The following is a 57,008-nucleotide window of genomic DNA, read 5'->3' as shown; positions in this document are numbered from 1 at the left end:
CTTCGGACCGCATTTCACCACTGACCGGTTCGCGCCGCTTCTCCTTTCCCAGGATTTCCTAGCGCCGCTCGCCAACGTCGATCGTGCCTTTCCCGGCACCGATTCACCGTGAACGCCGCCTCACGGCCGTCGCAGCTCAGTTATCCCGAATGCGGAACCGTCCGCCTTCCCAAAACCCTCTTTCTCGCCGCGATCCCAAGGCCTTGCCACTTTCCGGGGTCGCTCCAGAATCTCCTATCTCGGGAGCATGATCATGTTCGGCTGGTTTGAATCCCGCCTTGAAGCCTATCCGCAGGAGGAGCCGACGGCTCCGCCGACAGGCCTGTTTGCATTCTGCTGGCACTATTCCAAGCCGGCGGCCCCATGGTTGTTCATCATGGCCTTCTGCGCCATGCTGATCGCCGTCGGCGAAGTCGCGCTGTTCCAGTTTCTCGGCAGCCTCGTCGACTGGCTGGCGGCGGCCGACCGCGCGACGTTCCTTGAGACAGAGGGAACGCGGCTGATGGTCATGGGGGCGATCATCCTCATCGGCCTGCCGGGCGTTGTCGCGCTGAACTCGATGGTCATGCACCAGATCCTGCTCGGCAACTACCCGATGATCGCGCGCTGGCAGATGCACCGCTATCTGCTGCGCCAGAGCATGACGTTCTTTGCCAACGAGTTTGCCGGACGGGTTGCGACCAAGGTCATGCAGACCTCGCTTGCCGTTCGTGAAACGGTGATGAAGATCCTCGACGTTTTCGTCTATGTCGTCAGCTACTTCGTCTCGATGCTCGTCGTCGTGGCCGCGGCCGACTGGCGGCTGCTGGCGCCGCTCGTCGTCTGGATGGGATGCTATATCGGCATCGTCGCCTACTTCGTGCCGCGCCTGCGCAAGATCTCGAAAGAGCAGGCCGATACGCGCTCGATGATGACCGGACGGATCGTCGATAGCTACACCAACATCGCGACCGTCAAGCTGTTCTCGCATGCGGGTCGGGAAGAGGTCTATGCCCGGGACAGCATGGACGCATTTCTCGGCACCGTGCACAAGCAGATGCGTAAGGTCACGCTGTTCCACGTGCTGGTCTACACGAACAACTGCATCGCGCTGTTTGCCATCGCAGCACTCGGCATACATCTGTGGATGACGAGCGATGTCTCGATCGGCTCCATTGCGATCGCCGTCTCGCTCGCCATGCGCATCAACGGCATGTCGCAATGGGTGATGTGGGAGGTCTCGGCGCTGTTTGAAAATATCGGCACCGTTTATGACGGCATGTCGATGATGACAAAGGCGCACGACATCGTCGATATCCCCGATGCCAAGGTGCTCGATGCATCGCGCGGCGGGATCGTCTTCGACGCGATCGGCTTCGACTACGGCAAGCACAAACAGGTCATCGACCGGCTGTCGCTGTCGATCGCGCCGGGCGAGAAGGTCGGTCTGGTCGGCCGTTCGGGTGCCGGCAAGACAACGCTGATGAACGTGTTGCTTCGGTTCTACGACCTGAAGTCGGGGCGGATCCTCATAGACGGGCAGGACATCGCCACGGTGACGCAGGACAGCCTGCGCCGGCAGATCGGCGTCGTGACGCAGGATACCTCGCTGCTCCACCGCTCCATTCGCGACAACATCGCCTATGGCCGGCCGGAGGCAACGGACGAGGAGATCGTCGCGGCAGCAAAGCGCGCCAATGCCTGGGACTTCATCGCGATCCTCGAGGACAATCAGGGTCGCAAGGGTCTTGACGCGCAGGTCGGCGAACGCGGCGTGAAGCTGTCCGGCGGTCAGCGGCAGCGGATCGCGATCGCACGCGTGTTTCTGAAAGACGCGCCGATCCTGATCCTCGACGAGGCGACCTCGGCGCTGGATTCGGAGGTGGAGCAGGCCATTCAGGAAAACCTGTTTGCCCTGATGTCCGGCAAGACCGTCATCGCCATCGCCCACCGGCTCTCGACACTGACAGAGATGGACCGGCTGGTCATCCTCGAACAGGGGGAGATCATCCAGACCGGTACGCATGCTGAGCTGGTGTCGGAGAAGGGGCTGTACGCGGATCTGTGGTCGCGGCAGTCTGGCGGGTTCCTGCAGGAGGATGCGGATGCGAAGGACGAGGCGGCGGAGTAGCCGCCTCGGTTTTTGGCTTGTCGTGCTTCTTGCCGGGACTCGGGGGCTTGGCTGCCCCTCACCCTAGCACTCTCCCCGCCTGCGGGGAGAGGGAACGTTGTTGCGGAGTGGGGCGGGCATTCCGGGTCTCTTCTCCCCGCATGCGGGGAGAAGATGCCGGCAGGCAGATGAGGGGCTGATGGGGGGCGATTGCGGTGCCGTGGTCCCGTCGCCTCATCTTGATCCGATTCATGAACGGAATTTAACGCGCCTCGGCAGCCCGCGCGCATTGTCGTGACAGGCTGGGCGCGTATATTCCAGCCCATGTTCCTGCGCCCCGTCTTCCGCTTCTTCGAAACCTGGATCCAGCCTTTTGCCCACCGGGAGGCCTTGCAGCCGCCGCGGGGGCTTCTCGGGTTTATCTGGTTCTATATCGCCCAAGCCAAGGCGCCGTTTATCGCGATGCTCGTGCTCGGCGGAATGAGTGCGGCCATCGAGGCGGCGTTGTTCTGGTTCGTCGGGCGGCTCGTGGATATCCTGGCGACGGTCGATCGGGCTGCTGGATGGGAGGGGTTGCTGGCGACGCATGGGCGGGAGCTGGTGGGGATGCTGCTGCTCATCGGCATCGTCAGGTTCGTCGTGACGCTGGTCATGGCGCTGGTCGATCAGCAGATCATCACGCCCGGCTTCTACAATCTCGTGCGCTGGCAATCCTATCTGCATGTCGCGCGGCAGTCGGTCTCCTTCTTCCAGAACGATTTTTCCGGGCGCATCGTTACCAAGGTCTGGTCGGGGGGCCAAGCTGCGGGTGACGTCGTGACCTCGCTGATGGAGAGCGTCTGGTTCGTCGGCATCTATTCGGTCTCGACGCTGGTGCTGGTCGGGCAGCTGGACCTGACGATGGCGGCGGTGGTGCTGGTCTGGCTGGTCGTCTTCTCAGGCCTCGCGCGCTATTTCGTGCCGCGCATCCGGGCGCATTCCAAGGAGACGGCGGAGGCCTCCTCCATGCTGTCGGGTCGCATGGTCGATGCCTATTCGAACATCCAGACGCTGAAGCTGTTCGGTCGCGACGAGGAAAACGACCGCTACATGCGCGAGGGCTTCGACACCTTCCAGGCGACGACGCTGCGGTTTACCCGGTTCATCACCGGCGTGCGCGCCTCGATGGCGCTCCTTTCCGGCATCATGATCGTGACGATGGCCGCGCTCAGCGTGCATCTGTGGCTGGCCGGGGCGATCAGCGCCGGCGCCGTGGCGTTTACGCTGGCATTGGTTCTGCGGCTGAATTTCCTGCTGTCGCGCATGATGGTGCAGTTCAACGGCATCATGCGCAATATCGGCACGATCCAGAACGCGGCCGACATGATCGCGCAGCCGATCGATCTCGTCGATAAGCCGCAGGCGCCCGATCTCGTGGTGCGCCAGCCGGGCATAGTGTTCGAGGGTATCCGCTTCCACTATGGGCGCGAGAAGGGTGTCATCGACGATCTGTCGCTGACGATCCGGCCGGGTGAGAAAGTCGGTATCGTCGGACGTTCGGGGGCTGGAAAATCGACGCTCGTCAACCTGCTCTTGCGCTTCTACGATCTTGAGGGTGGGCGCATCACGATCGACGGGCAGGATATCGCCGGCGTGCGGCAGGAATCGCTGCGGGCGCAGATCGGCATGGTCAGTCAGGATACCTCGCTGCTGCACCGCTCCATCCGCGACAACATCCTTTTCGGACGGCCGGATGCCGACGACCGGGCTTTGCGGTTGGCCGCCGAACGGGCAGAGGCGCTGGCCTTCATCGAGCGGCTGGAAGACCAGCGCGGGCGCACCGGCTTCGATGCGCATGTGGGCGAGCGCGGCATCAAGCTCTCGGGCGGGCAGCGCCAGCGCATCGCCATTGCCCGTGTCATGCTGAAGGATGCGCCGATCCTCGTTCTCGACGAGGCGACATCCGCGCTCGATTCGGAGGTGGAGGCCGCGATCCAGGATAATCTGGACGTGCTGATGAAGGGCAAGACCGTGCTGGCCATCGCCCACCGCCTCTCGACCATCGCCGCGCTCGACCGGCTGATCGTGATGGATGCCGGCGCGATCGTGCAGGATGGGACGCATGCGCAACTGCTCGCGGAGAAGGGGCTTTATGCCGAGCTCTGGTCGCGCCAGTCGGGTGGTTTTCTTGCCCGGGATGACGCCGCGTCATCCCGGGATGACGCCGCGTCGTAACTGGTCTGTCTCTTGTCTTCCCGGCGATCAGGGCTTGCGGAAGGCGAAGTCGGCGATGAGGCCGTAGTGGTTCGAGCCATAGTCCCGATCGAGGCGCCTCACCGAGAGCGGCACGAGCGGCGGTCGGCTGTAGATGTGGTCGATCGCGACGCCGAGACCGGTATCGGCAAGCTGCACGGGCCATGTCGCCGGCTCGCGCGGCACGGTGCGCAGGCGCAGGTGGCGCAGCATATTCTGCATGTCCGGCGCGATGGTGCCGGAGTTGAAGTCGCCCGAGAGCACCAGCGGTTCCCTCGTGTTGCGCATGAATGCGGAGAGGCGATCGAGTTCCTTCATGTGGTAGTTGTCGAAGAAGGGTTTCGACAGATGCGCTGCCACCATGCGGAAGGCGCCGGCGGGCGCCGAGATGCGCGCCGACATCACCCGATCCTTGCGCAGGTCGCTGAGGTCTCCGATGGAGATATCGGTCATCGGATGTTTCGAGAACATCAGGAGATCGCAGGTCGGCGTCCGTTCGCCGCAGCCGAGCCGGTAGGGATAGGCGGCTTCGAGCCGCTGCAACTGCATGAACAGCGGCGCACCCTCCAGAACGACCGCGACATCCGCATCCGACGCCATCAGCATGTCGGCGACATCCGTCGCACCCTCGAGATTTTCCGACAGCATATTGAACGAGATGATCCTGAGGCTTGAACCGGCTGCGAGGTCGGCGGCCGTCGCTTCGATGGCGAACTCGCGTTTCATGAAAACGGCGTGAGCGGCGAGGGCGAGGGAAACGACCAGCAACAGCAGGCTCGTTCGGCTGCGGGTGACGACGAACGACGCGAGCATCACCATCGCGATCGCCATCGCCACATGCGTCTGCATGCTGTTGAGCAGCAGCAGCGGCCACACTGTGCCGAGGTAGCGAAGGGCGCAGAGGACGAGGCCGAGGGCTGCAAGGGTATTCAGCATTATGGCAAGGGTCTTGCGCATGCAGGGGCTCTCTTTGCCGATTCGGATGCATGGCCGGTACCATGAAGATGGAAATGCTGCAATGCAGCATTAGCGCTGCGGCATGTTTGATGGACATTGAGGATTTCTGCCTTGATGTGGCCGGATGTTCGGGCGTCCGGCCTTGCGCGTTGGGCATCCCGGCAACACCCGCGACAAAGCGTCACGGCAGGACTTACGCAAGGCTGCCCTGCGGCATTTGCAAGGCTGGACATGCAAGTTTATCAAGCATAGAACCCGGGAATGGCTCGGGAATCCGGAGCAGCGTCGCGCTGTCTATGGACCGGGCGGGGAGGCCCGGGGGGAAGCGGGATTAAATTGCGGCGAGCCGGTCTCGCCTTATTGATTTGGCGCCGTTCTTTCGCTCAACTGCGGAAGGACAGAACCGGCGTCGGGGACGCGTGGGCGGCTTTCTCAAGCTGCCGGGTTGAGAGGATGATGAGGCCGTGAGCGAACACCAGACAACAAGCGACACACCGAGCGAGCCGACGCGCCGCGACTTCCTGTATCTGGCAACCGGGATGGCCGGTGCGGTCGGCGTTGCAGCGGTCGCCTGGCCGTTCATCGACCAGATGCGTCCGGATGCCTCAACGCTGGCGCTCGCCTCCATCGAGGTCGACGTGTCCAGCCTGCAGCCGGGCATGTCGCTGACGGCGAAATGGCGGGGCAAGCCGGTCTTCATCCGCAACCGGACGGAGAAGGAAGTGGAAGAGGCGAAAGCCGTCCAGCTCGCCGACCTCAAGGACCCGGTCGCGCGCAATGCCAATATCGCGGCCGACGCGCAGGCGACCGATCTCGATCGTTCGGCCGGCGAGGGCAAGGAAAACTGGATCGTGATGATCGGCTCCTGCACCCATCTCGGCTGTGTTCCGCTCGGCCAGGCCGGCGATTTCGGCGGATGGTTCTGTCCCTGCCATGGCTCGCACTACGATACGGCGGGCCGCATTCGAAAGGGTCCGGCGCCGATGAACCTTGCCGTACCCAACTTTGCGTTCACATCCGATACAGTCATCAAGATCGGTTGAGGGGGATTGCCGATATGAGTGGGGAACATTCAACCTACACGCCGACGACGGGACTGGAAAAATGGGTGGATTCGCGGCTGCCGCTGCCGCGGCTGGTCCATGACAGTTTCATTTCCTATCCCGTTCCGCGCAACCTGAACTATGCCTATACCTTCGGCGCCATGCTGTCGGTGATGCTGATCATCCAGATCGTCACGGGTGTCGTGCTGGCCATGCATTACGCTGCCGACACCACCGTCGCCTTTACTTCTGTCGAAAAGATCATGCGCGACGTGAACCATGGCTGGTTGCTGCGCTACATGCATGCCAACGGCGCCTCGTTCTTCTTCATCGCCGTCTACCTGCATATCGGCCGCGGGCTTTATTATGGCTCCTACAAGGCCCCGCGCGAAATCCTCTGGATTCTTGGCGTGGTCATCTACCTGCTGATGATGGCGGCGGGGTTCATGGGCTACGTGCTTCCGTGGGGGCAGATGTCCTTCTGGGGTGCGACGGTCATCACCGGCTTCTTCTCCGCCTTCCCGCTCGTCGGCGAATGGATCCAGCAGTTCCTGCTCGGCGGCTTTGCCGTGGACCAGCCGACGCTCAACCGCTTCTTCTCGCTGCATTACCTGCTGCCCTTCATGATCGCCGGCGTCGTCGTGCTGCACATCTGGGCGCTGCATGTGACCGGCCAGACGAACCCGACCGGTGTCGAGGTGAAGACCAAGACCGACACGGTTCCGTTCACACCCTATGCGACGCTGAAGGACGCGCTCGGCGTGTCCGTCTTCCTGCTCGTCTATGCCTGGTTCGTCTTCTACATGCCGAACTTTCTCGGCCACCCGGACAACTATATCCCGGCAAACGCGCTGAAGACGCCTGCCCATATCGTGCCGGAATGGTACTACCTGCCGTTCTACGCGATGCTGCGCGCCATCACCTTCAATGTCGGCCCGATCGACTCGAAGCTCGGCGGCGTGCTCGTGATGTTCGGGGCGATTATCGTTCTGTTCTTCCTGCCCTGGCTCGACACGTCGAAGGTCCGCTCGGCGGTCTATCGTCCCTGGTACAAGCTGTTCTTCTGGATCTTCGTCGTCAACGCCATCCTTCTCGGCTGGCTCGGCTCGCGCCCGGCGGAAGGCGCCTATGTGGTGATGTCGCAGATCGGCACGCTCTATTATTTCGGCTTCTTCCTCGTGATCATGCCGCTTCTCGGCCTGTTCGAGACGCCGCGCCGCATTCCGAATTCCATCACCGAAGCGGTGCTGGAGCAGAAGGCCCGCAAGACCCCGGTGGCGGCGTGATGCCGAGAGAAGAGACCAAGGACTCCAACACGATGAAAAAGCTGATTACCGGCCTCTTCCTTGCCACCTCTCTTCTTGCCGGCCCCGTGCTGGCGCAGGAGAACGCGCCGCATGAGGGCACCACGGCCACCGAAGAGCATGGCGGGGGAACGCCGCACTTCCCGATCAAGAAGCCGCATCAGGAAGAGTGGTCGTTCGCCGGCCCGTTCGGCCATTACGATAAGGGGCAGCTACAGCGCGGCCTGAAGGTCTACACGGAAGTCTGTTCCGCCTGTCACTCGATGAACCTTGTCGCCTTCCGCACGCTGGAGGACCTCGGTTACTCGGAAGCGCAGGTGAAGACCTTCGCCGCGAACTACGAAGTGCAGGACGGGCCGAATGCCGAGGGTGAGATGTACACCCGCAAGGCTGTGGCGTCGGACCATTTCGTCTCGCCGTTCCCCAATGCCGAAGCCGCCGCTGCGGCTAATAACGGGGCGGCACCGCCGGACTTCTCGCTGATCGCGAAGGCCCGTGGCATCGAACGCGGCTTCCCAACCTTCATCTTCGATATGTTCACGCAGTATCAGGAAGGGGGACCGGACTATATCCACGCGCTGCTGAACGGCTATGAGGAGCCGCCGGCCGGCGTGGAAATCGCTCAAGGCACACACTACAACCCCTACTTCGCCAATGCTGCGGCCCTTGCCATGGCCAAGCCGCTGACAGAGGGCCAGGTGACCTATGACGATGGCGCGCCGCAGACGGTGGAGCAATATTCCCGCGACGTCTCCGCCTTCCTGATGTGGGCGGCAGAACCGCATCTGGAGGAACGCAAGCGCACGGGCTTCATGGTGCTGATCTTCCTGCTGATCTTCACTGGCTTGATCTATCTGACGAAGAAGTCTGTTTACGCCAGCAAAGAGCATTGAGCCGCTCGGAGTTCACCTCGACCGTGGTCTCATGTTGCGTGACGGACGATATCTCACAAAAAATCCCGCAGGTTTGCGGGATTTTTTTATGGGCCGATTCCGAAATCCGGCCCTGTGAGAGCGGATCAGGCCGTTCGCTTGCCTTAGGACCAGAAACGGCGAAAGGATGGGACGGTGTCTGCCTCCGCCTTGCGATAGCCGACGCCGTGGCCGATGAGGAAGCCGGCGATACCGACGAGGCCGAGGAGAAGAACGGTCGAGGACGGGTGTTCGGTCGCCGTCTGGCGGACGGCAGCCGCCTCCGCCTTGACGACGTTCAAGGCCTTGGTCGTGGTCGGTTCATGTTCGCGATGGCCTTCGGGTAGGTCGAGGTTGGTCATGGTCTTCTCCTTTGTCATTCTCTGTGGATCCGGGTGAGCCTCCGCACTCGGAGACCGTTGCTTCTCACGTTACCGGTTGTTCTCGACGTCGAGTTCGATCTGGCGGCGGGCGATCAGCTCGAGGGTTCGATCGGGGGCGATCCGGTAGACCTCTTCCCACTCGCCGCCGCGATTGTCCCGGAAGCGATGAGGGAAGGTGCTGCCAATGGGCGATTTCATCAGCTTCGTGCGCGGCTGGCCGCCATAGATGATGCTGCCGGGAATCGGCTCGATCGGCTGCGCCGGCGCCCCGACGGATGTGCATGCCGTCAAACCCAAGACGGCGGCTGACACGGCGGCAATGGCCAATCTGTTCATGCGGGTCACTTTCTCGACGTCGTAGTTCGATGTGCTCTGCGCCAAACGATCTTCCGGCCGTGATCGTTCCATGCGGCGTCCCTGCCGTCTGCGTTGGCGGATGCTTTCCGTAAAAACGTGGAAACCCGCCGCACGGTTTTCTCGTGCGGCGGGTTTCCAATGGGGGCCGTGGCCAGCCTTCGGTATGAAGAGCTTTAGCTGAAGCGGCCGGCGGCGTGGGCGAGCATGGTGTAGACCTTGCCCGTGTCCGAGGTCAGATATGTCTGGGTGATCACACGGTCTCGGTCGTTGCGGGCAACATCCGCCAGCAGCTGTTCGAAATCGGCGATGTAGCGATCGACAGCGGTGCGGAATTCCGCTTCGCGGTCGTATTTCCGCTGGATCTCGTCGAAGGTCTGCTGACCCTTCAGCGTGTAGAGGCGGCGCGTGAACACGTCGCGCTCTCCACGCTGGTAGCGGCGCCAGAGATCGACCGACGCATCATGATCGATCGCACGGGCGATATCGACCGAAAGCGAGTTCAGCGATTCCATGACGTGGCGCGGGTTGCGACTGTCGGTGCTGCGGGAGGCCTGTGTCGGTGAGGCCTGGGTCGGTGAGGCCTGGGTCGGGGAGACCTGTGTTGTGGGCGCAGGTGCCGCCTCGGGCCGCAGACGGGCCGGCGCGATCTGCTGCGGCTCGTCCTCGCGGGAGGCTCCGCGCAGGAGATCGCGCATCCAGCCGGAACCGCCTTCACGCATGTCGTCTTCGGCAGCGGAGGCCTGGCGGAGCGGCGAGCGATCGGCAATGCCGACGCTGCCGCGCAGCGGGGTCTCGGCGGCGGCTGCGGGCCGCTGATGAGCGCCGGGCTCCTGTGGCGGCCGTGCGGCTCTCTGCGGCTGAGCCGATGGTGCGGCGGTCTGCGGTGCTTCCGGCTCTGGACGTGCGGCCGCCTGGGCAGGTGCTTGTGTCGGCTGGGGCTGGACGGACTGGGGTTGGACGGACTGGGGTTGGACGGACTGGGGCGGCGTCGGCTGAGGACGGGCCGTCTGAACCGGAGCAGTCTGGATCGGTGCGGGTTGCGCAGCCATTCCCTGCGGTGCCCGGGCCGCAGCCGGCGCGGGGCGTGGCTGTGCCGGGGCAGCCGAGACCGGCGCCGGGTGGCGTTGCGGCATGGCCGAAGCCTCGGTCGTTACGACCGTTCGGGCCGGTGCTGCTTCCGCTGCACGGGCGCCGAGCAGCGTGGTGGGGGCCGCCGGGTATGGCTGCTGGTACGGATTGCCTGCGGGTGCGGCGGCAACGGCTGCCGGAGCTGCAGCATAAGAGGGCTGGGCCGGGGCATAGGCCGGCTGAGCGGCCTGCGTTGCCATGCGGCCGCGATGCGGTGTCGGTTCGCCGATTTCGAGCTGGCTGGAGGAGCGGCCGACGATGTCGGACAGTTCCTGCAGGGCCTTGATCTGCTCGGACACGGCGCGGCGCATGACGGCCGCATTTTCCTTGGCTTCTTCCGGCAGGTCGAAGGCACCGCGCTTCAGTTCGGCGCGGGTCATGTCGAGTTCGCGACGGATCTCCTCGCCGGAGCGGCGGATCTCGTCGGTGGCGCCGGCAAAGCGGGAGATCGCTTCATCGACGGACTGGCGGATCTGCTCGCGCATCTTTTCGGATACCGCGTCGGACCGCTTGCCCGTCTCGTCGAGCAGGCCGTCGATTTCGGAGAGCGAGGCACCGACACTGCCGCGCAGGCGGGCGGCCACTTCGCCGGCACGATCTTCCGCACGGGCGAAGGTGCGATCGACGGAAGCGCCGGCGGTATCGGTTGCCGCGGCAATGGCGTCACGCATCGCCTCGCCGGCGGTGCGGGTGCGGGTTTCCGCGTCGGCAAGCGTGCGATCGACATCGGAAATGGCGCGCTGGACGCCGTCGCGCAGGGTCCCTGCGACCTGGCCGGAGCGCTCTTCCGTGCGGGCCAGGAGCTGATCGACCGACTGCTCGGCATCCTGGCCGGCATGGGCCAGCGCATCGCGCATGGCGTTTGCCGCCGTCTGCGTGCGCTCTTCCGCATCGGTGAGGATGCGGCCGACATCACTGAAGGAGGCCTGGATGCCGCTGCGCAGGTTGCCGGCGATCTGGTTGGATCGGTCTTCGGCGCGCTGGAACGAGCCTTCCACGAAGCCCTCTAGCGCCCGCATGGTGCGTTCGATGTCTTCCGAGCGGCTGACGAGGCCGACGGAGAGCGTGCGCAGGGCTTCCTGGCGCTCTTCGAGCGTGCCGGCAAGGTTGGACTGTGCGGCCGCCAGCAGATCGGAGGCCTGGCCGAGCATGCGCGAGTGATCCTCGAAGCGGCCGACGAGGCTGCCGACCTGCGAAAGCGTGCTGGACGAGATCGCGACCAGCCGGTCGGCCTTCCCTTCGAGAAGGCGGGTGGAGGCCGACAGCATGTCGGATGTCCGCTCGGCGGTTTCGGAAAAGCGGTCGCCGGTGGCATTCAGACGCTCATTCATGGCGCCGAAGGTGCTTGTGGCTTCCTCGACCACGCCGGCAATGGCGGCGTTGCTGGTGGAAAGGCGCTCGATCAACGCTTCCGCTGTCGATTGCAGGCGGTTCTCGACCATCTGGATCGCCCGGGCGGTTTCCTCGGCGCGCTGCGATATGGCACCAAGCTGTTCGCCGGTGCGGGCGGACAGAGCGGTGACGAGGGCGTCGTTTTCGGCGCGCAGACGCTCGGCACCGTCGCGGGCGGCGGCGGTCAGGCGATCTGCCGCATCGCGGCCGGCGGCGACGTAGGTTTCCACGACCGGGCGGGCCTGCTCGTCGATGAGGCGTGACAATTCGCTGGTGCGGCCGGACAGCATGGAATTGAGATCGCGGGTGCGCTCGTCGAGCGTGGTGCGGATGGCTTCGCCGCGCGCTTCCAGTGCCTTTTCGACCTCGGAGAGGTTGCGCTGCAGCGCGTTGCCCTGTTCGGAGATGCGGGTTTGCGTTTCGGAAGCGCGGATGAGGGCCGCATCGGCGGCTTCGCCGACGCTGCGGGCGAGTTCCGCGCTGCGCATGGCAGCCGTGGCCGCGGTGCGCTCGATGGCGTTCTGGAAATCGGCCTGGCGAGCGGCCATGGCTTCCGCAAAGTCGCCACCGACCTTGGCGAGCGTGTCCGAGGACCGAACGGCTTCGGCGTCGATATCCTGCGTGGTGTCGGAGACGGCGCTGCGCAGGCTGCCGACGAGATGGGCCGCCTTGCCTTCGATCGTGCGGCTGACATTGTCGAGGCCGACATTGAGGGCGCGATCCATGGTGCCGAGCCGCTCCTCGATGCGGCCTGTGCCACGCTCGATGGTCGATTCGATCCGGCTTGCCGCTTCGCTGCTGATCCGGTCGAGTTCGCCGGTGCGCGAGGCCAGCGTTTCGGCGATGCGGGTCGCGGCTTCGCTGCTGATACGGGCGATTTCTTCGGTGCGGCCGGCAAGGCTGCCGGAAATGCGCTCGGCGGCGGTGCGGCTGGCATGGTCGAGTTCCGAGACGCGTTCGGACAGCGTGCCCGCGATGCGGTTGCCGGCGTCATTCACCAGCGTGTCGACACTGCCGACGCTGTCGCGGATGCGTGTTTCGAGATGGCCGAGGCTCGCCTCGATGCGGGCACCGGTTTCGTCGAAGCGGGTGTTTATTCCCGTGATCGAGGTGTCCATGCGCTCGGCCAGGCCATCGGCCGCACGGGCCAGTTCGGCCGTGGTGTCGCCGAGGCGGACGGTCACGCGGGCGGCGCTGTCGCGCAGGCGGTTGTCGAGCGCTTCCGCGCTCTGGTCGATCGTGCGGGCGAGCGCCTCCTGGCGTTCCTCGAGCGTCATCTCCAGCATGCCGGCGCTGGCGGCGATCGTGGTGGCGATGGTTGCCGCCTGATCGTTCAGCATGTCGGAGAGCTGGGTGGACCCATCGGCGACTGCGGTATTCAGGGCGTCGATGCGGGTGTCGAGCACAATGCGCAGACGGTCTTCCGTCGTGGACATCGTCTGGTCGAGGCTGGCGGCGCGGGCCGAAAGGGTCTGCTCGATCGCGCCGGCGCGGGTGTCGATGGCGGCGGCCAGTTCGGCCGCGTGGGCGGAGAGGGCGCCGGCGATCTCGCCGGTAGCACCGGTCATGGTGCCGGCGATGGCATTGACGCGGCCGGTCATGTCCTCGGCGATGCCGACGGTGCGGGCCGTGAGGTCGCGGTCGATCTCACCGATGCGGTCGGTCATCGTCTCGGCGATGGTGCTCGCGCGGAAGGAGAGCTGGTCGGCGATATCCTCGACGCGTGTGGCAAGCGTGTCGCCCATTTCTGACGCGCGGCCGACGAGGATGCGCGACAGGTCGTCCGTGCGTTCGGCGAGACGGTTGTCGAGCGCTGCGGTCTGACCGGTCAGCGTTTCGTCGAGCGCACGGGCGTGATCGTCGATCATGCTGCCCAGGCGGACGGTGGTGCCGTCGAGCGCGCGCTCGATGCGGTCCGTGGCGCTGGAGAGCGAGCCGGAGAGAATGGCTGCGCGCTGCTCGATGGAGCCGGTCGCATCGTTCAGCATGTCGCCGAGGCTGGACGCGCTGGTGGCAAGCAGGAAATCGAGGCGCTCGGTGGTGCCGTCAATGGCGTTCTCGATCGTCGCGGTCGAACCTGTGAGGACGTCGGACAGAGCCGATGTGCGGGTGGCAAGCATCTCGTCCAGGTGGCCGGCTGTGCCCAAGACCGCTTTGTCGAGCTGGCGCGTTGCTTCCGAAAGCGTGCTTCTGATGTTCGAGGCACCGCGGACGAGCACCGCATTGACGTCGTCGGCATTGCCTTCGACGGCGCTTTCGATGGCGGAGCTGGTGGCGGCGAGTTCCCGGGCGCGGGCGGCGAGAACCGCATCGATGCGCTCGGCAGAGCCGGCGAGCGTGCCGTCCAGCATCGTCGTCGCGCCGGCCAGCGTCGCCGACAGGCCGGAGGTGCCGCGGGCCAACAGCGTGTCGAGTTGCTCCGCGGTGCCCTCGATGACGTTTTCGATGCCGGCCGTGGACGATGCCAGGACGCCGGAAAGGGACATGGTCCGCTCCGACAGAACCTCGTCTATCGCCCGCGTCGAACCGGAAAGGGTCGTGTCGAGCGTGCGGGTTGCCTGGTCGAGCGTCTGCGACAGGCTGGACGTGCGCTGCGCGAAGACCTGGTCGATCTGCTCGGACGTGCCTTCGAGAGCGCTTTCGATGCCGGCGGTCGAGGAGGCGAGCACGCCGGAAAGCGACATGGTGCGCTCGATCATGATCTCGTCGATGCGCTCGGCGGTACCAGAGAAAGTGCCGTCCAGCGCGCGGGTCGCGTCCGACAGGGCGCCGGTCAGCGTGGTGGTACCGCGGGTAAGGACGCGATCGATCTGTTCGGCGGTGCCTTCGACGGCACTTTCGATGCCGGCGGTGGAGGAGGCGAGAACGCCGGAGAGCGTCATGGTACGCTCGACGAGGATCTCGTCAATGCGCTCGGCTGTCCCCGAGAAGGTGCTGTCCAGCGCGCGGGTGGCGTCCGACAAGGCGCCGGTGAGGTTCGTCGTGCCGCTGGAGAGAACGCGGTCGATCTGCTCGGCCGTACCCTCAACGGCGCTCTCGATGCCCGCGGTGGAGGAGGCCAGCACGCCCGAGAGAGACATGGTGCGTTCCGCCATGATGTCTGCGATACGCTCGGCTGTGCCGTCGAACGTCCGGTCGAGCGTCTGGGTCGCCGCGGCGAGCTTGCCGTCCAGCGTGTCCGTGTTCGAGGAGAGGATCCGGCCGATCTGTTCGGCCGCGCCTTCGACGGCACTTTCGATCCCGGCGGTGGAGGAGGCCAGCACGCCGGAGAGCGTCATCGTGCGCTCGATGAGGATGTCATCGATACGTTCGGCGGTGCCCGAGAAGGTGTTGTCCAGCGTGCGGGTGGCGTCCGAGAGGGCGCCGGTGAGGTTGGTCGTGCCGCGGGAGAGAACAAGGTCGATCTGTTCGGCAGTGCCTTCGACGGCACTTTCGATGCCGGCGGTGGAGGAAGCGAGCACACCCGAGAGCGTCATGGTGCGCTCGGTGAGGATCTCATCGATGCGTTCGGCGGTGCCCGAGAAGGTATTGTCCAGCGTGCGGGTGGCGTCCGAAAGTGCGCTGGTCAGGTTGGTCGTGCCGCGGGATAGGACGAGGTCGATCTTTTCTGCGGTACCTTCGACGGCGCTTTCGATGCCGGCGGTCGAGGAGGCCAGCACGCCGGAGAGCGTCATGGTGCGCTCGGTGAGGATCTCGTCGATGCGCTCCGCCTTGCCCGTGAACGTGTTGTCGAGGTTGCGCGTTGCGTCAGTCAGTGTGGTGTTGAGGGTGTTCGTGCCGCGCGACAGGATCTGGTCGATCTGCTCTGCGGTGCCTTCGACGGCGCTTTCGATACCGGCGGTCGAGGAGGCCAGCACGCCGGAGAGCGTCATGGTGCGCTCGGTGAGGATCTCATCGATGCGCTCGACGGTGCCCGAGAAGGTGGTGTCGAGCGAGCGGGTCGCTTCCGACAGGGCGCCGGTGAGGTTGGTCGTGCCGCGGGAGAGGACGAGGTCGATCTGTTCGGCAGTGCCTTCGACGGCACTTTCGATGCCGGCGGTGGAGGAGGCGAGGAGGCCTGAGAGCGTCATGGTGCGCTCGGTAAGGATCTCGTCGATGCGCTCCGCCTTGCCCGCGAAGGTGTTGTCGAGATTGCGCGTGGCGTCGGCAAGCGTGCTGTTCAGGGTGTTTATGCCGCGCGACAGGATCTGGTCGATCTGCTCGCTGGTGCCCTCAATGGCGGCCGTGGAGCCTGCGAGGACGCCGGCAAGGCGCGTCGTGCGCTCCGCCATGATCTCGTCGATGCGACCGGTCGTGCCGGCGAAAGTGGTATCGATCGTGCGCGTTGCGCCCGACAGCGTCTCCGACAGGGTCGCCATACCGCGTGTGAGCAGCGTGTCGATCTGTTCCGTCGTGCCTTCGAACAGACTTTCCATGCCGGCTGTCGTGCCGGCGAGGACGCCCGAGAGTTCGAGCGTGCGCTCGGTCAGCATGCTGTCGATCTGCTCGGCAGTGCCTTCGAGTGCCGCGGTGGAGCTCGCGAGCACGCCTGAGAGCGTCATGGTGCGTTCGCTGATGATGTCGTCGATGCGCTCGGCCGTGCCGGTGAAGGCGCCTTCGATGGTGCGGGCGGCATTCGACAGGGTGACGTCCAGCGCGCCGGCGCGGTCGCTCATCAGGGTTTCGATGCGCGTTGCATTGTTCGACAGCGTTTCGGTGATCGTCGCGGCACGAGCCGCCATGATGCCATCGATCCGTTCGGCATTGCCTTCCAGCGCGCCGTCGAGCGCTTCGGTGCTGGCAGCCAGCATGACGGAGAGTTCCAACGTACGGTCGGAGAGCGTGTCGTCGAGACGCTGATGGCTGGTTGCGATGGTGCTCGCCAGGTCGTCGGCGCGCGCGTTCAGCGAACCCTCGATACGATCCTGTGCGGCATCGAGACCCTGCAACAGGCCGCGGGCGCGGCTGTCCAGCGTTTCCTGCAGCCGCTGCTCGGCGCTGCCGATGGCGGTGGCGACATCGTCGCTGCGGGCGGCGAACGCCTGCTCGATGTTGCCCCGGGCCGCGTCGAGCGCGCCGAGAAGGCGCTCGCTACGGCTGTCGAAGGCCTCCGACAGACGCCGCTCCGTCGTTTCCAGAGCAGATGTGACGACGCCGGTGCGTTCGGTGAGCAGAGCTCCGATGCGGGTTTCGGAGGCGCCGAGCTCCTCCATGAGGGCGCCGGTGCGGGTATCGAGCGTTTCGGCAAGGCGTGCCTGGGTGGTGCCGAGTGCTGTCTCGATGCTGTCGGCGCGCCCAGCGAAATCGGACTCGATGCGGTCCTGCGCGGCGGTGAGGGCGCTCATCAGCGAGCCGGAACGGGCGGCAAGAACGGTGTCGATGCGCTCATGGGCCTGACCGATCACGCTGTCCATCTCGCCGGTGCGCGCGGAAATGCTTTCCTCGATCATCGCCTGCGAAGCGCCGAGCGTGGTGGCGATGGACAGCGACTGATCGCCGATGGCAGCCTGGAATTTTTCGAGCCCGTCGTCCAGCAGGCGGCCGAGCGTGTCGGAGCCGCCGGCCACGGACTGGTCGATGCGCGAGAGGCTGTCGGCCATCTTCGCATCCAGCAGGCCGGCGCGGCGTTCGAAGGCGGTGGCAAAATCCTGAAAGCGGCCGTCGAAGGCGGTGGCCAGCTGGCCGACCGTGCCCTGCAGCTTCTCCTCGAAGAAGCCGGAGCGCAGGTCGAGATCCATGATGGCGTCGTCGGCCGCAGTCTTCAGGTTCTGGCGGAAGCTTGCGCCCTTCTCGTCCAGCGCGCCGTTCAGCGTGTTGAGGATGTCGTCGAGGCCGCCGGTGATGGCCTGCTGGCCGACGACGAGGCTCTCGTTCAGGTCGCGCGTCCGGGCGATCAGCGTCTCGTTCAGCTGGCGGGCGCGCTCGTTCAGTGCGGCGTTCAGCTTCTCGGTGTTGCTGTCGAGCGTGGATGCGCGCGTCTCGAACTGTCCGAGAAGCTGCTGTCCGCGCTTGATAAGTGTGTGGTTCAGGGCTTCCAGACGGGTGTCGAACTCGCTGGTGATATCGGCGCCGGCCGCGTTCAGACCGCTGACGAGCGCATCGGTGCGGGTGCTGAGCAGCGTGCTGATCGACTGCGATGCGGCCTGCGACTTCTCCATCAGCGCGGCGGCGCGGGTCTCGATCAGCGAGGCCGCGGCCTCGCCCGAGGTCGCAAGACGCATCTGCAGGTCTTCGCTGGCATTCGTCAGGTCGTCGCGCAGCTGGGCGTGAACGCCGGTGATGGAGGAGCGGATGCGCTCGGCATGGCCGACGATCGCTTCACGCTCCAGACCGAGTTCCTGCACGAGGGTGCGGACCCGCAATTCGTTGTCGCTGTAGCTGCGCTCGAGCGCGTTGACTTCCGAATGGACGAGGGTTTCCAGCTCGGTCGCGCGGGCGATCGTGCGCTCGATCCCTTCGTTCATGGCCGAGACTTCGCGGCGGACGGCCTGGCCGACCGTCATGATGCGGTCGGACGCGGTGGTTTCCGGTTCCGCCAGACGCAGGGCGACCTCGGTCATCGAGCGGGCGGCATTCCGCATTTCCTGCGCGCGCGCCATCATGACGCCGAAGGCGAAGAAGAGCATGACGGGGAGGACGATGAAGATGGCGGCGACGATGGCGCCGGGAAGGGCGGCAAGCGCTGCCAGCGAACGGATCTGCCAGATTTCCGGGCCGTAGAGCAGGTTGGCGATCCCCAGGCCGGCGACGATCCAGATCAGCGACAGGATGGCGGCGCCGCGCATCGCGGTCCGGGCTGAGCGGGCTTCGAGCGAGCGGAGCATGGCCGGTGCGGTGCGGCGGCTGTCGTCGTTGGCGGGGGCGAAGGTCGGCGATTTCGCGCCCGGGGCTGCCGGAACCGGTTCCGGCGCGAGGCTGCGCGGCGGGGCGAGCGGATCGTCGACAGGCTGGGCGGCGCGGGGCGGGGCTGCCGGCTTCGGCGCGGCAGCCGGCTGGGCAGGCTTCGCGCTCCCTGCTGCACGGGACGGGGCTGCACGAGAGGGGGACGTTGCGGCGGTTGCCCCGGTCTGGGGCTTCGGCGCCGTGCGGCCGGCTTCCGGCGGGGTCTCGTTAAGCGCGGACTTCAGTTCGTCGAAATCGATCCTCAAAGCGTCTTCGAGCGCTTGGAAGGCCTTGTCGTCGATCGACTCGTTGCTCTTGTTCGTCGCCATGCAGATACGCCTCGTTACCGAACTTTCCGTCTCGACATCGCGCAGCTGTCATGGCTGCCGACAATGCCGGATCGGGGGTGAGGACAGTTCCTGCGCATTGGATGCACGCAATACAATGACCGCACCAATTTCATACCGCGACCGGTGATGCTTTTTCCCATGGTCGCACAGCCATGGGAAGGGCCTCCCGGAGGGATGCCGGGTCCTTTGCGGAAACCGATATCCTGTAACGTATCGTAGTGACACATCCGGGATAGTCTTACAATTAACGCCCCGGGGCATTCGTTAAAATGCTAACAAGTTCTTAACGGAATTCAGCCCCGGGACGGCGCGAAGGCCCTGCAATGCCGGATGTTTTCGTTCGTTAACCATACTTGACAAAAGCCGCCCTGATTGCGCCCGGTTTTCATCTGATAGCAGCCCGGCTGCTGTGAAATCCACACGAGACGGCAGTGCGGCGACGGGCCGGGTGCGCAGGGCTTCAGTTCGACGCCACGCGACCTTCACGTCCCGCATCGCCACCCGGATTCCGAGCCCGCGGGATGTCCCGCAACGAGCCGGCAGCGTTGGAAAACAGAATAAGGAAAACGTGCATGGCCGCCCTCAATATCGCCTTCGACAGTCCCGAAACGGCACTTGGCCATCTTCACTCCCGCGGACGCCCGATCGACCTCGTCCACCTCGCCAATCAGACAATGGGCGACAAGGTGCTGGAGATTGAAGTGCTGCAGATTTTCGCGCGCCAGTCGCGGCAGATCGTCAAGGAACTGCTGGTCGAGGATGCCGAGGTCCGCAAGGCCGCCGCGCATCGGCTGAAGGGTGCGGCAGTGGCCGTCGGCGCCTTCACGGTTGCCCATGTCGCCGCGTCCGTGGAAGAGCGACCTGAGGATTCCGAAAGTCTCGCCGCACTCTCGTCCGCCGTCCTCGATACCGAAATCTTCATTCTCAAGCTCTGCCGGTAGCGGCCAGCGACACACGCCAGTCCGCGATGGTCGATCGCGGCGGCGCCCGTCCGGCGTGGCATCCCTAGGAAAGCAGGCAAATCGACCTGTTTTCTTGACGGCTCGCCTGAAACAGTGTGAGAAAAACGGGCACCCCCTATTTGCGGGCGCCGTGCCCGTTGGCATTGGCGGTCCCGCGCATCGAGCATCCGAGACCGCGCCATCATGACAAAACTCAGCATCATCGCCTTTGACGGCACACGCCACGAGCTGGAGGTCCAGACCGGATCGACCGTTATGGAAAATGCGGTTCGCAATTCCGTGCCCGGCATTGAGGCGGAATGCGGCGGCGCCTGCGCCTGCGCCACCTGTCATGTCTATATCGACGAGGCGTGGACGGCAGCCGTCGGCGCGCCGGAGGCCATGGAAGAGGACATGCTGGACTTCGCCTATGACGTCCGGCCCACCTCGCGGCTGAGCTGTCAGATCAAGATGAGCGACGCGCTGGACGGCCTCGTCGTTCATGTGCCGGAACGCCAGGCCTGATCTTCAGGCCTGTTCGACTGACGGCATTGTCGCCCAAAAAAAGCCCCGCCTGTCGCAGGGACAAGCGGGGCCAGGAGGGCGCATCGCACGCAGGATGAGGGAGGGATCATCTGCGGCAACAGGACACGCCAGGAGAACAACAGGGCAGGGGTGAGCGTATCCGGTCGCCAAGCGATCCGGTTTCGGACAGGTCCTTGCAAATATCGTCAGGGTCTTCAAAGCCGGAAACAGAACGGCTTCGATGCACATCCCGGTGGCATCGGCTTTGGAAGCTTCGTTTCTTCTTGGCTTCCGATGCTTAGACTATAGCCTAACTTGGCGCCGGCCACTATCGCTAGAAATCATCAATGAGTTGTTGCGTGTTTCAGCGCGTGCCGGACTCGGCCGGCTTTGCCATACGCTCCAGGCGGTACTGGAGCAGGCGCACCATGCGCAGGTCGAAATTGGCGGCCTCGCGACGGTCGAAGGCGGCCTGGTCCTTGTCGTGTGCGACAATCGCGTCTTCGCTGACGCGGGCGACGCGGGCCTGCATCCGCTCGCAATCCACCTCCGGCGGGAGGGAGAGGAAGGTCTTTTCCATGTCGCGCGCGTGGTTGCGGGCGATCTCGGCGTGGCGCTCCTCGTGGCGCTTGATGTCACTCGACAGCGTGTCCCACACGAGGCCGAGATCGCGGCCGGCGGTGTTGCGGTTCTTCCAGCGCGGCAGGATCAGCCGGGTGTTGAGCGTCACGCGGGCGCTGCCGACGGAGCAGAGACGTCCGCGACGGACATAGCTCACCGTTCCCCCGAACTTGATGCGGGTTGCACCGGGATGGCGCGCGCCGGTTTCGCGCATTTGCGGACCCTGCGACGAGAGCGCCGCGTCGAGTTCCGCCGCGGTACGGCCGCCCACGGAGAAATAGGTGATCGTCTTGTTCATCACCGTTTCCGCCCCGGCCGTCAACGGCTCGGTGATCATGAGGAGGGCCGCCAGCGGGACGAGAAGGAATTTGCGGGCCGTGGTCATGGATAAGCTGTCTCGACGGTTGATGTCGCCCAAAGCTTGGGGCATAGGCTGGGCAAGCGCAACTGGAAATGCCCGCCGCTCTGAAACAAGGTTAGCGCTGCAACTCCACAAGGTCGGTCGTTTCGCCGAGATCCGTCATGGTTGATTCCCTCGATGCCGCCGATCCCTTTGCCGCCTTCGAATGGTCGCTGGCGCATGGTCGCAGCCTGACCCTCGGCCCGCGCGGCATGCTCATGGCGATCGTCAACGTTACGCCTGATTCCTTCTCGGATGGCGGCAGCTTTCTCGATGTCGACGCGGCGCTGGCGCATGCGCAGGCCTGTGTGGAACAGGGCGCCGATATCCTCGACATCGGCGGCGAATCGACGCGTCCGGGCGCCGATGCGGTTTCCGCAGCGCAGGAGCAGGATCGCGTTCTCCCCGTCATCGAGCGGCTGGCGCACGAGACGGATGCCCTGATCTCCATCGACACCTATCGCGCAGAAACGGCGCGGCTGGCGCTGGCGGCCGGTGCGCATATCGTCAACGATGTGCACGGCCTCCAGCGGGAGCCTGATATCGCCGCCGTCGTGGCGCAAGCGCGCGCCGGTGTCTGCATCATGCATACGGGGCGCGGGCGCGTGAAGGCCGAGGATGTGATCGCGGATCAGAGGCTGTTCTTCGCCCGGTCGCTGGAGATCGCGGCGGATGCCGGGATCGCCGCGGATGCCATCGTGCTCGATCCGGGTTTCGGCTTTGCCAAGGAGGCTTCCGAAAGCTGGGCGCTGATGGCGCGGCTGGGTGAGTTGCATGGCCTTGGACACAGACTGTTGATCGGGACGTCGCGCAAACGGTTCCTCGGTGCGGCCACCGGCCGGGAAGCGGCCGAGCGGGACGTTGCGACGGCGGCGACCACGGTGGCGGCGCGGCTGGCCGGCGGCGCGATATTTCGCGTCCATGATGTCGCATTCAACAGGGACGCCCTGATGGTCGCGGATGCTATACTGGCGGCACGACCCTGACGCATTTAAACGCTCTCAGCGGCACCGGCGACGCGCCGTGGCTGCGACTATCGGCAGGAGATCCCGATATGACGCCGACCTATACGATCACGCTCAAGAACTGCGCTTTCTTCGCGCGGCACGGCGTTCATGACGAGGAGGAGTTTCTCGGGCAGCGATTCTTCGTTGATGCCGAACTGGTGGTCGAGCAGGGATCGGCGCTGCGCGAGGACCGGATCGAGGATACGGTGCATTACGGGATTGCCTTTGCCGAAATCGAGAAGATCATCACCGGCCGCCGTCGCTATCTCATCGAGGCGCTGGCGCTAGAGATCGCCGAGATGCTGTGCGCGCGCTGGCCGCAGATCCATCGGGCAAAGGTGTCCATCCGCAAGCCGAACGCACCGGTGCCGGGCGTGCTGGATACCGTCGAGGTGACCGTCGAGCATGTCGCCAGGCCATGAGCATGATCGATAACGGCGTACGGCATCAGGCAGCCATCGGGCTCGGCGGCAATATCGGCGACGCCACGGCTGCGATCGCCGAAGCGCTGGCGCGGCTCGACGCGCATCCCGAGGTTACGGTCGCGGCCGTTTCCAGCCTCTACCGCACGCCGCCCTGGGGCAAGACGGATCAGGACTGGTTCTTCAATGCCTGCGCGGTGGTGCAAACGACGCTGGAGCCGGCAGTGCTTCTCGAAGCGTGTCTCGATGTGGAAAAAGCCATGAAGCGGCAGCGGCTGGAGCGCTGGGGGCCGCGCACGATCGATCTCGACGTGCTGACCTATGACAGGATTGCGATGGAGACGCCGGCGCTGACTCTACCGCATCCTCGTATGACCGAACGGGGCTTCGTGCTGCTGCCGCTGGCCGAGATTCTGCCCGACCATATCGTCGCGGGGCGGAGCGTTGCTCAGTGGGCTGAAACGGCCGATGCGGCGGGTATCGAGATGGTTGACGGGCGCGAAGACTGGTGGCGCGATCGGACGGCGACCGTCTGATGTGACATAAACCGGGCAAGGCGCTTGCGGGCGCCTGCCCGACAGAAGCTCTTTGTAATAATCCCATTATCCGACGGCGAAGCGGAGACGCTTCGCCTGGAAATGTTGTTATGGTCGCATTGTCCCACGGTGAAGCGTAAACGCTTCTCCTGGAAATGCTTTAGCGGATCGAGCCGACGGCCATCTGATCGGTCTGGCGCGTGAGCGCGACGCCGATGACGGGGACCATGGTTTCCTCGACCTTCACCGAAATCGTGATGTTGAGCAGCGAGGGATCCGACATGCGGGCGATCATTGCGCCGTTCAGCTTCTTGCGGTTGATGCCGACGACGATCTTGTCCTTCGCGACATTGCCCGAGACGATGTCGAGGCCCTTGCCTTCCGCGCCGTCGAGGAACTTGCCGGAATAGCTGTTGCCCTTCTGGCTGATGACGGCCGACATCGGCTGCTTGAAGACGCCAACGCGGCAGAAGCCGTCGAGCTTGATGCCGGTGTCATCGGTCGGTTCGCCGGTGAGGTCGCAGGTGAACTTCGTGCCCTTGTACTTGCCCGCGACGATTTCGCCCGGACCTTTCCACTGGCCGGCGACCTGTTCGAAGAAAGCCTTATCGCGGCTTTCGGCCAGCGCCGGGGCAGGGATGACGGCGATTGCCGCCAGCGTGAGTGCGGCCATGCATGCGGCAGGGCCGCGCGCGATCAAAGAAGGGCGCGAGAACATGAGCGATCCTTGAGGGTCGGTGTCGAGAACGTGAGGTGACATTGGCACTTGAATGGTTAATGGAGCGTTTCAGTTGGTCTGTCGGTGCGTGCAAACCGCGACGATCTGCCGGATCGCTGCAGATTTGCAACGCTTTCGTTTTGCGCTGCCCACACTGTCTTGCAGGAAATGCGGGCTTGCAGGAAATGCGGGCTTGCAGGGCGCGCGGGCTTGATGAGAGCGCAGGAGGGCCTGCACGGCGCCTTTGAACAGTGGCCGGATGTCGCGCGATCGATTCGGGGCCGGGGAGACGAGCGATGACGCATGCACCTGAAGAGATCGCGTCCGGCGCTGCGGGCGGAGGGCGTCTGATCTATCGCCATGGGCTGCTGACGCGGCTGACGCATTGGATGTGGGCCGTCGCGCTCTTCTTCCTGCTCCTGAGCGGCCTGCAGATCTTCAACGCGCATCCCACCCTTTATATCGGCAAGCAGTCGGGCTTCGCCTTCGACAACAGCGTGCTTAAAATGGACGCGATCTACGGGCCTGATGGGCAGCCGCAGGGGCGGACGACCGTGTTCGGGCACAGCTTCGACACGAGCGGCCTGTTCGGCATGAGCGGGCCGGCGGACACCCCGGCCTATCGCGGCTTTCCCGCCTGGGCGACCGTGCCGTCCTATCAGGATCTCGCCACAGGGCGCGTCGTGCATTTCTTCTTTGCCTGGGTGCTCGCCTTCACGCTTCTGATCTGGCTGGTTTCGGCCCTCGCCGCCCGGCGGCTGCGGCGCGACCTGCTGCCGTCCGGGCAGGATCTCCGGCACTTACCCCGTGATATCGCCGATCATGCGCGGCTGCGGTTTCGCCATGACGGGCGCTACAATGTCCTCCAGAAGCTCTCCTATGGCGGCGTGCTCTTCGGTCTGTTTCCGCTGGTCATTCTGACGGGACTTTCGATGTCGCCGACCATGAATGCCGCCTGGCCGTTCCTGCTTGATCTCTTCGGCGGGCGGCAGACCGCGCGGACGCTGCATTTCGCCTGCATGCTGGCGCTCGTCCTCTTCTTCGTCGTGCATATCGTCATGGTGCTGCTGGCGGGGCCGGTGAACGAACTGCGATCCATCATCACCGGCCGCTATCGCGCGCGGGAGACCGCGCCCGCGGCAGATGCCGTGTCCAGGGAGCCGAGATCATGAGCCGAACCTTGCTTGCCAACCGCCGCCGGTTCCTGACGCTCGCGGGTGTCGCGGCCTCCACCGTACCGCTTGCCGGCTGCGACGTGCTCGACGGCGTTCTCTCGGGCGATAGCGCCGTTCGCGAGACGCTCGCCTCCGCAAACAGCCTGAGCTACCGCGTCCAGCGGATGCTCGCGGGGGACCGGCTTGCGCCGGAGTTTTCAGCCACCGAAATCCGTCAAGGGCAGCGGCCCAATGGATCGACGGATCCAGACGGGGCCGATTATCTCGCGCTGAAGGCGACGGCGTTCGCGACCTATCGGCTGCCCGTCACCGGCCTCGTCGAAAAGCCGCTCGATCTCGGCCTCGACGAAATCCGCGCCATGCCCTCGCGGACGCAGATCACGCGCCATGACTGCGTCGAGGGCTGGAGCTGCATCGCCAAGTGGACGGGCGTGCCGCTCGCGACTATTCTCGATCAGGCGAAGGTGCGGCCGGAGGCCCGCTTCGTCGTCTTCAAATGCTACGACGCCATGGACCTCGGCCTTGGCGGCCCGACGCCCTATTACGAATCCATCGACCTTCTCGACGCGCGCCACCCGCAAACCATCCTGGCCTATGGCTGCAATGACCAGACGCTGTCGGTGGCCAATGGCGCGCCGTTGCGCGTGCGGGTCGAGCGGCAGCTCGGCTACAAGATGCCCAAATATATCAAGTCGATCGAACTCGCCGCGACGCTCGCCCCCTATGGCGGGGGCAAGGGTGGGTTCTGGGAGGATGTCGGCTATGACTGGTATGGCGGGATTTGAGCGTTCCGTCGATCTGGGCAGGCGCTAGACATCGTCCGTTGATGCGCGCTTCTGGCCGGGAGCGATATCGCCGATGAAGTCGCCGATGCCGGGGCGCTTGAGGGCGCGGAAGGGCATGGGGCGGCAGAGGTCCATGGCGGCGATGCCGATGCGCGCGGTCATGAGACCGTTGACGACGCCTTCGCCGAGGCGGGCCGAGAGCTTCGACGCGATGCCGTGGCCGAGCACCTGCTGGACGAGGCTGTCGCCGACGGCAATGGAGCCGGTGACGGCGAGATGGGCCAGCACGTCGCGGATGAGGCGGAAGAGGCCGAGCGTGCCCGGACGCCCGCCGTAGAGATCCGCCATGGCGCGGATGAGCCGGGCCGATTCGAACACGACATAGCCGAGATCGACCAGCGCGCGCGGGCTGACGGCCGTAACGATGGAAACGCGTTTCGAGGCGTTGAGGATGAGGGCGCGCGCTTCCCGGTCGAGCGGCGTCAGGAGTTCGCGCTCGGTGAGGTCGATGAGGTGGGGACCGTCGATGATCTCGCCCTCCGTCGCTTTCAGCCGTTCGCGACCGCGCGCTGTCTCGGGACGCGCCGCGAGATGCTGGACGAGGTCGTTCATGGTCTTGCGGGCGACCGTGTTGCCGGGTGCGGCGAAGGCGGCGGTCACCTCCTCTTTCAGCGACTGGACGGCATTGAGCCGCATGAGGCCGAGGACCTCGCGGCCGACAATGCCGAGCACGGCCAGAACGACGATGGCTGCCGCCGCGATGGCGACATAGCCGAGCGCGTCGTTGCGCGTGAAGAGGTCGCGCACGAGGCTGTCGATCCAGAGGCCGAGGGCGAGCGAGACGAGGACGCCGAGCGCACCGAGCGCGAGCTTCGCCAGCGAGAACCGCCGCCGGGGACGGCGCTCCTCCAGCGCGGAGACGACGGGCGTGGCAAGCGTCGTTTCCGCGAAGGGGTCTTCGGCATCCGGCGTCAGCACGACGCCATCGCCGAAGCTTGCCGGCGCGCGGCGGGTTTCGGCCTGCGGCGGCTGATCGCCGTCGACGGTGAAAGCGGCGGGGCGGCGGGGAAGGTCGCTCATGCGAGGCGGTCTCCGAACAGGAACTGCATGGCCCGGTCGAGACGGATATGCGGAACGGACAGCTTTAGCCCGCCCCCCGTCTCCTCGATGTGCGGCGGGCGGAAGCGGACGAAATTAACCTCCGGCACGTGCTGACCGAGCTCCTCATCCGTCGTGCGAAACAGGCTGTCGGGATCGCGTGGCAGGTCGCCGGGGAAGATCGCGGTCTTGCGCTCGCCATCGAACAGCTCGCCATTGATGCGCTCGCCGGCAATCGGCGTTCCCACGATGACCGGCAGCGGGTGGCCATCATGGTTGACGGTCGCCTCGCGGGTGGCGCGCACCGAGGCGAGCGCCATGACCTCGACGCCGGCACCGCTGCCGCCGATCCGCTCCATGGCGCGCGAGACGATGCGCGCGGTGATGCGCTCCAGCCGATCATGGCTTTCGTGGTGCAGGTGATCGGCCTTGGTCGCGGCGATCAGCACCTTGTCGATGCGGCGGGTGAGGAAAGAGGAGAGGAAGGAGTTCGTTCCCGGCTGGAAGCAGCCCATGACGTCCGCCAGAGCGCTTTCGAGGTCGAGCAGCGCTTCGGGTCCGCGATTGATCGCCTGCAGCGCGTCCACGAGCACGATCTGGCGGTCGAGGCGGGCGAAGTGCTCGCGGAAGAAGGGTTTCACCACATGCGTCTTGTAGGCCTCGTAGCGGCGCTCCATCATCGCGTGCAGCGAGCCGGACGCTGGGCGACCGTCGGGCAGATCCGGCAGGGGCGCGAAGGTGAGGGCGGGTGAGCCCTCCAGATCTCCCGGCATCAGGAAACGGCCGGGCGGCAATGTGGAGAGCGAGCGCTCGTCTGTGCGGCAGGCCCGGAGATAGCGGGTGAAGGCTTCAGCCAGCGCGCGGGTGCGACCCTCGTCGGCTTCGGCCTGCGGCATGGCGGTCTCGCAGAGCGCCAGCCATTCGGCGGAAAGCTCGCGGCGGATGCCGCTGCGGGCGCGGGCGACGGTCGCGGCGCTGAAGGTGCGGTAATCCTGCGAGAGGAGCGGCAGATCGAGCAGCCATTCGCCTGGATAATCGACGATGTCGATCGACAGGCGGCCCGGCGAAAACATGCGGTTCCAGCCGCTGGCGCTCTCGTAGTCGAGTGTGATGCGCAGCTGCGAGATCGCGCGCGTCGAATCGGGCCAGATGCGATCGCGCACCAGCGCCGTGATATGATCCTCGTACTGGAAGCGTGGTACGGCGTCGTCGGGTTGCGGCTCCAGCCGGATTTTTGACACGCGGCCGGCGCGAACGGGTTCGAACACCGGCAGGCGGCCGCCATTCAGCAGGTTATGAACGAGGGAGGAGATGAAGACCGTCTTGCCCGCGCGCGACAGGCCGGTGACGCCGAGGCGGACCGAGGGATTGACGAGCCCCGCGGCGCGATCCGTCAGGGTATCCAAGGCGATTTTCGCATCGTCGGACATGCGGGTGAGAAAAGACACGCGGCTTGGCTTCCCTTCGTTGAGATGAGGTGACATCCGGGTCGGACGGCCCGCATGCGATATAGGGAGCTGCGCGCATGCGGGAAAGGCAGGCCCGTCGACCATGTCGTGGAAAGATTGCCCGCAGACGAGATCTTACGGGGTCAGGACCTCGACAAGCCGGCCGGGAAGTTCGTCCGGGGCCGTGTCCGGCTTGCGGGCGATGGCGATGACCATGCCGGGCAGGAAGCCGGCGGGCAAAGCGCGTGTGGCCGTTGCCGAGCCGAGGCACTCCCAGGCAAGATGCTCCAGAACCGGATTGTGCCCGATGATGGTCAGCGGCGCGCCGGCGCCGGCTCTCGCGTTGATGTCACCGACGACGGCGAGATAGGCATCGAGCGCGCCGTCATAGAGCAACTCCTCGAACGAGATCGAAGCGGACGGCGTCGTGCCGAGCAGAATGTCGGCGGTCTGGCGGCAACGGCGCGCTGACGAGCAGACGATATCGCCCAGCGTCCAGCCGCGCTTCTGTAGCGTCGCTGCCATGCGGGCTGCATCCGCCCGGCCCATCTCATCGAGTGTCCGGTCGAAATCCCGCTCTCCAGCCCTTGGGCCGCCAGCGCGGGCATGGCGTACGAGGAACAGGGCTGGCTGGGATATGGCGGAAGACAGGGAGGCGGAAGACATGGAGGAAGCCACCGGACGACTGAGATCACACCTTGTCTCCCGGCCGTCGGCAAAGATCAAGCGCGAGCCGGGCTTCCGACACGACGATAGAGATGGCGAACCGAAAAAGACTGCCTCTTTTTTCGGCCGGATTGCACTGCGCAGACGCCCGAACCTGCGGTCGTGCAGCGGCCGTCCGGTATCGGACAGCCGATTTCCTGTCATGCTCTTGTAATTCTGGTGAAATATGAGGCCGTTAGCTTCGTTTTCGAGCAATTTGAAATATGCGTGCGCCGTGCGCAGAGACTTGAAACACAGTCTTCATAGGTCTATAGACCCGCCGCATGAGATGTTCTTCAGGAGAAACGCGTTGAGTGAGAAGATCGATCTTGGTACCTTCGTTCTTTCCGAAGACGATGAATTCATGAACTCCCATCAACGGGCTTACTTTAGAGCCAAGTTGAATGCCTGGAAGAACGACATCCTCCGGGAAGCGCGAGAAACGCTCGGCCACCTTGCCGAAGAGAGCGCCAATCACCCCGATCTCGCCGACCGCGCCTCATCGGAAACCGATCGTGCTATCGAGCTTCGTGCACGCGACCGTCAGCGCAAGCTGATTTCCAAGATCGATGCCGCCCTGCAGCGGATCGACGAAGGCACCTACGGATATTGCGAGGAAACCGGCGAACCCATCGGTCTGCGCCGCCTCGACGCCCGCCCGATCGCGACCTTGTCAATCGAAGCACAGGAACGCCACGAGCGCCGCGAGAAGGTTTATCGCGACGAGTGAACGTGCCGGTTCGGACGCCTTACATTTTATATATCTTCCGAATGGTCGCCTTTGGCGGCCATTTTTGCGTTAGAGGAGCGGTCCAGGCCGGAAGGCGCCTGTTGCGCGGTGCGATTCATCACGGCTTGCGCTCGTTGCCCATCTCGCTCAGCATCCGGTTCATCTCCTCTTCCAGCGTCGGCTCGTTGCGCGGGGCCGGGCGGGGGGCGTCGATGGCGGGGGCGCGAGGCGTGGGTTCGGGTGCAAGACGGCCGAGGTCACCGGAGATCTGGGCGTCGAGCAAACGCTCGAAATCCCGGCCTTCGTCACGTTTTCCTTCGTCGCGGTTGCCGATCTCGGTGCCGGGCGGCTTGGATCTTGCCGCAGCGGCTGCTGCCGGCTGGGTGGGGACGGCGGCTGCAGCCGGCGCGGGGATCTGGGGGAGGACGCGCGCGCGCGCGGCGTCGAGGATGTCCTCGGGGGCCTTTCGCCCGGACGGAGCCGCATTACCAGCCGAGAATTGCGGCGTTGCTCTCTGGGCCGGTGCGGCGGTGCGGGCTGCCGGCGGCTGCCGGGGCGCGATGGCGTCGTCTCCGTAGAGCGCCTGACCCATATTGGAGACCGGCGGCTGGGCGGGGCGTGCTGCCGGGTGGGCGTCCGGCGTTGGCTGCGAGCGCTGTTCGGGCCTTGGTTCCGTCCTGTTTTCAGGGCGACGCTCCTGCGCAATGCGGGCGGCAGGTGCGGGCAGGGCATCCGGGCGGGCGGGTGCTGCAAGGTTTGCGGCAACGGGCTGGCCGGCGATCTGCTGCGTGGCGGGCGGCGCGGCGATGGCCGTCTGTCCGGACTCTGAAGCGTCCAATCGCGGCTTCGCGCCGACAATCCGGCTTTCGACGACGATATCGGTCGGGCCGCCGATCATGATCAGGTGCTCGACATCATCCCGGCGCACGAGCACGAGCCGGCGGCGTGTGTCCACGGCCGCGGCATCGAGCACCGCGAGCCGCGGCTGGCGGTTCTTGCCGCCGCGGATGAAGGGGGAAGACGCGCGATTGCGCATGAACCAGAGAACGGCCACCAGAGCCAGCAGACCCGCAGCGACGGCCACGGCCGCGATGATGAACCGACCGCCGTTATTGCCGACGACATCTTCAAACATCTTCGCTCTCCTCGTCTTTCAGGTGCAGCGCATATACGACGCTGCGGAATTGGAATTGACGTCTTTTTGCCGTTGGAAACAAGCCGCGAGAACGTGTTGTCCCGGTAAATGGAGCGGTCGCCTGTCGCGTCCAGACATGCCGTGCGGAAAACCCGGCCAATCCACGGAATGTCTAAAACGCCCGCTGACGCATGGGTGCCTCCGTCCTGCCGGTTTGTCGATGGCGTCAGGACACGAAGGGGAACGAGCCTTGCCTGCCGAATGACGGGCAGGACGCTACGATACCGAGATTCCTTGTGAATTCGGCGTGAATTCGCTCCCCTGACGCCCTGAGAACGCTTTGTCAGACTGGCGCCGGCTGATAAAGAGAATCGACCAATGACGTCGCGTGCGCGGACCTTCCATGGCCCGGGCCATTTCAAGCGGCGGGGCAATGAGGACCCTGATGACGAAACTGCGACAGGCAGACGAGTATCGCATGCCGATCGTCGATCGGGGAACGCGTCCGGGAACCGTGCTGCGCATCGTGCTGCTGGCGATCGTCCTTATTGCCTCGGCAGCGGCTTTCGTGATCTTCAAGAACCAGCTCGGCAACGAGGTGGTGCTCGGCATTCTCGGCATTCTCGCAATGGTCGGCATCTTCTTTCTGGTCTCTGCCGTCATCGGCTTTATCGAAGTCATGCCGCAGTCGCGCCCCGACGAGCTCGCGCGGGCCTTTCTCGACGGGCACCCCGAGGGCACGTTGATCACCGACCGCAAGGGCCGGATCGTCTACGCCAATGCGGCCTATGGCGCGCTGACGGGCGCCGATAAGGCGAACGACGTGCAGTCGCTGGAGACCATCCTTTCGCGTGACCGCGAGGCAACGGAGGCGATCTACCGCCTGACGAACGGGCTGCGCGAGGGCAAGGCCGGACATGAGGAATTCCGGCTGATGAAGCCATTGCGCGCTGCCGGCGGATCGGCAGGCTCCGGTGCGCACTGGTTTCGCCTGAAGGCCCGCGTGCTGCCGCTCGAGGATGCCGACCGCAATCCGCTCTACATCTGGCAGATCTCCGACATCACCGCCGATCGCGACGATCAGGAGCGTTTCTTCAAGGAACTCCAGAACGCGATCGACTATCTCGACCACGCGCCGGCGGGTTTCTTCTCCGCCGGCAAGAAGGGCGAAATCTTCTACATCAACGCGACGCTGGCCGACTGGCTCGGACTCGATCTCACCAAGTTCCAGCCGGGCTCGATGACGATCGCCGATCTGGTCGCCGGCGAGGGGCTGGCGCTGGTGCAGTCGGTGCAGGCGGATCCCGGCCTGCGCAAGACGAAAACGCTCGACCTCGATCTCCGCCGATCGAACGGGCAGAGCTTTGCCGTGCGCATGGTTCACCGGGTCTCGTCGGCCCGCGACGGTGCGCCGGGCGAAAGCCGGACGATCGTGCTTGCGCGTACGGTGGACGAGGAAGCCGATCCCTCGGCCTCGCTCGCGGCTATCCGCTTCACGCGCTTCTTCAACAACACGCCGATGGCGATTGCCTCCGTGGACGGCAATGGCCGCATCCTGCGGACCAATGCGCCATTCCTGAAGTTGTTTTCCGGGGTGGTGTCGCAGGACGACATGGAGCGCGGGGCGCTGCTGGAGAGCGTTGCGCGCGTGTCGGAGCGCGGTCGCCTGCAGGAAGCGCTGGCGGCAGCCAAGGACCGGCAGAGCGATATCGCGCCGCTCGACCTGCCGCACCCGACCGACGAGAACCGTTTCTTCCGTTTCTACGTCAATGCCGTGATCGATCAGAGCGTCGCGAAACAGAGCGAACCGGCGCCTGAAGAGGCCGCCATCGTCTATGCCGTTGAGATCACCGAGCAGAAGGCGCTGGAAACCCAGATGGCGCAGACGCAGAAGATGAACGCGGTGGGAACGCTCGCCGGCGGCATCGCGCACGACTTCAACAATGTGCTGACCGCCATCCTGCTCTCCTCCGATCACCTTCTTCTGTCGGCGCGTCCCTCCGACGCGAGCTTTGCCGACCTGATGGAGATCAAGCGGAACGCCAACCGCGCCGCCGTGCTGGTGCGCCAGTTGCTCGCCTTCTCGCGCAAGCAGACCATGCGCCCGACCGTGCTCAACATGACCGACGTCATCGGCGACCTGCGCATGCTGGTAGACCGCATGACGGGCACGCATGTGAAGCTGGAAGTGGAATATGGCCGCGACCTCTGGCCGGTACGCACCGATCTCGGGCAGTTCGAGCAGGTGCTGATCAACCTTGCGGTCAACGCCCGCGATGCCATGCCCAGCGGCGGCACGATCACGATCCGCACCCGCAACATGCCGGCCGAGGAGGCTGCGGCACTCAACCGACGCGAGCTTCCGGCCGAGGATTTCGTCGTCGTGGAGGTCAGCGACGAGGGGACGGGCATCCCGCCCGAGATCGTCGACAAGATCTTCGAGCCGTTCTTCACTACAAAGGAAGTCGGCAAGGGCACGGGCCTCGGCCTTTCTATGGTCTATGGCATCGTCAAGCAGTCCGGCGGCTTCATCTATCCGGAATCCGAAGTCGGCAAGGGCACCACCTTCCGCATCCTGCTGCCGCGCTTCATCGAGGAGGCGCTGCCGGCATCCGGCGAGCCGGGTGCGCTCGACCAGCCGCTGACGCTCGCCACCTCGATCCCGGCGAAAGCCGAGGAGCCAACGGACCTCACCGGCGACAGTGCCATTGTCCTCCTCGTCGAGGATGAGGAGGCCGTGCGCCGCGGCGGCAAGCGCATGCTGGAAACGCGCGGCTACAAGGTCTATGAGGCGGGCTCCGGCGTCGAGGCGCTGGAGGTGATGGAAGAGCTGAACGGCATGGTGGACATCGTGGTTTCCGATGTCGTCATGCCCGAAATGGACGGTCCGACGCTGCTGCGCGAGCTGCGCAAGACCTATCCGGACCTCAAGTTCATTTTCGTGTCCGGTTATGCCGAGGATGCCTTTGCGCGGAACCTGCCGGCGGATGCAAAATTCGGTTTCCTGCCAAAGCCGTTCTCGCTGAAGCAGCTGGCGGTGGCCGTGCGCGAGATGCTGGACAGCTGATCCGTCTTCGGCCGGCGCTGGTCCCTGCCGGACTGCGGCTCGGATCAGGTGGCTGCCGAGCGGCTGTCTGCCAGCGTCGCCAATGACATCACTTCGGCCAATCGCGGCCGGCCATCAACGGGATCTGTCCATGCGCCTTCCCCTGCTTCTGCTCAGCACGCTTCTGATGCTTTTCGCCACAGCGCCGTCTTTTGCGGCAACCTACCGGACGCCCGAGGCGCTGATCAAGGCGCTCTACCGCTACGACCCCGATGAAACGGACGCCGAGGCGCCGTCGCCCTATACGCCCTTCTTCTCGGACGCGCTCAATGCGCGCTTCCAGGCCGACCGCGACAGCACGCCGGAGGGCGAAGTGGGTGCGATCGACTTCGACCCGGTGATTTCCGGCAATGACGGACACGCGCGCAAGGTGACGACCAGCGCGCCGATCATCATCGACGACAGGGCCGAGCTGGAGGTGAGCTTCGAGAATGGCGGTCCGGTGACGCTCTACTACACGCTGGTGCAGGAGCACGGCGGCTGGAAGGTGGACGATATCGCCAACCAGCAGGGCGATATCCCGTGGAGCCTGTCGAGCCTGTTCGACGACGCCAGCCGGTAGGGCGGTCGACGTCGGCATGAGGCGGCGCGATGATGGCGCCGCCTCGTTCCCCGGGTGTCACATCGTGGTGTCACATCATCGCGACGGCGATTTCGGCGGCGAGGCGCGCATTGTTTTCGACCAGCGCAATGTTGGTCTCCAGGCTGCGACCATCGGTCAGCTCGAAGATGCTCTGCAGCAGATAGGGGGTGACGGCCTTGCCGATGATCTTGTCGCGGTCGGCATTGTCGAGCGCGCGGGCGATATAGATCTCCATTTCGTCGCGCGGAATTTCGCTCGTTTCCGGTACCGGGTTGGCGATCAGCATGCCGCCGTCGATGCCGAGACGGTCGCGCATGCGCTGGAAGTTCGCGATGGCGGCGGGGCTGTTCAGCATCAGCGGGCTTTTCAGCCCCGAATCGCGCGACCAGAAGGCCGGGAAGATATCGCTGTCATAGGTGACGACCGGTACGCCGCGGGTTTCCAGCACTTCGAGCGTCTTGGGGATATCGAGGATGGCCTTTGCGCCCGCGCAGACCACGATGACGCCGGTGCGGGCGAGCTCTTCGAGGTCGGCCGAGATGTCGAAGGTTTCTTCGGCCTTGCGGTGCACCCCGCCGATGCCGCCGGTGGCGAAGACGCGGATGCCGGCGCGGGCTGCGGCGATCATGGTGGCGGCGACGGTCGTGGCACCCGTGCGGCGTTCGGCGATGGCAAAGGCGAGGTCGGCGCGCGAAACCTTCATGGCGCCGCGGGTCTGGGCCAGCGCTTCCAGCCGTTCGGCATCCAGACCGATGTGCAGCGTGCCGTCGATGACGGCAATGGTCGCGGGAACGGCGCCCTGGTCACGGATGATCGCCTCGACGCTGCGCGCCATGTCGAGATTGCCGGGGTAGGGCATGCCATGGGTGATGATGGTCGATTCCAGCGCGACGATGGCCGAGCCACGTGCCTTGGCGGCGGCGACTTCGGAGGAATAGGCGATCGGCAGATCGTGCGAGACGGGGCGTGTCATGAGGCATCCTTTTCGGCACTGCGGTGAAGAGGCTGTGAAAACAGGATTTCGGCAGGCGACACAAGGTCCAATTCCTGCGCCAGCCGTTCCGGAGAAAGATCGTCTGCCACCGCCAGCGGCGAGCGGACGGTCACGGCGGCGGCCCCCACGCCCGCGCGCAGGCATTCGCCGAGAGCCGCGCCCCGCATCAGGGCGTCGAGGAAGCCGGCGGCCAGCGCATCTCCGGCGCCGGTCACGTCGCCCAAGGCTTCGATGAAAGGGGGGCGCACGGTTGCGACCGCGTCGCCATCGAAGGCGACGGCCGCACGGCCGCCACGCGTGACCACCCCGCCGGCAATGCCCGCGCCTTGCAGGATCGCCGGCCAGCCGTCCGCCGTCGTGCTCTTTTCGCCGCCGATCGCGGCGGCCTCGGCCTCGTTGAGAAAGAGGAGATCGAGATGAGGATAGGCCGGCCTCAGCCTTTCGACCTTTGCCGGAGAGATGGCGATCGCTGCCGTCCGCGCGCCGGCTTCCTTCGCCATCCGAAGGGCGGCGGACAGCGTTTCGGCGGGCAGGTTCGCATCGACCAAGACGAGATGTGACTCGACAACGAGATCGCGCAGCGCGCGCTGGCGGAGCCTGCGGGGCGAGAACATCGTGTAGAGATCCATGTCGGCAAGCGCGACGATGAGATTGCCGTCCGCCTCCAGAATGGCGGTGTAGCTCGGGGTCCGCCTGTCGAGGAAAGTGAACGCGCGGTCGATGACGCCGGCGGCTTCCGCCGCACGCGCCACCGCTTCCCCTTCCGCATCGCCGCCACGCGGCGCGACCATGCTGACGGAGGAGCCCAGCCGCGCCATGCCGCGCGCCGCGTTGAAGCCGCCGCCGCCCGCCTCCTCGAACCAGCGGCCCGGATTGCTGGCGCCGAGCGTCGTGGCGCTCGCGATGCGACCGCGCCGATCGATATGCGCGCCACCGAAGACGACCACGTTCTTCATGCCATGTCTCCCGTTGCGAGAACCCCTGTGAGCCGATTCGCCCGAGCGGTCGAAGGGGAGAACGGTTTTACGTCAATGGCATGTACAGGGGAGAACATGAACGGAACACAGTTCGAATTGGAATGTTGTGTCAATGCGTTGAAGGCCTCTTGCAGAATGAGAACAAAAAGAGTACATACAGACCAGCGGCGGGTTCATTGCCTCGACTGACCCGATAACCTAAAGGTGGATGAAATGGCTCAGAACTCTTTGCGGCTCGTAGAGGACAAATCGGTGGATAAAAGCAAGGCGCTGGAAGCAGCACTCTCCCAGATCGAACGGTCGTTCGGCAAGGGATCGATCATGAAGCTCGGTGGAAAAGACAGTATTGTCGAGATCGAGACCGTTTCGACGGGATCTCTCGGTCTTGATATCGCGCTGGGCATCGGCGGCCTTCCCAAGGGTCGCATTATCGAAATCTACGGTCCGGAAAGTTCCGGCAAGACGACGATGGCGCTGCAGACCATTGCCGAGGCGCAGAAGACCGGCGGCATCTGCGCCTTCGTGGATGCCGAACACGCGCTCGATCCGGTCTATGCCCGCAAGCTCGGCGTCGATCTTGAAAATCTCCTGATTTCGCAGCCGGATACCGGTGAGCAGGCGCTTGAGATCACCGATACGCTGGTCCGCTCCGGCGCGATCGACGTTCTCGTCATCGACTCGGTTGCGGCCCTGACGCCGCGGGCGGAAATCGAAGGTGAGATGGGCGACAGCCTTCCCGGCCTGCAGGCCCGCCTGATGAGCCAGGCGCTGCGCAAGCTGACGGCGTCGATCTCCAAGTCGAAGTGCATGGTGATCTTCATCAACCAGATCCGCATGAAGATCGGCGTCATGTTCGGTTCGCCGGAAACGACGACGGGCGGCAACGCGCTGAAGTTCTACGCCTCGGTTCGCCTCGACATCCGCCGTATCGGCGCGGTCAAGGAGCGCGACGAGATCATCGGCAACCAGACCAAGGTCAAGGTCGTCAAGAACAAGATGGCACCGCCCTTCAAGCAGGTCGAGTTCGACATCATGTATGGCGAGGGCGTTTCCAAGACCGGCGAGCTGGTCGATCTTGGCGTCAAGGCCGGCATCGTCGAGAAGTCCGGCGCCTGGTTCTCCTACAACAGCCAGCGTCTGGGGCAGGGTCGTGAAAACGCCAAAGCCTATCTGCGCGACAATCCTGAGACGGCGCGCGAGATCGAGCAGTCGCTTCGCCAGAACGCCGGCCTGATCGCCGAGAAGTTCCTGGAAGACGGCGGCCCCGAGCCGGACAGCGATGGTGACGAAGCCGCTCTGGGCTAGGACGCTCGGAGAAAGCCTCGGTGTGCGTGACGGCTTCGTCATGCTCGCCTCTCAGGCAGGCTCCAAAGGTTCTGATGTCAGGTCCTGCCTGTGTCGAGCGGCTGCTCCCTTTTCGGGGCGGCCGTTTTTGTGTGATCGGTACAGACCGTAATGGACGATCGGTGCGGGCGCGAAGGATTGCAGGTGGTTGAGCCTGTTGCGGGACATGCTGCTGGACAGGGATTTCTGCGAACGATAAAAGCCTCGGGTTCGCGCAAGCCTGCTGCTCCGATGACGGAGCCGGCCTGCGCGTGGACGTGAACAATCGATACCACCCGGAGCCGCTCGTCAGCAGCAGCCAGGGTCGCGCAGGGGCGAAGGACGAGACATGAGTGGCGTAAACGAGATCCGGTCGACATTCCTCGACTATTTCAAGACGAACGGCCACACGGTCGTGCCGTCGAGCCCGCTCGTTCCGCGTAACGATCCGACGCTGATGTTCACCAATGCGGGCATGGTCCAGTTCAAGAACGTCTTTACCGGTCTGGAGCAGCGCCCGTTTTCCACCGCCACGACCGCACAGAAATGCGTGCGTGCCGGCGGCAAGCACAACGACCTCGACAATGTCGGTTACACCGCTCGCCACCACACCTTCTTCGAAATGCTCGGCAACTTCTCGTTCGGCGACTATTTCAAGGAACGCGCCATCGAGCTTGCCTGGAACCTGATCACGAAAGAATTCGGCATCGATGCCAAGCGCCTGCTGGTGACGGTCTACCACACCGACGACGAGGCATTCGGCCTGTGGAAGAAGATCGCCGGCCTCTCGGACGACCGTATCATCCGCATCCCCACCAGCGACAATTTCTGGGCCATGGGCGATACCGGCCCCTGCGGTCCGTGCTCGGAAATCTTCTATGACCACGGCGATCATATCTGGGGTGGACCTCCGGGCTCGCCGGACGAGGATGGCGACCGGTTCATCGAGATCTGGAACCTCGTCTTCATGCAGTATGAGCAGGTGACGAAGGAAGAGCGCCTCGACCTGCCGCGCCCGTCGATCGACACCGGCATGGGCCTGGAGCGCGTCGCGGCGCTGCTGCAGGGCAAGCACGACAATTACGATATCGACCTTTTCCGCGCCCTGATTTCGGCCTCCGAGGAAGCGACCGGCGTCAAGGCCGAAGGTGACCGGCGCGCCAGCCACCGGGTGATTGCCGACCACCTGCGCTCCTCCGCCTTCCTGATTGCCGACGGTGTGCTGCCATCGAACGAAGGCCGCGGCTATGTGCTCCGCCGCATCATGCGGCGCGCGATGCGCCATGCCGAACTGCTGGGCGCCCGCGAGCCGCTGATGTGGAAGCTGCTGCCGGCGCTGGTGGGCGAGATGGGCCGCGCCTATCCGGAACTGGTGCGCGCGGAAGCGCTGATTTCGGAGACGTTGAAGCTCGAGGAAACCCGTTTCCGCAAGACGCTCGATCGCGGCCTCGGCCTGCTCGCCGACGCGACGGCAACGCTCGACAAGGGCGATACGCTCGATGGCGAGACGGCGTTCAAGCTCTATGACACCTATGGCTTTCCGCTCGACTTGACGCAGGACGCGCTGCGCGGCCGCGGCATCGGTGTCGATCTCACAAGCTTTAACGATGCGATGCAGCGCCAGAAGGCCGAGGCCCGCGCCAGCTGGTCCGGTTCCGGCGATACCGCGACGGAAACCATCTGGTACGAACTGAAGGATCGCTTCGGCGCAACGGAGTTCCTTGGATACGACACGGAGACCGCCGAAGGCGTCGTGCAGGCGCTGGTGCGCGGCGGGGTGCCGATCGAGTCGGCATCGGCCGGCGAAACCGTCCAGATCGTCGTCAGCCAGACGCCGTTCTACGGCGAATCCGGGGGGCAGATGGGCGATACCGGCATCATTACCTCCGACGGTGCGCGCCTGAGCGTGACCGACACGCAGAAGCGCGGCGAGGGCGTGTTCGTCCACATCGCGACCGTCGATGAGGGCACGATCAAGGCTGGCGACGCCGTGGCGCTGACCGTCGATCATTCCCGCCGTGGTCGGCTGCGGGCCAATCATTCGGCGACACACCTGCTGCACGAGGCGCTGCGCGAGGTTCTCGGCACCCATGTCGCACAGAAGGGTTCGCTGGTCGCGCCCGAGCGCCTGCGTTTCGACGTCTCGCACCCCAAGCCGATGACGGCCGAGGAGCTGAAGATCGTCGAGGATATGGCCAACGAGATCATCGTCCAGAACACGGCCGTCACGACCCGCCTGATGAGCGTCGACGATGCCATCGCCGAGGGCGCGATGGCGCTGTTCGGCGAAAAATATGGCGACGAGGTGCGCGTGGTGTCGATGGGGCAGGGCGTGCGCGGCGCGAAGACCGGCCGTCCCTATTCGGTCGAGCTCTGCGGCGGCACGCATGTCGGTGCGACGGGCGAGATCGGGCTTGTGCGAATCCTCGGCGAAAGCGCCGTCGGTTCCGGCGTGCGCCGCATCGAGGCGCTGACCGGCGTCTCGGCGCTCTCCTATCTCTCGGAACAGGATGAGCGCGTGAAGACGCTGGCCTCCACGCTGAAGGTCCAGCCGGGCGACGTCATCGGCCGCGTCGAGAGCCTGATGGACGAGCGGCGCAAGCTGGAGCGTGAACTGGCGGATGCCCGGCGCAAGCTCGCGCTCGGCGGCGGTGGCGCTGCCGGTTCCGCGGACGCGCCACGCGACATCAACGGCATCAAATTCCTTGGCAAGGTCGTCACCGGCGTCGATCCGAAGGACCTCAAGGGCCTTGCCGACGACGGCAAGAAGAGCCTCGGCTCGGGCATCGTCGCTTTCATCGGCGTGGGCGATGACGGCAAGGCCAGCGCTGTTGTCGGCGTGACGGAAGACCTCGTCAAGGCGCACAGCGCCGTCGATCTCGTCCGCATCGCCTCCGCCGCCCTCGGCGGCAAAGGCGGCGGCGGCCGTCCCGACATGGCCCAGGCCGGCGGCCCAGACGGCACGCTTGCCGCCGACGCCATCGAAGCGGTCGCCCAGGCGATCGCGGATATTGCGGCTGCTGCCTGATCGAAGGCGATATGCGGAGGATGTTGGCCGCTCTATTCGGCGGTCGACGCCTCACGCCGACGAGCAGTGCCACCGCAATTCCGTGCGCTGACACGTGCCGGTGTGTTTCCGGGCAGCGCGCCGTGCTGCCCGGGGGACCTTAGGGTGATTTTTCGTTGCCGCCGCCTGTTTTGGTGTCCGACACCGGCTTGGTGAATACGAGTCTCTGGGCGTGCAGCCGAATGTTGGCGAGAAGCGCTTCACGCTCCTCAAGACTCTCCGTACGGTTGCCTCGGTCGACGACTGCATGAAGCGCGTTGAACAAAAAGACAGCCGTAAAGGCCGGATCGTCCAACTCCCAGACATGGTTACGGCTACCAGCCTTGAGGAGTTCTGTCAGATTGTCGACCAGGATGTTTCGCGTCAGGCCTTCCCGAGAGGGTGCAGGGGTCGTGGTAAACAGTAGGTGGTGTAGGCGCGTTGCTCTCAGATATCCGATAGCACACGCGGTAACCCACGCCATGAGTCTGGCGTTCCAATCGCTTTCGTGCTCTCGCTCGAAGTCTGCCTTAACGAAGCCGGCGAGATTTTCGACAAAATCCTTCCGTAATGCTTCGATAACCTCCGTCTTTGATGTGAAGTGCAGATAGAACGATCCTTTTGACACCACCGCATCGGATGTGATGTCTTCTATAGACGTGTTCTCGACACCCTTTTCGAGGAACAGCCTCTCGGCTGCCGTCATCAATTGCCGGCGGCGCTCTTCAGGGGGGCTGGTTCGGGGGCGCTTGGCTGGCGGTTTCGCCATTGATGTAACTCGCTCTCTTGACGGCGCTCGGGTTCCGCCTCGTGTAGGTACCCAGCGAAAACATCCCGCATCGCGGTTGCTTCGATTTCCGGAATGAGACGGCCGACTTCACCGCGGTGATAGCCGCTGTGTGTGATCACGTGCGCGAGCATCTCCTCGCGCGACATGCGACCGTGCTGTCCATCGGTAAATGTGAAATCGATGCGCTCTTCAAGGTCTGCGTTTGTGATCCCCGCGATATACTCAACGTACCACGCGTCGATTTCGCGCATATTCGCAGAAAGCTCATCAAGAGATGGCGGATCGGCCTGCCAGCTCCCCTTGAAGTCGTGAGTGTGCCGCTGAAGGTTGGCGGCAAATATTCTGTCCACAAGATGGGCGTGATGCAGAACGCGGAGTGCCGCAGTCATGGCATCCGTTGTCACGTTGTCCGACAGGGAGGCTAAGGCGGTCAGCACCTCATCATCACTGCGGAATTTATACCGGGAAAGTGCCTGTAGAAGAGTCTTCGTGGACATCAGTGCCTCCATTAGGAACAACGACAATATACATATTGACTGACGGTCAGTCAAAAAAAATTCCGAGAACGGGTCCGGCGTTATTCGGGGCTATGAGTTGCCGTCATCGTCGTGAAGTTCACGGTTCCATTTATCCTATGTATCAGATGCCTTCCCAGCCTCGTCACTGATCGAGAGGCTTGCGATACTGAACAAACCCCGACGCCGCCGCGATGCGGTCGTAGAGGCGGCGGGCGGTGGTGTTTTGGTCTTGGGTGAGCCAGTAGAGGCGGCCGGCCCGTTTCTGGCGGGCGAGATCGGCGGTCGCTTCGATGAGGGCGGCGCCGGTGCCTGCGCCTCGGCTTGTCGGATCGACGAAGAGGTCCTGGAGGTAGCAGGTGCTCTCCGGAAGCCAGCAGGAGCGGTGGAAAATGATGTGGGCGATGCCGGTAAGGCGGTCCTTCGCATCGAAGGCGCCGAGTGCATGCATGGGCTCCGAGGGATCCAGCAGCCGCTGCCAGGTGAGGTCGTATTGCGCCTCCGGGAGCGTCGTCTCGTAGAAGGAGAGGTAGGCGCGCCACATGGGTTCCCACTGCGCACGATCCTGCGGTTCGAGCGGGCGGATCGTCTGCTGGGTGGGGCGTGTGGTCATCGGTGTCTCGCAGGAGGATGTCTTGCGCCGGGTGAGAGCGCTGCGGGGTGTATGACCAAGTGATGAAACGAAAGAACCCGGCTGTAAAGCCGGGTTCGATTCATGCCGTCGGGTTTTGCGGCCGATCAGGCGGCCATGGCCTTGCCCAGGTTTTCGTCGATCTTGTCGAGGAAGCCGGTGGTGGAGAGCCAGGGCTGGTCGGGACCGATCAGGAGCGCGAGGTCCTTCGTCATGTAGCCGTCCTCGACCGTCTCGATGCAGACGCGCTCCAGCGTGTCGGCGAACTTTGTCAGTTCGGCATTGCCGTCGAGCTTGGCGCGGTGGGCGAGGCCACGCGTCCAGGCGAAGATCGAGGCGATCGAGTTGGTCGAGGTTTCCTCGCCCTTCTGGTGCTGGCGGTAGTGGCGCGTGACCGTGCCGTGTGCGGCTTCGGCTTCGACGGTCTGGCCATCCGGGGTCATCAGAACCGAGGTCATCAGGCCGAGCGAGCCGAAGCCCTGGGCGACGATGTCGGACTGGACGTCGCCGTCATAGTTCTTGCAGGCCCAGACGTAGCCGCCGGACCACTTGAGCGCGGAGGCGACCATGTCGTCGATCAGGCGGTGTTCGTACCAGATCTTGGCTTCCTTGAACTTGTCCGCGAATTCCTTTTCGAAGACCTCCTGGAAGATGTCCTTGAAGCGGCCGTCATAGACCTTGAGGATGGTGTTCTTGGTCGACAGGTAGACGGGAACGCCGCGCTGCAGGCCGTAGTTCAGAGATGCGCGGGCGAAGTCGGTGATCGATTCGTCGAGGTTGTACATGCCCATGGCAACGCCGGCGGCCGGTGCGTCGTAGACTTCGTGTTCGATTTCCGTGCCGTCGTCGCCGACGAACTTCATCGTCAGCTTGCCCTTGCCGGGGAACTTGAAATCGGTCGCACGGTACTGGTCGCCGAAGGCGTGGCGGCCGACGATGATCGGCTTGGTCCAGCCGGGAACGAGGCGCGGCACGTTCTTGCAGATGATCGGCTCGCGGAAGATGACGCCGCCGAGAATGTTGCGGATCGTGCCGTTCGGCGACTTCCACATCTTCTTCAGGCCAAATTCCTCGACGCGCTGCTCGTCCGGGGTGATCGTCGCGCACTTGACGCCGACGCCGTGCTTCTTGATGGCGTTGGCCGCGTCGATCGTCACCTTGTCGTCGGTGGCGTCGCGGTTTTCCATGCCGAGATCGTAGTATTCAAGGTCGATGTCCAGATAGGGGTGGATCAGCTTTTCCTTGATGAACTGCCAGATAATGCGGGTCATCTCGTCGCCGTCGAGTTCGACGACGGGATTGGCGACCTTGATCTTGCTCATGAAAACGTGCCTCGTAGCTTGGAGTGGGGCTGGAAAGAACGGATGCCCCGTTTGCGGAACGGACGATAGGTGGCGCTATAGCATTGGCAAGGCCCGAGGCAAAGCGGCGGGCGCTAAAACTTATGCGGCTTTCGCGATCTTACCGTTTGAAAACAGTGGATCGAGCGTTCATACGGCATGGCCATGGATGTCTTTTCCCTGCGTGACTGGCTGCTCGCCAACGATCCTGCCTTTTCGCGGCTGCGCACCGGGCTGCGGGTAACGCTGAGCGTCTGCCTGTCCGTCGGTCTTCTCGCGGCGTTGCATAGCTTCATCTTGCCCCTGCCGAGAGCCGCCTATGCGTTGGCCATCACGCTGTCGATCCAGAGCGGCCTGTCGGTGAAGGACGCCTCGATGCGCGAGCAGTTCGTGACGCGGCTTATGGGCTGCGGCGTCTGCATCGGCGTCGTAGGGCTCGCAGCACTTCTGGAAGGAAACCGGCTCGCCTCCGATCTCGCCTTCCTCGTGCTGATCTTCCTGGCCACTTACGCCAGGACCTTTGGGCCGCGCGGCTTCGCGCTCGGCATGTTCGCCTTCATGTCCTACTTCATCGGGGCCTATCTCAGGCCCGATCTCGGCGACCTGCCGGTCACGGCGCTGGGGCCGCTGACAGCGCTTCTGGTGGGGCAGGGCGTTCGGCGCTTCGCCCTCGCCGACGACTGGCGGCTCGATCTCGGTCGGGCGGTGGCGGCGGTGGAAACGCGGGTCGATCGCATCCTCGCCCGGATTTCGGCGACGACCGGCGGGATCGACGAGCGCGACCGGCGGCAGATGGATCGGCAGGTGGAGCGGCTGAAGGATGCCGTGATGATGGCGGAAAGTTTCGTGCCGGCGCGGCCCGAGACGGACGGACGACACGATCCGGAGCGGGACGACCCGCGCCGGATCGCGGTGACGGTCTGCCTCTTCGAACTGCATGTCGCCGCCGAGAGCCTGATCGTTCTCTCGCGGCAGGCTTTTCCGCCGGCGCAGCTGGTTGCCGCCTTGCGCGCCGGATCGCGGGAGCGGATGGAACGGCTGGCCCGCAATGCCGCGCGATCGGCACCGGACGACATCTATCTGCAGGAGACGATCGATGCCTGCCTGTCGGTCGATGCCGTGCGGCGGCGGCTTGCCGTTGCGGTGCAGAGGCTCGCGGGGGCGCCGGATGTTTCGCGAGGGATGAAGGCGCCTGACACTGCCGGAGCGGTCGGGCTCAAGCTGGCAGACTTCACCCTCTCCGACCCGGCGGTGCGCACGGCCATCCAGATCACGCTCGCCTCCGCCCTTGCCATGGTCTTCGGGCTGATGCTGTCGCGGGAACGATGGTTCTGGGCGGTGCTGTCGGCCTTTCTCGTCTTTACCAACACGCGATCTCGCGGGGATACGGCGATGCGGGCCGTGCAGCGGTCCATCGGGACGCTGTTCGGCATTGCCGTCGGTCTCGTCGCGGCCAGTCTGCTGCAGGCGATGACGCCGGTCGTTCTCATCCTTGCCGCTGTCTGCGTCTTTCTGGCCTTCTACCTCCTGGCCATCTCCTATGCGGCTATGACCTTCTTCGTGTCGATCGTGCTGGCGCTGGTCTACAGCCTGATCGGCAGCCTGACGCCGGAGGTGCTGATCCTGCGGCTCGAAGAGACGGTCATCGGCTCGCTCGCGGGGCTGGCGGTGGCCTTTCTGGTCTTTCCGGCACGGACGGAAACGCTGGCGGGTGAGGCGCTTCAGCGCTGGTGCGCGGCGCTGCGGCGCCTGCTGACGGATGCAGCGGAAGGACGCAGCGGTTTCGATCTCATCCACCGGTCGCAGGTGCTGGAGCGGGCCTATGCCGAACTTTCCTCGGTCGTGCGGCCGCTTGGATCCTCCTGGCAGCTGGTGACGCGGCCGGGCGTCGTGCGACAAACGCTGATGACCCTGATGACGGCGACCTACTGGGCGCGGACCTTTGCCGGCGGGCTCGCGGCCGATCCGTCTCGCAACGGGCGGGCCTTGCACGTCGTCGGTGGAGGGGAAGTAGACGAAGGCGGCCTACCGTCCGCGCAGATGGCGCCGCTGGTGGCGGAGGCGCTGGCCGCCGTCGACCGGATCGAGGCGAAGGGCGGTGCGTTATTTCTGACGAAGCGAATGGCGCTGCCGCGCAAGCGCCGTCATTTCCGCCTATCGCGGCAATCGTCCCTCGTCGGTCTGGAGATGATCGCGCTGACGCTGTCGCGGCTGGAGCCGGGGGACGTGCCACAGACATCCCCGTCGACCGAGCCGGGGTCACATCAGGAGAGCCGCGCGTGAAACGAACCCTTCTCTTTACCCTTCTTGCCCTTGCCAGCACGGCGGCACATGCCGCCGATGTCGCGGCGCCGGTCAAGGAGGTCATGGCGGAAGCGCAGAACGGCTGGTCGGAAAATCCGGTCGGGGAACCACGCGACTATTTCGATGACGAGCGCCTGAGGCGGATTTACAGCCAGGATTTCGTGCGCGTCTACAAGGACGCGACACGTTTTCCCGCGTTCGAGGATGGCGATTCGCCGCTCGATTACGACCCGATCGTCAGCGGACAGGACAGTTGCTCGCTGAAGGACGTGAAGATCGTGCCCGCAGCACCCGTGAGCGGGCGCGCAGATGTGGCTGTTACCTTCGACAATATCTCCTGCCTCGAAGATCCGGGCGACCGGAAGCCCGCCGAGCTGCATTTCACCGTCGTCGAGGAGAACGGTCGTCCCGTCATCGACGATATCCTGCGCGGCGGTGAGCAGGGTTCGCTGAAAGCGGAACTGGCCGCCATCGCTGCGCAGGGGGCGCAGTAGGCGCCGTCTTTCAAAACCGGACGATCTGTGCGACGAAGCGGCAATAGGTGACGGGTGCCGTTCCGGATGCGGCACCGCTTGGAATGGGAACGATATGGCAGGCACGAACAGCGAGCGCCCGCTTCTGGCGGAAGGACCGGCGATCATTCTGGTCCATCCGCAGCTTGGCGAGAACATCGGCATGGTTGCGCGGGCAATGGCGAATTTCGGGCTGGCCGAACTGCGTCTCGTCAACCCGCGCGACGGCTGGCCGAGCGAAAAGGCGCAAGCCGCCGCCAGCCGGGCCGACCATGTCATCAACGCCGCCAAGCTCTACGAGACCACGGAAGAGGCCGTCGCCGACCTGAATTTCGTCTATGCGACGACAGCGCGTGACCGATACGGCTATAAGCCGGTGCGTGCGCCGGGCGTGGCGGCGGAAACGCTGCGCGGCCGTTTCGTCAAGGGGGAGAAGACCGGCATTCTCTTTGGCCGTGAGCGCACCGGTCTCACCAATGAAGAGATCGCGCTGGCCGACGAGATCGTGACGTTTCCGGTCAATCCGGCCTTCGCCTCGCTCAATCTCGCGCAGGCCGTGCTGCTGATGTCGTACGAGTGGATGAAAACGTCCATGGTGTCGGAGGACCAGACCTCCTTCCACGCGCTGCCGCAGCAGCCGGCGACCAAGACCGATCTGCAGGGTCTGTTCGATCATGTGGAAGAAGCGCTCGATTCGCGGGGCTATTTCCGGCCGCTCGCCAAGCGCCCGAAGCTGGTGGACAATTTGCGGGCCGTGCTGACGCGACCCGCCTTCAGCGCCACCGAAATCCGCGTTATCCGCGGCGTCATCTCCTCGCTCGACCGCTTTTCCCGGGAAACGCCGCGCGGCGCGGGTGCACCTGCTGATGGGCGGAGCGGCGCTGGCCGTCCTGTCGCGTCGCCGGAGACGGTAACGCCGGACGAGAGCGAGGGCTGACATGAAGCCGGTTCTCGTCTTCGACAGCGGTATCGGCGGACTGACGGTGCTGCGCGAAGCGCGGGTGCTGATGCCGGAGCGGCATTTCGTCTATGTCGCCGACGATGCCGGCTTTCCCTATGGCGGCTGGGCGGACGAGGCGGCGCTCAAGGCGCGGATCATCGGCCTTTTCGCAGACCTTCTCGCTGAACACGATCCGGAGATCTGCATCGTCGCCTGCAATACGGCGTTCACGCTAGTCGGGGCCGAGTTGCGCGCAGCTTTCCCGCAGATGCGTTTCGTCGGCACGGTTCCCGCCATTAAGCCGGCGGCGGAGCGAACACGGTCCGGCATGGTCTCGGTGCTCGCCACGCCAGGTACGGTCAAGCGCGCCTATACCCGAGATCTCATCCAGTCCTTCGCCGCGAAGTGCGATGTCCAGCTTGTCGGCTCGCAGCATCTGGCGGCCATGGCAGAGGCCTATATTCGCGGCGAGACGATGGAGGATGCCGCCGTGCTGGCGGAAATCGCGCCCTGCTTTCGGGAGGTTGACGGGCGTCGAACGGATATCGTCGTGCTCGCCTGTACGCATTATCCCTTCATGGCGAACGTTTTCCGCAAGCTCGCGCCCTGGCCGGTCGATTGGCTCGATCCGGCGGAAGCCATCGCCCGGCAGGCGCGCCGGCTGGTGCCGCCGCCAGAGAGTTATGTTCCGCTGACGGGCATCGATCCCGCCATCTTCACCTCGGCCGCCCCTGACTTTTCCACGCGCCGCTTGCTCCAAGGGTTCGGGCTGACGGTGTCGCCGCCGCTTTAGCTGTGGGTTGCGCCCGATGACGGGCGCAAAGGGGTGCACATTCTGATAGGCATGAAGACTGCCGGCGTGGCGGCGCGGCATTCCAGACGAGAACGAGGGTTTCATGAAGGTCGGCATCGACATGGGGACGGCGATGGACGGGACGTCCGTACCGCTCGATATCGAGGAACTGCTGGCGACGCGCCTTCTGGTGCAAGGCAATTCCGGTTCCGGCAAGTCGCATCTGCTCCGCCGTCTTCTCGAGCAATCCGCGCCCTGGGTGCAGCAGTGCATCATCGATCCGGAAGGCGACTTCGTCACGCTGGCCGACAAGTTCGGCCATGTCGTCGTCGAAGGCGAGCGGACGGAGGCGGAGCTTGCGGGCATCGCCTCGCGCATCCGCCAGCATCGCGTCTCCTGCGTGCTGTCGCTCGAAGGGCTGGATATCGAGCAGCAGATGCGCACCGCCGGCCTGTTTCTGAATGCGCTGTTCGATGCGGACCGGGAGTTCTGGTATCCAATCCTCGTTGTCGTGGACGAGGCGCAGCTGTTTGCGCCCTCGGTCGGGGGCGACGTGACGGAAGAGGTGCGCAAGCTCTCGCTGGGCGCGATGACCAATCTGATGTGCCGCGGACGTAAACGAGGTCTCGCCGGCGTGATCGCGACCCAGCGGCTGGCGAAGCTTGCCAAGAACGTGGCAGCGGAAGCCTCCAACTTCCTGATGGGACGCACCTTTCTCGATATCGACATGGCGCGCGCCGCCGATCTGCTGGGCATGGACCGGCGGACGGCGGAAATGTTTCGCGACCTGAAGCGCGGCTCCTTCGTGGCGCTCGGGCCGGCTCTGTCGCGTCGCCCGCTGCCGGTGATGATCGGGACGGTGGAGACCTCGGCACGCTCGACCAGCCCGATGCTGACGCCGCTGCCGGAAGCGTTGGCGGACGTGGAGGACCTGATCTTCACGCCCGACCCGGACGAACTCACCCGGCCGCTGACGCGCCGTACGGCGCCGGCGCCGCGGCCGGCGACGGATATTCTGGCCGAACTCTCGCGTCCCCGCCCGGAACCCGCGGCACCCATCGAGGCGCGTGCCCAGCAGCCGGACATGCCGCCGGCCGACCGGGAGGCGCTGCTCGACCAGATTCTTGCCGAAATCCTCGATCATCCCGGTGCGGCCTTCCGGCCCGATGCGGAGCTGTTTCAGGACTTCCTCGTGCGCTGCCGTATCCGCCGCGTGCCGGGTGCAGCACTTTCGCTGTCGGCCTTCCGGCGCAAGATGGCGATCAGCCGCTCCGGCGTCGATGCCGATACAGCTGCGAGTGATGCCTGGAAGACGGCGCTCGACCTGTCGCGGCAGGTGACGGAGGATCTTCAGGGCGTGTTCCTGAACGTTGCACAGGCGGCCTTGCGCGGACTGCCATGTCCATCCGACCTGATGATCGCGCGCGCCTATGGCACCCATTCCTCACGCCGCGCCCGCCGGCTGCTCGGCTATTTCGAAGAGCAGGGGCTGATCGTCGTGCATGGCGATGCGTCCGGCCGCCGGATCGTTGCGTTTCCCGATCTGAAGACCGAGACGGCGCCGGGTGATCCGAATGCTGCGCTCGACATGGACGAGCGGAGTGCCGCGGAGTAGGTCAGGTCGGGATGAGGTGAAGGGCGTCGGCACCGCCGATGACGGTTGTCACATCGATATGACGGTCGAAGGTCGCAAGCCTGCCGCGCTTCGACGTTGCAAGGCCGAGAAGGTAGGTGTCGGTGATCTGATTGTGATGGGTAATTCTCTCGAGAGAAAAGAGAGCGGTGTTTGCGAGGCTGACGTCATCCGCCCAAGAATGCCGTCTGGCAAGTTTCGCTATCATATCGATCATTCCGGAGGCCACGATGGCCGAGCCTGGGTAACGGACATAGGTTCGGTTGCTCAGTATCCGAATGACGCCGTTCTCCGTGATCGGGCATGTGGCCCAGCCATCCTCGCCGAGATCACTTATCTATTCGTGTGCGGCGCTATGAAACGGACTGCCGGCGTCCAGCAGCGCGATCAGAACATTCACATCGAGAAGATAGATCATGCCTCCTCGTCTCGAAGCGCGTTGACCATCTCCAGAGTTGTGACCGGGGTACCCGGGGTATAGGGGAGAATCGGAAATCCGTTTCGCTCGACTCCCGTCGGCGACCGTTCAAGAGAGCCACGCACGAGTTCGGAAACAATTTCATCGAACGTTTTCTTCTCACGTGCGGCCATTCCTTCGACGGCGTCAACGAGGTCTTCATCGATCCTTGCAGTCCGCGGCATGACGTTCTCCATATTCGATAGGTCTTTATATCCGACAACGCCGGTCACCTCAACGCATCCTGATGTTGACAATTCCATGACTTGCCCCTAAACACCGCGACAACGCCGGGCCGCAAAGCCCGGTGTTTTATTTGACATGTCCCGTGGCGTCTCCGTTAGCGTAATGTGAGAGGCCTGTCAGAACGGCGCAAGCGGTTCAGAGGAGGGCGTGTTTCCTTCATCCTGTCTGGCAACAAGCGGGTGCAACGTTCTGAAAGGAAATGCGATGAGCAAGCGCGAATCGTCCAAGTACAAAATCGACCGCCGTATGGGCGAGAACATCTGGGGTCGTCCGAAGTCCCCGGTGAACCGCCGCGAATACGGCCCCGGCCAGCACGGCCAGCGTCGCAAGTCCAAGCTTTCGGACTTCGGTGTTCAGCTGCGCGCCAAGCAGAAGCTCAAGGGCTACTACGGCGACATCCGCGAGAAGCAGTTCCGCGCGACCTACGACGAAGCCAACCGCCGCAAGGGTGACACTTCGGAGAACCTGATCGGTCTGCTCGAATCGCGTCTCGACGCGATCGTGTATCGCGCCAAGTTCGTTCCCACGGTCTTTGCTGCCCGTCAGTTCGTCAACCACGGCCACGTCACGGTCAACGGCGTTCGCGTCAACATCGGTTCCTATCGCTGCAAGGTCGGCGACGTCATCGAAGTTCGCGAAAAGTCCAAGCAGCTCGTCTCCGTTCTCGAAGCCGTCGGCCTCGCAGAGCGTGACGTTCCCGACTACATCGAAGTCGATCACAACAAGATGGTTGCGACCTTCGCACGCATCCCGTTCCTTGCAGACGTGCCTTACGCCGTCATCATGGAACCGAACCTCGTCGTCGAATTCTATTCGCGATAAGCTTTTGGGCAGGCTTCGGCCTTGCACATTCCGGAAAAAGCCGCTCCATTCGGGGCGGCTTTTTTCATGCGAAGAACCGCCTGGCAACGACGTGAGGACCCCATGTCGGATACGGAACATCTCGATCTCCAGTCGGTGCTCGATGACATCTATGCGGCAGTCGAGCCGCGGCGCGGCGAGGGGAAGGTCGCGGACTACATTCCGCAGCTCGCCCGTATCGATCCGAAGAGCTTCGGCATGGCAATCGTTACGGTCGATGGTAAGGTTTTTTCGGTCGGTGATGCCGCTGTTCCCTTTTCGATTCAAAGTATTTCCAAGGTCTTCACGCTGACGCTGGCGCTCGGCAAGCATGGCGAGCGCTTGTGGAAGCGGGTAGGGCGCGAGCCGTCCGGTTCCGCCTTCAACTCGATCGTGCAACTGGAGCATGAGGGCGGAAAGCCGCGCAATCCCTTCATCAATGCCGGCGCCATCACCATCAGCGACCTCATTCTTGCCGGCCACACGCCGCGGGAGGTGATCGGCGAGATTCTGCGGTTCATGCGGATGCTGGCCGATGACGAGGATATCTCGATCGATCCGCAGGTGGCGAAATCGGAGGCCGCGACGGGTTTTCGCAATGCGGCGCTCGCCAATTTCATGCGATCCTTCGGAAAGCTCGATCATCCCGTGGAGCATGTGCTCGGGGTCTATTTCCACCACTGCGCCATTGCGATGACCTGCGTGCAGCTTGCCAAAGCCGGCCTCTTCCTCGCCAATAACGGGCAGCAGCCGGGCACGGGGCATTCCATCGTGTCGCGCCAGCGGGCGCGGCGCATCAACGCGCTGATGCTCACCTGCGGCCACTACGACGGCTCCGGCGATTTCGCCTATCATGTCGGCCTTCCCGGCAAGAGCGGCGTGGGTGGCGGCATCATGGCTGTGGCGCCGGGAAAGGCCTCCGTTGCCGTCTGGTCGCCAGGACTGAACGAAAATGGCAATTCGCAGCTCGGCTCGCTGGCGCTGGAAATGCTGGCAAACCGCACGGGATGGTCGGTGTTCGGCGCGTAACACGCGCGTCGGATCGATTTGTCTTGATCTTGACACGTCGGGCGGGCATGGCAGGCCATTCAAACGTCCGCGTGCCTATCGGCCTCTTGCCGAAGAGCCTCTGCCGGAAAGCGCCTCGATGACACCTGATTCCATGCTTCACACAGAGACTGCCGCGCGTCCGTCGATCGAGGAAACGCCTGCCGATCTGCCGGCGATCTTTCGCGGCATGCCGGACAGTGTCAGCTTCAACAAGCTGCGCAAGCGTCTGCTGCGCAATATCCGCCAGGCGATCGACGATTTCGGGATGCTGAACGGGCAGAAGCGCTGGCTGATCGGCGTGTCCGGCGGCAAGGACAGTTACAGCCTGCTGGCGCTGTTGATCGACCTGCAATGGCGCGGCCTGCTGCCGGTCGAGCTGATTGCCTGCAATCTGGATCAGGGGCAACCGAACTTTCCCAAGCACATCTTGCCGGCGTATCTTGCTTCCATCGGCGTGCGACATCGCATCGAATATCGCGACACCTATTCGATCGTGAAGGAGAAGGTGCCGGCGGGGGGTACCTATTGCGCGCTCTGTTCGCGTCTGCGGCGCGGCAATCTCTACCGGATCGCCCGCGAGGAGGGCTGCGACGCGCTCGTTCTCGGCCATCACCGGGAGGACATTCTCGAGACATTCTTCATGAACTTCTTCCATGGCGGGCGGCTGGCGACGATGCCGGCGAAGCTCGTCAACGACGAGGGCGACCTGACGGTGCTCCGGCCGCTGGCCTATGCGGCGGAAGACGATCTGGCGAAATTCGCCGCTGCCATGCAGTTCCCGATCATCCCTTGCGACCTCTGCGGCTCGCAGGACGGGCTGGAGCGCAATGCGATGAAGGCGATGCTGGCAGACATCGAGGCCCGCATGCCCGGCCGCAAGGACACGATGCTGCGCGCGCTCGGCCATGCCAACCCGTCGCATTTGCTCGACCCGAAGCTTTTCGACTTCCAGTCGCTGACGACGCAACCTACAGGAACGGAGCCTCTTTCATGACCCGCGAGATCGACATTGCCGGACTGGCCAATCTGCTGCAGGAGGCCGCCGCAGTCGAAATCATGCCGCGCTTCCGCAACCTTTCGAGCGGCGACGTCAGGATGAAGACGGAGGCGATCGACCTCGTCACCGAGGCCGACGAAGCGGCGGAACGGCTGATCAAGGCCCGAATCGGCGATGTCGTTCCCGGCGCGCTGTTCATCGGCGAGGAATCCGTCTCGGCCGATCCGGCGCTTCTGGACAAGCTTGCCGACGCCGACCTCGCCGTGATCGTCGATCCGATCGACGGCACGTTCAACTATGCCGCCGGCATGCCGCTGTTCGGGGTGATGGCGAGCGTGGTCGCCGGCGGCGAGACGATCGCCGGCATCATCTACGATCCCATGGGCAATGACTGGGTGATTGCCGAGAAGGGCGCAGGCGCATGGCTTTGCCGCGCGGACGGGTCTCAGGACCAGCTCTCGGTAACCCCTGCGCCGACGACGCTGGACGATTTCGTCGGCTGCGCGTCCACCGGTTTCTACGCGCCGGATGCGCGGCGCACCGTCATGGGCAACATGGCGAGCGTTCGGATTGCGACCAGCTACCGCTGCGCGGCGCACGAGTACCGCGCCTTTTCCGCCGGGCACTTCCACTTCCTCATGTACCAGAAGCTGATGCCGTGGGATCATCTGGCGGGTTGCCTGATCGCGGAAGAGGCTGGCGCCTATGTCCGGCGTTTCGATGGCTCTCCCTACCAGCCGCAGCATCTCGACGGCGGCCTGCTGGTCACGTCCGACGAGGCCAGCTGGCACCTTCTCCGGCAGAAGGTTTTCACGATCTGATATCTATCGAGGTCTTCGATACCAAAAGGGCGGCCACTGGCCGCCCTTTCCGATTCTACTGCTGAGGTTGTTCGTCAATGGCCGCCCATGCCGGGCTCCATCTCCGGTTCGTCGCCGGGGTGGGTGAAGAGCTGTCCGCGTTCGGCCCAGAGCACGGCGAGGATGGTGAAGAGGCCGAAGAGCGCGAAGCCGACGAAGAGCGGGCGCACCGTCCCGTCGAACATCTGCCCGATCATGCCGCCGAGGATCGCGCCGCCGGTGGTGGAGACGAAGCCGGTGACCGCCGTGGCCGTTCCCGCGATATGGCCCATTGGCTCAAGGCAGATGGCGGTGAAGTTGGTGGTGATGACGGCGAAGAACATCAGCATGATGCTGAGCATCAGGTAGGTGAACAGGAAGGACGGCGTGCCGAAGAAAGCGACGCCGACCGCGAGCAGTCCGAGTGCCGTGAAGATGATCATGCAGGCATGGGAAATGCGGCGCATGCCGAAGCGGCGGACGAAGTAGCCATTCATGAAATTGGCAACCGCGATGCCGGAGGCCGTACCGGCAAAGGCGATCGGCAGCCAGTCACCGAGGCCGTAGACCGTTCCGAATATCTGCTGCACCGTGACGATGAAGGTGCAGATGACGGCGGTGAACAGCGTGAGGCCGAGCATGTAGCCGCAGGTGATGCGGTTGGTGAGGACCGTGCGGAAGCCGCCGGAGATCGCAGCGACCGAGAGGGGGAGCCGCTCGGAAACCGGCAGCGATTCGCGCATGCGCAGGCTCGCCCACACGAACAGGATCGCGCCGATGACGCCGAGCAGAATGAAGATCCAGTGCCAGTCGGCATAGGTGAGCACGGCCTGGCCGAAGGACGGCGCGAGGATCGGCACCAGCATGAAGACGATCATGATGTAGGACATGACCCGCGCCATCTCGCGGCCATCGAAGCAGTCGCGCGTGATCGCCGTGGTGGTGATGCGGATGGCGGCGCCGCCGACGCCCTGTGCGAAGCGGAAGGCGAGGAGGGCCGTGAAACTCTCCGTCCAGGCGGCGGCAAAGGTGGTGACCGTGAAGATGGCGAGGCCGAGCAGCAGGATCGCGCGCCGGCCGAAGGCATCCGCAAGGCTGCCGAACACGAGCTGGGCGAAGCCGAAGCCGAAGAAATAGACCGCGATGACCAGCTGCGCGTCGTTCGGATTGGGCACGTTGAGCGAGCTGGCGATATGCGGCAGAGCCGGGAGCATACTGTCGATGGCAACCGCAATACTCGCCGTCATCAAAGCGATGGTGACGACGAACTCACGGAAGCCAAGCCCGATGCGTTGCGAGCCTTGCGGCAGAGGAGGTTGGGAGGACGTGGACATGGGATCTCGATCTTAAGGGCGGTTGGGGCTCAGCCGGCGGGATGGTGGTGATCGGACGAGAACAGGCGGCCGCGCTCGGCCAGCAGCACGAAGAACAGGCCGATGATGGCGACGGAGAGGAAGCCGAACGCCAGCGGCGTCACCGTGCCGTCGAAGGCCTGACCGATCATGGCGCCGATAAGGGCGCCGCCGATGGTCTGCATGAAGCCGATGACGGAGGAGGCGGTGCCTGCGACATGACCGAGCGGCTCCATGGCCATCGCGTTGAAGTTCGCGCCGATCAGGCCGAACTGGAACATGGCGCTGCCGTAAAGAATGGCGAACAGCCAGAACGGCAGGAAGCCGGCGGCGGAGAACATCGCCCAGACCGCGCTGGCGGCGACGAACAGCAGAAGCGCGATGTGGGAGACCCGGTGCATGCCGTAGCGACCGACAAGGCGCGAATTGGTGAAGGAGGCCACCGCCATGAGGCCCGCGAAACAGGCAAACACCAGCGGGAAGTAAT

Annotated in this window: 46 protein-coding genes (1 of these 46 running past the window's edge); 26 read left to right on the top strand and 20 right to left on the bottom strand. The window is 64.5% G+C overall.

Annotated features, from left to right (window positions below):
* Nucleotides 1-253: 253 nt before the first annotated feature.
* Nucleotides 254-2,110, top strand: coding sequence for an ABC transporter ATP-binding protein (locus GA0004734_RS12020; RefSeq protein WP_092936244.1), 1,857 nt, complete (start codon nucleotides 254-256; stop codon nucleotides 2,108-2,110).
* Between the two features lie 303 nt (nucleotides 2,111-2,413).
* Nucleotides 2,414-4,303, top strand: a complete 1,890-nt coding sequence (locus GA0004734_RS12015) for an ABC transporter ATP-binding protein (protein ID WP_092933976.1) — start codon at nucleotides 2,414-2,416, stop codon at nucleotides 4,301-4,303.
* A 27-nt stretch (nucleotides 4,304-4,330) separates the two neighbouring features.
* Here GA0004734_RS12015 and GA0004734_RS12010 read toward each other — a convergent pair whose 3' ends face one another.
* Entirely contained in the window at nucleotides 4,331-5,278 is a 948-nt protein-coding gene (locus tag GA0004734_RS12010; protein ID WP_092933974.1) for an endonuclease/exonuclease/phosphatase family protein, read from the bottom strand.
* 464 nt (nucleotides 5,279-5,742) lie between these two features.
* Here GA0004734_RS12010 and petA point away from each other — a divergent pair, with 464 nt between their 5' ends.
* From petA to GA0004734_RS11995, 3 genes are read left to right on the top strand one after another with little or no spacing between them, the layout of a single operon-like run.
* The gene (petA, locus tag GA0004734_RS12005) at nucleotides 5,743-6,321 is read left to right on the top strand and encodes a ubiquinol-cytochrome c reductase iron-sulfur subunit (RefSeq protein WP_092933972.1); all 579 of its coding nucleotides are present in this window, start codon (nucleotides 5,743-5,745) and stop codon (nucleotides 6,319-6,321) included.
* 14 nt (nucleotides 6,322-6,335) lie between these two features.
* Nucleotides 6,336-7,607, top strand: coding sequence for a cytochrome b (locus GA0004734_RS12000; protein ID WP_092933970.1), 1,272 nt, complete (start codon nucleotides 6,336-6,338; stop codon nucleotides 7,605-7,607).
* A 32-nt stretch (nucleotides 7,608-7,639) separates the two neighbouring features.
* Nucleotides 7,640-8,518 carry a cytochrome c1 gene (locus GA0004734_RS11995; RefSeq protein ID WP_092936242.1) on the top strand — a complete coding sequence of 293 codons (879 nt, stop codon included), beginning with the start codon at nucleotides 7,640-7,642 and terminating at the stop codon, nucleotides 8,516-8,518.
* A gap of 143 nt (nucleotides 8,519-8,661) precedes the next feature.
* Here the strand turns inward: GA0004734_RS11995 and GA0004734_RS11990 are convergent, their stop codons facing one another.
* From GA0004734_RS11990 to GA0004734_RS25980, 3 genes are all read right to left on the bottom strand, one after another.
* Nucleotides 8,662-8,898: a hypothetical protein gene (locus GA0004734_RS11990; protein WP_110727968.1), complete on the bottom strand. Its 237-nt coding sequence runs from the start codon at nucleotides 8,896-8,898 to the stop codon at nucleotides 8,662-8,664.
* Nucleotides 8,899-8,967: 69 nt separating this feature from the next.
* Nucleotides 8,968-9,255 (bottom strand): hypothetical protein, encoded by a 288-nt coding sequence (locus GA0004734_RS11985; protein WP_092936240.1) that lies wholly within the window; start codon nucleotides 9,253-9,255, stop codon nucleotides 8,968-8,970.
* A gap of 194 nt (nucleotides 9,256-9,449) precedes the next feature.
* Entirely contained in the window at nucleotides 9,450-18,986 is a 9,537-nt protein-coding gene (locus GA0004734_RS25980; protein ID WP_092933966.1) for an apolipoprotein A-IV repeat region-like domain-containing protein, read from the bottom strand.
* Between the two features lie 593 nt (nucleotides 18,987-19,579).
* On the opposite strand from GA0004734_RS25980, the gene GA0004734_RS11950 reads away from it, so the two are divergent.
* Together GA0004734_RS11950 and GA0004734_RS11945 are read left to right on the top strand one after the other, a co-directional pair.
* A complete protein-coding gene (locus tag GA0004734_RS11950; RefSeq protein WP_092933964.1) occupies nucleotides 19,580-19,948 on the top strand; it encodes an Hpt domain-containing protein in 369 nt (122 codons plus the stop codon).
* A 204-nt stretch (nucleotides 19,949-20,152) separates the two neighbouring features.
* Entirely contained in the window at nucleotides 20,153-20,473 is a 321-nt protein-coding gene (locus GA0004734_RS11945; protein ID WP_092933962.1) for a 2Fe-2S iron-sulfur cluster-binding protein, read from the top strand.
* Nucleotides 20,474-20,837: 364 nt separating this feature from the next.
* On the opposite strand, the gene GA0004734_RS11940 is transcribed toward GA0004734_RS11945, so the two are convergent.
* On the bottom strand, nucleotides 20,838-21,431 hold the full coding sequence (locus GA0004734_RS11940) for a DUF922 domain-containing Zn-dependent protease (protein WP_245292511.1): 594 nt from the start codon (nucleotides 21,429-21,431) through the stop codon (nucleotides 20,838-20,840).
* Nucleotides 21,432-21,616: 185 nt separating this feature from the next.
* Between GA0004734_RS11940 and folP the strand changes: the two genes are divergently transcribed.
* The 3 genes from folP to folK all read left to right on the top strand — a co-directional run bounded on the left by folP (nucleotide 21,617) and on the right by folK (nucleotide 23,459).
* Complete coding sequence (gene folP / locus GA0004734_RS11935; RefSeq protein ID WP_092933958.1) at nucleotides 21,617-22,480, top strand: dihydropteroate synthase; 864 nt, start codon at nucleotides 21,617-21,619, stop codon at nucleotides 22,478-22,480.
* Between the two features lie 68 nt (nucleotides 22,481-22,548).
* Nucleotides 22,549-22,923, top strand: coding sequence for a dihydroneopterin aldolase (gene folB / locus GA0004734_RS11930; protein ID WP_092933956.1), 375 nt, complete (start codon nucleotides 22,549-22,551; stop codon nucleotides 22,921-22,923).
* Complete coding sequence (gene folK / locus GA0004734_RS11925) at nucleotides 22,920-23,459, top strand: 2-amino-4-hydroxy-6-hydroxymethyldihydropteridine diphosphokinase (protein WP_092933954.1); 540 nt, start codon at nucleotides 22,920-22,922, stop codon at nucleotides 23,457-23,459. Before folB ends, folK begins: the two co-directional genes overlap by 4 nt.
* A 160-nt stretch (nucleotides 23,460-23,619) precedes the next feature.
* On the opposite strand, the gene GA0004734_RS11920 is transcribed toward folK, so the two are convergent.
* Entirely contained in the window at nucleotides 23,620-24,177 is a 558-nt protein-coding gene (locus GA0004734_RS11920) for a hypothetical protein (RefSeq protein WP_092933952.1), read from the bottom strand.
* Nucleotides 24,178-24,473: 296 nt separating this feature from the next.
* On the opposite strand from GA0004734_RS11920, the gene GA0004734_RS11915 reads away from it, so the two are divergent.
* Complete coding sequence (locus GA0004734_RS11915; RefSeq protein ID WP_092933950.1) at nucleotides 24,474-25,349, top strand: cytochrome b/b6 domain-containing protein; 876 nt, start codon at nucleotides 24,474-24,476, stop codon at nucleotides 25,347-25,349.
* A complete protein-coding gene (locus tag GA0004734_RS11910; RefSeq protein ID WP_092933948.1) occupies nucleotides 25,346-26,137 on the top strand; it encodes a molybdopterin-binding protein in 792 nt (263 codons plus the stop codon). The genes GA0004734_RS11915 and GA0004734_RS11910 overlap by 4 nt, the downstream gene beginning before the upstream one ends.
* Nucleotides 26,138-26,161: 24 nt before the next feature.
* Here GA0004734_RS11910 and GA0004734_RS11905 read toward each other — a convergent pair whose 3' ends face one another.
* From GA0004734_RS11905 to GA0004734_RS11895, 3 genes are all read right to left on the bottom strand, one after another.
* Complete coding sequence (locus GA0004734_RS11905; RefSeq protein WP_092933946.1) at nucleotides 26,162-27,217, bottom strand: YcjF family protein; 1,056 nt, start codon at nucleotides 27,215-27,217, stop codon at nucleotides 26,162-26,164.
* On the bottom strand, nucleotides 27,214-28,665 hold the full coding sequence (locus tag GA0004734_RS11900) for a YcjX family protein (RefSeq protein ID WP_092933944.1): 1,452 nt from the start codon (nucleotides 28,663-28,665) through the stop codon (nucleotides 27,214-27,216). The genes GA0004734_RS11905 and GA0004734_RS11900 overlap by 4 nt, the downstream gene beginning before the upstream one ends.
* A 153-nt stretch (nucleotides 28,666-28,818) precedes the next feature.
* Complete coding sequence (locus tag GA0004734_RS11895; protein ID WP_175386329.1) at nucleotides 28,819-29,349, bottom strand: SixA phosphatase family protein; 531 nt, start codon at nucleotides 29,347-29,349, stop codon at nucleotides 28,819-28,821.
* A 349-nt stretch (nucleotides 29,350-29,698) separates the two neighbouring features.
* Between GA0004734_RS11895 and dksA the strand changes: the two genes are divergently transcribed.
* Nucleotides 29,699-30,118: an RNA polymerase-binding protein DksA gene (dksA, locus tag GA0004734_RS11890; RefSeq protein WP_092933940.1), complete on the top strand. Its 420-nt coding sequence runs from the start codon at nucleotides 29,699-29,701 to the stop codon at nucleotides 30,116-30,118.
* Nucleotides 30,119-30,236: 118 nt separating this feature from the next.
* On the opposite strand, the gene GA0004734_RS11885 is transcribed toward dksA, so the two are convergent.
* The gene (locus tag GA0004734_RS11885) at nucleotides 30,237-31,253 is read right to left on the bottom strand and encodes a flagellar biosynthetic protein FliO (RefSeq protein ID WP_139056260.1); all 1,017 of its coding nucleotides are present in this window, start codon (nucleotides 31,251-31,253) and stop codon (nucleotides 30,237-30,239) included.
* A 445-nt stretch (nucleotides 31,254-31,698) separates the two neighbouring features.
* On the opposite strand from GA0004734_RS11885, the gene GA0004734_RS11880 reads away from it, so the two are divergent.
* Entirely contained in the window at nucleotides 31,699-34,320 is a 2,622-nt protein-coding gene (locus GA0004734_RS11880) for a cell cycle histidine kinase CckA (protein WP_092933938.1), read from the top strand.
* Between the two features lie 130 nt (nucleotides 34,321-34,450).
* The gene (locus GA0004734_RS11875; RefSeq protein WP_092933936.1) at nucleotides 34,451-34,921 is read left to right on the top strand and encodes a DUF3828 domain-containing protein; all 471 of its coding nucleotides are present in this window, start codon (nucleotides 34,451-34,453) and stop codon (nucleotides 34,919-34,921) included.
* A gap of 70 nt (nucleotides 34,922-34,991) precedes the next feature.
* Here the strand turns inward: GA0004734_RS11875 and GA0004734_RS11870 are convergent, their stop codons facing one another.
* On the bottom strand, nucleotides 34,992-35,915 hold the full coding sequence (locus GA0004734_RS11870; RefSeq protein WP_092933934.1) for a pseudouridine-5'-phosphate glycosidase: 924 nt from the start codon (nucleotides 35,913-35,915) through the stop codon (nucleotides 34,992-34,994).
* Nucleotides 35,912-36,892 (bottom strand): carbohydrate kinase family protein, encoded by a 981-nt coding sequence (locus tag GA0004734_RS11865; protein ID WP_092933932.1) that lies wholly within the window; start codon nucleotides 36,890-36,892, stop codon nucleotides 35,912-35,914. The genes GA0004734_RS11870 and GA0004734_RS11865 overlap by 4 nt, the downstream gene beginning before the upstream one ends.
* A gap of 234 nt (nucleotides 36,893-37,126) precedes the next feature.
* Between GA0004734_RS11865 and recA the strand changes: the two genes are divergently transcribed.
* Nucleotides 37,127-38,218 (top strand): recombinase RecA, encoded by a 1,092-nt coding sequence (gene recA / locus GA0004734_RS11860; RefSeq protein ID WP_092933930.1) that lies wholly within the window; start codon nucleotides 37,127-37,129, stop codon nucleotides 38,216-38,218.
* A gap of 367 nt (nucleotides 38,219-38,585) precedes the next feature.
* Nucleotides 38,586-41,264, top strand: coding sequence for an alanine--tRNA ligase (alaS, locus tag GA0004734_RS11855; protein ID WP_092933928.1), 2,679 nt, complete (start codon nucleotides 38,586-38,588; stop codon nucleotides 41,262-41,264).
* 139 nt (nucleotides 41,265-41,403) lie between these two features.
* On the opposite strand, the gene GA0004734_RS11850 is transcribed toward alaS, so the two are convergent.
* From GA0004734_RS11850 to GA0004734_RS11835, 4 genes are all read right to left on the bottom strand, one after another.
* Complete coding sequence (locus GA0004734_RS11850) at nucleotides 41,404-41,988, bottom strand: TetR/AcrR family transcriptional regulator (RefSeq protein ID WP_092933926.1); 585 nt, start codon at nucleotides 41,986-41,988, stop codon at nucleotides 41,404-41,406.
* Nucleotides 41,988-42,569 carry a DinB family protein gene (locus GA0004734_RS11845; protein WP_092933924.1) on the bottom strand — a complete coding sequence of 194 codons (582 nt, stop codon included), beginning with the start codon at nucleotides 42,567-42,569 and terminating at the stop codon, nucleotides 41,988-41,990. Before GA0004734_RS11845 ends, GA0004734_RS11850 begins: the two co-directional genes overlap by 1 nt.
* A 163-nt stretch (nucleotides 42,570-42,732) precedes the next feature.
* Complete coding sequence (locus GA0004734_RS11840; RefSeq protein WP_092933922.1) at nucleotides 42,733-43,200, bottom strand: GNAT family N-acetyltransferase; 468 nt, start codon at nucleotides 43,198-43,200, stop codon at nucleotides 42,733-42,735.
* A 125-nt stretch (nucleotides 43,201-43,325) separates the two neighbouring features.
* Nucleotides 43,326-44,540 (bottom strand): NADP-dependent isocitrate dehydrogenase, encoded by a 1,215-nt coding sequence (locus tag GA0004734_RS11835; RefSeq protein WP_092933920.1) that lies wholly within the window; start codon nucleotides 44,538-44,540, stop codon nucleotides 43,326-43,328.
* A gap of 183 nt (nucleotides 44,541-44,723) precedes the next feature.
* Here GA0004734_RS11835 and GA0004734_RS11830 point away from each other — a divergent pair, with 183 nt between their 5' ends.
* The 5 genes from GA0004734_RS11830 to GA0004734_RS11810 all read left to right on the top strand — a co-directional run bounded on the left by GA0004734_RS11830 (nucleotide 44,724) and on the right by GA0004734_RS11810 (nucleotide 50,722).
* A complete protein-coding gene (locus tag GA0004734_RS11830) occupies nucleotides 44,724-46,841 on the top strand; it encodes an FUSC family protein (protein ID WP_092936238.1) in 2,118 nt (705 codons plus the stop codon).
* Nucleotides 46,838-47,356, top strand: coding sequence for a hypothetical protein (locus tag GA0004734_RS11825; RefSeq protein WP_092933918.1), 519 nt, complete (start codon nucleotides 46,838-46,840; stop codon nucleotides 47,354-47,356). Before GA0004734_RS11830 ends, GA0004734_RS11825 begins: the two co-directional genes overlap by 4 nt.
* 94 nt (nucleotides 47,357-47,450) lie before the next feature.
* Nucleotides 47,451-48,311 (top strand): RNA methyltransferase, encoded by an 861-nt coding sequence (locus tag GA0004734_RS11820; protein WP_092933916.1) that lies wholly within the window; start codon nucleotides 47,451-47,453, stop codon nucleotides 48,309-48,311.
* Nucleotide 48,312: 1 nt separating this feature from the next.
* Entirely contained in the window at nucleotides 48,313-49,107 is a 795-nt protein-coding gene (gene murI / locus GA0004734_RS11815) for a glutamate racemase (RefSeq protein ID WP_092933914.1), read from the top strand.
* A gap of 103 nt (nucleotides 49,108-49,210) precedes the next feature.
* Nucleotides 49,211-50,722: an ATP-binding protein gene (locus GA0004734_RS11810; protein WP_092933912.1), complete on the top strand. Its 1,512-nt coding sequence runs from the start codon at nucleotides 49,211-49,213 to the stop codon at nucleotides 50,720-50,722.
* Nucleotide 50,723: 1 nt separating this feature from the next.
* Here the strand turns inward: GA0004734_RS11810 and GA0004734_RS11805 are convergent, their stop codons facing one another.
* Together GA0004734_RS11805 and GA0004734_RS11800 are read right to left on the bottom strand one after the other, a co-directional pair.
* On the bottom strand, nucleotides 50,724-50,948 hold the full coding sequence (locus GA0004734_RS11805) for a hypothetical protein (protein ID WP_139056259.1): 225 nt from the start codon (nucleotides 50,946-50,948) through the stop codon (nucleotides 50,724-50,726).
* A 206-nt stretch (nucleotides 50,949-51,154) separates the two neighbouring features.
* Complete coding sequence (locus GA0004734_RS11800; RefSeq protein WP_139056258.1) at nucleotides 51,155-51,460, bottom strand: CopG family transcriptional regulator; 306 nt, start codon at nucleotides 51,458-51,460, stop codon at nucleotides 51,155-51,157.
* Nucleotides 51,461-51,647: 187 nt separating this feature from the next.
* Between GA0004734_RS11800 and rpsD the strand changes: the two genes are divergently transcribed.
* From rpsD to GA0004734_RS11780, 4 genes are all read left to right on the top strand, one after another.
* A complete protein-coding gene (gene rpsD / locus GA0004734_RS11795) occupies nucleotides 51,648-52,265 on the top strand; it encodes a 30S ribosomal protein S4 (RefSeq protein WP_092933906.1) in 618 nt (205 codons plus the stop codon).
* Nucleotides 52,266-52,367: 102 nt separating this feature from the next.
* Nucleotides 52,368-53,312 carry a glutaminase gene (locus GA0004734_RS11790; RefSeq protein WP_092933905.1) on the top strand — a complete coding sequence of 315 codons (945 nt, stop codon included), beginning with the start codon at nucleotides 52,368-52,370 and terminating at the stop codon, nucleotides 53,310-53,312.
* 208 nt (nucleotides 53,313-53,520) lie between these two features.
* Complete coding sequence (ttcA, locus tag GA0004734_RS11785; RefSeq protein WP_092936236.1) at nucleotides 53,521-54,327, top strand: tRNA 2-thiocytidine(32) synthetase TtcA; 807 nt, start codon at nucleotides 53,521-53,523, stop codon at nucleotides 54,325-54,327.
* On the top strand, nucleotides 54,324-55,151 hold the full coding sequence (locus GA0004734_RS11780) for an inositol monophosphatase family protein (protein WP_092933903.1): 828 nt from the start codon (nucleotides 54,324-54,326) through the stop codon (nucleotides 55,149-55,151). Before ttcA ends, GA0004734_RS11780 begins: the two co-directional genes overlap by 4 nt.
* Before the next feature lie 74 nt (nucleotides 55,152-55,225).
* Here the strand turns inward: GA0004734_RS11780 and GA0004734_RS11775 are convergent, their stop codons facing one another.
* On the bottom strand, nucleotides 55,226-56,503 hold the full coding sequence (locus GA0004734_RS11775; RefSeq protein ID WP_092933901.1) for a multidrug effflux MFS transporter: 1,278 nt from the start codon (nucleotides 56,501-56,503) through the stop codon (nucleotides 55,226-55,228).
* A 29-nt stretch (nucleotides 56,504-56,532) separates the two neighbouring features.
* Nucleotides 56,533-57,008: the 3' end of a multidrug effflux MFS transporter gene (locus tag GA0004734_RS11770; protein ID WP_175386327.1), read on the bottom strand. Its footprint extends 766 nt past the window's final position; only the last 476 of its 1,242 coding nucleotides appear in the window; its start codon lies off the right edge, out of view; its stop codon occupies nucleotides 56,533-56,535.

It is taken from the genome of Rhizobium sp. 9140 (assembly GCF_900067135.1).
GTDB lineage: Bacteria > Pseudomonadota > Alphaproteobacteria > Rhizobiales > Rhizobiaceae > Ferranicluibacter.
The sequence above is the reverse complement of the archived record's forward strand: the minus strand, read 5'-3'. Positions and strand labels throughout refer to the sequence as shown.

Excerpts from the sequence above, each read along its gene's own strand:
- GA0004734_RS11845 (WP_092933924.1), bottom strand. The coding sequence starts at position 42,569 with ATGTCCACGAAGACTCTTCTACAGGCACTTTCCCGGTATAAATTCCGC.
- GA0004734_RS11945 (WP_092933962.1), top strand. The coding sequence starts at position 20,153 with ATGACAAAACTCAGCATCATCGCCTTTGACGGCACACGCCACGAGCTG.
- GA0004734_RS11840 (WP_092933922.1), bottom strand. The coding sequence starts at position 43,200 with ATGACCACACGCCCCACCCAGCAGACGATCCGCCCGCTCGAACCGCAG.
- GA0004734_RS11905 (WP_092933946.1), bottom strand. The coding sequence starts at position 27,217 with ATGAGCGACCTTCCCCGCCGCCCCGCCGCTTTCACCGTCGACGGCGAT.
- folK (WP_092933954.1), top strand. The coding sequence starts at position 22,920 with ATGAGCATGATCGATAACGGCGTACGGCATCAGGCAGCCATCGGGCTC.
- GA0004734_RS12015 (WP_092933976.1), top strand. The coding sequence starts at position 2,414 with ATGTTCCTGCGCCCCGTCTTCCGCTTCTTCGAAACCTGGATCCAGCCT.
- GA0004734_RS12010 (WP_092933974.1), bottom strand. The coding sequence starts at position 5,278 with ATGCGCAAGACCCTTGCCATAATGCTGAATACCCTTGCAGCCCTCGGC.
- GA0004734_RS11820 (WP_092933916.1), top strand. The coding sequence starts at position 47,451 with ATGGCAGGCACGAACAGCGAGCGCCCGCTTCTGGCGGAAGGACCGGCG.
- GA0004734_RS11990 (WP_110727968.1), bottom strand. The coding sequence starts at position 8,898 with ATGACCAACCTCGACCTACCCGAAGGCCATCGCGAACATGAACCGACC.
- GA0004734_RS11910 (WP_092933948.1), top strand. The coding sequence starts at position 25,346 with ATGAGCCGAACCTTGCTTGCCAACCGCCGCCGGTTCCTGACGCTCGCG.
- alaS (WP_092933928.1), top strand. The coding sequence starts at position 38,586 with ATGAGTGGCGTAAACGAGATCCGGTCGACATTCCTCGACTATTTCAAG.
- folP (WP_092933958.1), top strand. The coding sequence starts at position 21,617 with ATGGTTGATTCCCTCGATGCCGCCGATCCCTTTGCCGCCTTCGAATGG.
- GA0004734_RS11915 (WP_092933950.1), top strand. The coding sequence starts at position 24,474 with ATGACGCATGCACCTGAAGAGATCGCGTCCGGCGCTGCGGGCGGAGGG.
- GA0004734_RS11805 (WP_139056259.1), bottom strand. The coding sequence starts at position 50,948 with ATGATAGCGAAACTTGCCAGACGGCATTCTTGGGCGGATGACGTCAGC.
- GA0004734_RS11780 (WP_092933903.1), top strand. The coding sequence starts at position 54,324 with ATGACCCGCGAGATCGACATTGCCGGACTGGCCAATCTGCTGCAGGAG.
- GA0004734_RS25980 (WP_092933966.1), bottom strand. The coding sequence starts at position 18,986 with ATGGCGACGAACAAGAGCAACGAGTCGATCGACGACAAGGCCTTCCAA.
- GA0004734_RS11775 (WP_092933901.1), bottom strand. The coding sequence starts at position 56,503 with ATGTCCACGTCCTCCCAACCTCCTCTGCCGCAAGGCTCGCAACGCATC.
- GA0004734_RS11950 (WP_092933964.1), top strand. The coding sequence starts at position 19,580 with ATGGCCGCCCTCAATATCGCCTTCGACAGTCCCGAAACGGCACTTGGC.
- GA0004734_RS12000 (WP_092933970.1), top strand. The coding sequence starts at position 6,336 with ATGAGTGGGGAACATTCAACCTACACGCCGACGACGGGACTGGAAAAA.
- GA0004734_RS11835 (WP_092933920.1), bottom strand. The coding sequence starts at position 44,540 with ATGAGCAAGATCAAGGTCGCCAATCCCGTCGTCGAACTCGACGGCGAC.
- GA0004734_RS11800 (WP_139056258.1), bottom strand. The coding sequence starts at position 51,460 with ATGGAATTGTCAACATCAGGATGCGTTGAGGTGACCGGCGTTGTCGGA.
- GA0004734_RS11850 (WP_092933926.1), bottom strand. The coding sequence starts at position 41,988 with ATGACGGCAGCCGAGAGGCTGTTCCTCGAAAAGGGTGTCGAGAACACG.
- GA0004734_RS11810 (WP_092933912.1), top strand. The coding sequence starts at position 49,211 with ATGAAGGTCGGCATCGACATGGGGACGGCGATGGACGGGACGTCCGTA.
- recA (WP_092933930.1), top strand. The coding sequence starts at position 37,127 with ATGGCTCAGAACTCTTTGCGGCTCGTAGAGGACAAATCGGTGGATAAA.
- GA0004734_RS11870 (WP_092933934.1), bottom strand. The coding sequence starts at position 35,915 with ATGACACGCCCCGTCTCGCACGATCTGCCGATCGCCTATTCCTCCGAA.
- GA0004734_RS11900 (WP_092933944.1), bottom strand. The coding sequence starts at position 28,665 with ATGTCCGACGATGCGAAAATCGCCTTGGATACCCTGACGGATCGCGCC.
- GA0004734_RS11865 (WP_092933932.1), bottom strand. The coding sequence starts at position 36,892 with ATGAAGAACGTGGTCGTCTTCGGTGGCGCGCATATCGATCGGCGCGGT.
- GA0004734_RS12020 (WP_092936244.1), top strand. The coding sequence starts at position 254 with ATGTTCGGCTGGTTTGAATCCCGCCTTGAAGCCTATCCGCAGGAGGAG.
- folB (WP_092933956.1), top strand. The coding sequence starts at position 22,549 with ATGACGCCGACCTATACGATCACGCTCAAGAACTGCGCTTTCTTCGCG.
- GA0004734_RS11875 (WP_092933936.1), top strand. The coding sequence starts at position 34,451 with ATGCGCCTTCCCCTGCTTCTGCTCAGCACGCTTCTGATGCTTTTCGCC.
- GA0004734_RS11880 (WP_092933938.1), top strand. The coding sequence starts at position 31,699 with ATGACGAAACTGCGACAGGCAGACGAGTATCGCATGCCGATCGTCGAT.
- rpsD (WP_092933906.1), top strand. The coding sequence starts at position 51,648 with ATGAGCAAGCGCGAATCGTCCAAGTACAAAATCGACCGCCGTATGGGC.
- GA0004734_RS11885 (WP_139056260.1), bottom strand. The coding sequence starts at position 31,253 with ATGTTTGAAGATGTCGTCGGCAATAACGGCGGTCGGTTCATCATCGCG.
- GA0004734_RS11920 (WP_092933952.1), bottom strand. The coding sequence starts at position 24,177 with ATGTTCTCGCGCCCTTCTTTGATCGCGCGCGGCCCTGCCGCATGCATG.
- ttcA (WP_092936236.1), top strand. The coding sequence starts at position 53,521 with ATGCCGGACAGTGTCAGCTTCAACAAGCTGCGCAAGCGTCTGCTGCGC.
- GA0004734_RS11790 (WP_092933905.1), top strand. The coding sequence starts at position 52,368 with ATGTCGGATACGGAACATCTCGATCTCCAGTCGGTGCTCGATGACATC.
- GA0004734_RS11940 (WP_245292511.1), bottom strand. The coding sequence starts at position 21,431 with ATGATCACCGAGCCGTTGACGGCCGGGGCGGAAACGGTGATGAACAAG.
- GA0004734_RS11995 (WP_092936242.1), top strand. The coding sequence starts at position 7,640 with ATGAAAAAGCTGATTACCGGCCTCTTCCTTGCCACCTCTCTTCTTGCC.
- murI (WP_092933914.1), top strand. The coding sequence starts at position 48,313 with ATGAAGCCGGTTCTCGTCTTCGACAGCGGTATCGGCGGACTGACGGTG.
- GA0004734_RS11895 (WP_175386329.1), bottom strand. The coding sequence starts at position 29,349 with ATGTCTTCCGCCTCCCTGTCTTCCGCCATATCCCAGCCAGCCCTGTTC.
- GA0004734_RS11985 (WP_092936240.1), bottom strand. The coding sequence starts at position 9,255 with ATGAACAGATTGGCCATTGCCGCCGTGTCAGCCGCCGTCTTGGGTTTG.
- GA0004734_RS11830 (WP_092936238.1), top strand. The coding sequence starts at position 44,724 with ATGGATGTCTTTTCCCTGCGTGACTGGCTGCTCGCCAACGATCCTGCC.